The organism is Anaerostipes caccae L1-92 (assembly GCF_014467075.1).
Taxonomy (GTDB): domain Bacteria; phylum Bacillota; class Clostridia; order Lachnospirales; family Lachnospiraceae; genus Anaerostipes; species Anaerostipes caccae.
Genome location: NZ_AP023027.1, coordinates 949,651 through 1,006,463, shown reverse-complemented (window position 1 = coordinate 1,006,463; position 56,813 = coordinate 949,651). Strand labels below are relative to the sequence as shown.

Sequence of the window (56,813 nt, the reverse complement as noted above, 5' to 3'; positions counted from 1 at the left end):
AGTATAAGAAATCTGTTCTGTCCCTCCCACACTCAGCAACAGTTCCGAGTCGGACTGTGTGACGGGTTCTGTCCCAGTGACAAACTGATGGGTGACCAGCACATTCCGCTCTGTTCTGTCCACAGGATGACGTGCGAGGACAGAGCGCATGGCATCTTCATGCGTGCGGATCTCGTCTTCAGGAAACAATGCCCTTGCCTCAGCAGGCTTAAAATACGGAAGCAGATGCAGGCAGACCGGCCCGTATTCATCTTCCAGTCTGATGGCAGGGAATTCTTCTCTTAATGTCCCTTCCACGTAAATATTCTGCTGCCCGAAAAGTTTCTGTCCAAACTCCAGCCTCTCGCCCGAATCGTGATTTCCCGCCGCTAAAAAAACAGGCACCATAAGCTCTGCCGTACCTGTCAGAAACCAGTCAAGCAAGGTCACAGCCTCTGCCGGAGGGATGCTCCGGTCATAAATATCTCCTGCCAAAAGGAGCCCGTCAACGGGCTCCTTCTCCATCAGTCCCAGCACCTGTGCCAGCACATGTCTCTGATCTTCTATGAAATTCATTCCATTGACCGTCTTGCCCAAATGCAGGTCAGCCATATGCAAAAGCTTCATGATTTTCCGTTCCCCTCTAGTTCAGCACGAACCGCTCGATGGCATAGGCGACTCCGTCTTCCTCATTGGATTTTGTAACAAAATCTGCGATATCTTTCAGTTCGTCCATTCCATTTTCCATCACTACACCGAATCCCGCTGCCCGGATCATAAATGTGTCATTGGCCGCATCTCCGCACGCCATCGTCTCCTCGATCGGTATGGAGAGATGTTTGGCTAACTGTGTGATCCCGTCTCCTTTGTCACATCCCAGCTGGGTGATCTCTACATTGTTAAACAATGCAGTTGAAACGCTGGCAATTTCCAGATCGCTCAGTTCCTTCATGACACGTTTTCTCTCCTCAAGGTCACCGAAGAAGGCACTGATCTTTTCAATGCCGTCACTGTTTTCTTCCACATAGGCCTCCAGATCACCGACCTCCTGTCTGGTCCTTAAAATAAGGTCTTTCTGCTGGCCCTTAATATCAAAATCTTCTAAATGGTTATAAAATTTCCCTTCCATATAGCCCTGGCCGTTTCTGTAAATATCTCTGGTACAATTATATTCTGTGAGTTTCCTGAGCAGAGACAAGGCTGTCTCCTTCGGAATGTGGTTCTTGTATATGATCTTATCTTCCAGAGCGTCATAGATCGTCGCCCCATTGCAGCAGACGGCATACCGGACTCCCTCTAAATTTCTGATAAAATCAGGGATTGCTTTATAGATCCGTCCTGTGGCCGGCACAATATGTACGCCTCTTCTGGCTGCTTCTTCGAGCACTTCCCTCGTATGCTCCGAAATCTGCTTCTGGTCATTCAGCAAAGTTCCGTCTAAATCCATGGTTACCAACTTAATCTGGCTCATAACTGTCCTCCCTATGTAAAAAAGTAATGCTGTATCCGTATCTGCAGGCTCTCATTTCCCCTGTATACGTTAATATCCGGATAGTAGGTGCAAGTGATGTACTGCTTTCCCTCTCCCATCTTTTCACGGAATATATCTTCCTCTTCAAAGATCATGCCCGTCATTCTTGTTCCCCTGTCACTTAAAAGCGACAGCCGGATTACATTTCTATTATCGCCGAATACCTGGATTCTTTCAATGAAAAGTTTTCTGTGGGCGAACAAAGGCCTTTTATTTTCCTTCCCAAACGGCTCCAGCACTGCCATCTGGCGCACCAGTTCCGCAGAAATATAGTCAATCGGCATATCCACATCGATCGATACCTTTTTTATGAAATCATCCTCTTTAAGGTCACAGCAGCCATTGATCCGTCTGCGGAACTCCTCTACTTTCGACTCGTCTGACAGAGAGCACCCCGCAGCCATGGCGTGTCCCCCGAATCTGGAAAATACATCCCTTACCCCGTTCATAGCTTCAAACATGTGATAATTCTCTATGGAACGACCGGAACCTTTGATCCCTTCTCTTCCTTTGGTCAGTACAAAAACCGGCCTGTGTACTTTGTCTTTAATTCTCCCGGCAATGATCCCCGCGATGCTCTCATGGCAGTCCGGAAGATAGATCACGAGGACCTTGTCTTCCCCGTAGCCATTTTGTTCTATCTGATCCAGCGCTTCTTTGACTCCCTCGTTGGTCATTCCTTTTCTCTGGTCATTAAGTTCTTTTAATTCCTGAGCCGTCTCTTCTGCGGTAACCATATCCTTTTCCAGAAACAGCCTTAAAACCTTTTCCGCCGATTCCAACCTTCCGCTGGCGTTGATGCACGGGCCGATAACAAAACCTAAATGATAAGAATTGACCGGAGCCTCTTCCAGATTATGTGCCCTTAAAAGCGCCCTCAGACCGGTATTTTCCGTAATATCGATGCGCTTCAGCCCTTCTCTCACGAAAATACGATTTTCCTCCGTAAGGTCGACCACATCACAGACTGTGGCGATGGCCAAAAAACAGAGCAGCGGTTCCAGGTCCTTATCCTCTCTGCCCTCCATTTGATAAAGCGCTCTCATGAGCTGAAACGCCACCCCGGCCCCGCAGAGCTGTTTATAGGGGTATGCGCACGATTCCTGTTTCGGATTCACGACCGCATCCGCCAGAGGCAGCCTCTCCCTCTTTTTCCCTTCCTCCATTTGATACGGAACCTCATGATGGTCCGTGACAATGACTTCCATGCCCAGATCTTTTGCCTTTTTTACTGGATCAAAAGCGGCAATCCCATTGTCGCAGGTGATGATCAGCCCGACTCCGTCTTCTTTGGCGTTCACAGCCATCTCCGAATTCATTCCGTAGCCGTCCTGGATGCGGTCGGGAATGGTAAAATCCACAATCCCTCCGAGATCGCTGAGACTTTTCCACAAGATATAATTGGATATCACCCCGTCCACATCGTAGTCAGAGATGATCCTGATTTTTGTGCCCCCGCGGACCGCCTGATGAAGCAGTCTGCACGCTTCCTCTGCATCCTTCATCATGAACGGATCAGAAATATCCGAAAGCGTCCCGGATAAATACCTGCGTATCTCCTCCTCTCCCGTGATATCCCGGTTCCGGATCAGCCTGGCTATGACCGGATCGATGCCGAACTTCTCTCCGATCCGGACAAAGTCTGCTTTCTTCTTGCTGATAAACCATTTTTCCATAAGTAACTTTTTGTCCCCTTCTCGTGATGTAAGAAAACTGCAATCAAACTTCTTGTCTGATCACAGTTTTCAAATGTTCTATCGGATTCCTTTTTTCTTTTTCTTCTTCTTTTTCTTAGGCTTTGGTGACGCAGTCTCCTGTCCGTTCTGCACATCTGTTTTTTCTTCTATGGCAGCTGCCGCCGGCTGTTTCTTAAATCCTGTCTTCATAAAGTACCAGAGCGGTCCCGTGATACACACGGAAGAAAATGCTCCGCACACAACGCCGACCATAAGAGTCAGGGCAAACTGGCGGATGGATGACACTCCCATAATAAACAGCACAAACACCATAATAAACGTAGTGAGCGACGTGTTGATGGATCTGGTCAGCGTCTGGATGATACTCTTATTCACAATGCCTTTCAGCTGTGTATTGTCCGCCTCCTGCATATTCTCCCGGATACGGTCAAATATGACGATGGTAGAGTTGATAGAGTATCCGATGATCGTAAGCATACATGCGATAAAGGTTCCTCCGACGGAGAGCCTTCCGATTGAGTATGCTGCAAAGACGATAAGCACGTCATTCAGCAGTGCAATGATGGCACTGGCTCCAAATTTCACATCCTTAAACCGGATGGCGATATAGATCAGCATACAGATACTTGCGATCACCACGGAGACGATCGCATCCCTCTGCATTTCATTGCTGATAGTAGAACTTATATTTTCAGTGGCAACGGATTTCGCCTTAAAATCTTTTTTCATGGTGCTCTCGATCTGCTTCCGCTGGCTTAAGTTCAGCTCCACAGACTTGATCACCATCTGATTATTTGCTTTTACTTTCTGTCCCTGGACTGAAGTGGATTTGCTTACTTTTTCGTAAGCGGATACGACCTTCTTCTCGAGACTGTCATCTACTTTCACACTCTTATCAAATGTGATCGTAGAAGAGGTTCCTCCGGAAAATTCCAGATCAAAATTAAGCGGTGCTCCGATCTTTGACTTGTTGATCGGAAGGAACGCCAGACCCACAACGATCACAAGCAGCGCTGCCGCCATGCACCGTCTGCTGACTCCGATGAAATCCCGTTCTTTTAAAGCTCTCGCTTTTCCATAGAGTTTCGGACTCCTAAGGCCAAACTTGTATGCGGCGGTAACTAAAAATCTGCTGATGACCAGAGCTGTAAACATTGAAATCAGGACACTCATACCCAGTGTCTGAGCAAATCCCTTGACCGTTCCGGTCCCCTTAAACCAGAGGACTGCCACGGCAATCAGAGTCGTTACGTTTCCGTCGATAATAGCCGATGCGGCCTTATGGAATCCTGACTTAATCGCAGTTCCCACATTTTTGCCAAGCGCCACTTCTTCCTTAATTCTGGAATAAATGATGACATTGGCATCCACAGCCATACCGATACCGAGTATGATACCGGCCAATCCCGGAAGGGTCAGCGTCACATTGAATCCATTCAGCGCCAGCAGCGTCATAAGCACATAAATGGCCAGCGCAAGACATGCGATCACTCCCGGAAGATAATACAGGGCGATCATCAGGATACAGACGAGTGCAAATCCGATGGCGCCGGCTTTGACACTTGTCTGAATAGCATCCACTCCTAATTTGGCGGAAACCACATTGGAGCGCAGTTCCTTTAATTTTACCGGAAGTGATCCAATACGGATAGAAGATGCCAGATTTTCGGCCGCTTCATAACTCTCCATTCCTGTTATGCTGCATTCCCCTTTGGTAATGACGGTCTGCACATTCGGTGCGCTGATGATCTGGTTGTCATATATAATATAGATGGGTTTGCCCACATTCTTCTTTGTGGCATCTGCAAATGCCTTAGTTCCTTTTTTGTCAAACTCCAGGGCTACGACATAGTCCTTGGCCCCATTGTCTCCCTCAGTTGTCTGAGCTTTTGCGGATTTGACGTTATTTCCTGTCAGGACCGTCTTCATGGATTTGCCGTCCTGGACCATGAATGCCAGAGTTCCCGGCTGTCCCAGTTCATCCAGGATCTTATTGGCGTCTGTCACACCCGGGATCTCGATGTTGATTCTGTTTTTACCCTGGCGGTAGACTTCAGATTCTGTACTGTACCCTTCCACACGTTTCTGAAGCTTGTATACCGTATCGTCAATGTTTTTATCAGATACATTTTTGCCGTCCACTTCATAGGTAATGCTGACTCCTCCGGCCAGATCCAGACCCAGTTCGATGTTTTCTGCACGGCCGATCTTATTTTTCCCAAGCCCTTTTGCGGTGATAAAAATTCCAAACGCACACAATGCGGCCAGCAGGATTATCCCGGCAGCGTATCTTCCCTTCTTATTTTTGTTCGTCTTCATAAGTTTTCTGCTCCTTTATTCTTCACTCTGATCAGCCAATGCGGCCTTTATCATCAGTGCACACTCCACTCGCTTTCTCTCCAGCTGACAGCCCACTTCATAGGTACCGTTGATCGTACCATTCAGTTTATGAGAGTTCGCACTGCATCCCCCGCTGCAGTAAAATCTGGCGAAGCACTCCCGGCAGTCTTCTTTCGAGTAAACACTGGTCTTCTTAAACTCAGAGACAATATCACCGCGGGTGACTCCGTCAAACACATTTCCTACACAGAACTCATCTTCCCCCACGAACTGATGACACGGATACAGATCTCCCCATGGCGTCACCGCGAGATATTCGGTTCCCGAACCGCACCCTGAAAGGCGTTTTGCCACACAGGGACCTCCGGTCAGATCGATCATAAAGTGGAAGAACGTAAAGCCCTTTCCTTCCTTCTCCCTCCGGATGATTTCTTTTGCCAGAAGATCATATTCTTCCATGATCTTCGGAAGATCGGCTTCTTTGATCGTGTACCGCTCTTCTTCGGGTCCTACCACAGGTTCCACGGAAATCTGGTCAAATCCTTCGTCCGCCAGATGCAGTACATCTTTTGAAAAATCCAGGTTGTCATGGGTGAAAGTGCCTCTCACATAATAACTTTTTCCGTTTCGCATCTCTGCAAATTTTTTAAATTTATCAATGATCAGATCGTAGCTGCCCTTGCCGTTTCTTGTAGGCCTCATCTTATCATGGACCTCTTTCCGCCCGTCAATACTGAGGACCACGTTGGCCATCTCACGGTTTGCAAACTCCATCACTTCGTCATCCAGAAGGACGCCGTTGGTCGTCAGAGTAAACCTGAACTTTTTACTGTGCTTCTCCTCCAGAGACCTGCCGTAAGCCACCAGCTGCTTTACGACCTCAAAGTTCATCAGCGGCTCTCCTCCAAAGAAATCCACTTCCAGGTTTCTCCTGCTGCCTGAGTTTTCAACGAGGAAATCCAATGCCTGTTTTCCTACTTCGAAACTCATCATCGAACGATCTCCGTGATATTCTCCTTCTTCAGCAAAACAGTATCTGCACGCTAAGTTACAGTCATGAGCGATATGCAGGCAGAGTGCTTTGACCACGGTTGGACGCCTTTTGAACTCCGTTATGTAATCCTCATACTCGTCCTTTGTAAAGAGTGCTCCTTCGCTCTCCAGACGCCTGATTTCCTCATAGACTTCCTCGATCTCCCCGGCTTCGTATCCGGAAAGCTCTTCTTGTATTTCCTTTAAAGTGCGGGTGCCGTAAAGTCCGATGACGTCATAGCTCAGATCATCCACGACGTGGACTGATCCGCTTTCCACATCCAGCACCATATTATATCCATTATTTTTGTATTGATAAACCACGCTGCTTCTTCTCCTTTATCTGTCCTTAACGAAAAGAGACGGTTCAAAAAGGAACCGCCTCTCATTCTTCTGCTCTTTCCCGCCGTGGGTTATTTGCTGTGTTCGCAGCTCTGGTTTCCTACGGTGCAGGATGTCTTGCATGCTGACTGACAGGATGTCTGGCACTCACCGCATCCGCCTTTCTTTACTGTGTTCTGCAATGTTTTATTCGTTAGAGTCTTAATGTGCTTCATGCCAAGTTCCTCCTTCAATATGAATCTCTCTTATTCCCTTTTTAACTTGCCCATTATATCATATTCATTTCGGAATTACAATAAGTTCTTCAGTTCATCGTAGAGGTGATCCGGGACCTTTAAACTGCCCCGTCCCGTCCCGATCTCAATGTCCGGTTTATTGCTGCCGTGAAAGTCCGAGCCTCCTGTGGCCAGCATCCCATATTTCCTGCACCACTGCCTGAGTTTCACCGTCTGTCCGTGATGATGGGATGAGTGATAGACTTCAATTCCCCCCAGCCCGAAAGAGATCAGCTCCCTGATCAGCTCCTCTAACTCCGCGTTGGAAAGATGATATTGGAACGGATGCGCCAGTACCGCAGTACCTCCTGCATCTTTGATCAGCCTGACCGCATCCGCGGGCGCAAAATAAGGCTTCGGAATATAATATCTGCATCCGTCTCCTACATACTTTTTAAATGCCTGCTCCTTATTGGCACAGTATCCTTCCTCGATCAGCACTCTTGCAAAATGTGCCCTGGTGATCACGGTCTGTTCGTTGCCGTGCAGAAGTTTTTCAAGCGTCATTGGTATCCCGTCCTCACGAAACTTTTCAATCATAGAAAGATTTCTCTGCCTTCTTCCTCTCCGCAGACCCTCCAGTGTGTTTAGTAAGTTCTGATTACAGATATCAATATGATAGCCCAGTATGTGAATCTCGTGTTTTTCCGCCTCACATGAAAGCTCAATTCCCGGCATAAAATGAATGCCTGTAAGTTCTCCCGAATGAAGGATCGGCGGAATTCCTGCGACTGTATCGTGATCAGTGAGTGCGAACGCATAAAGTCCCTTTTCTTTTGCTGCACGCAGCACCTCTTCCGGTTTCAGTGTACCGTCCGAGGCATCCGAGTGCAAATGTAAGTCAATCATCGTCTGTCCTTTCTCCCTATGTGTCATAGAATGACCCTCTCCTGCATAAAATCTTACTAAAAGGAGGCATCCCATGGAAAATAAAAATATCGGTATTTCAATCTTAAAAAGCTTAATCTTCTCCTACATATTGACAGGAATTATTCTATGTATTCTGGCTTTTATTATGTATCAGACCGAAGTCAGCACAAAAGTCGCAAACCTTGGCGTAACCTTTACCTATGTGGCTGCGTCTGTATTTGCAGGGTTTATCATCGGCAAACGAATGGGAAAGAGAAAATTTCTCTGGGGCCTGGCCGTGGGCCTTCTGTACTTTGCCGTACTCTTTCTGATCTCCCTTCTCCTGGATCAAAACCAGGCACTGATGAGCGGAGAGCGCATCACCGCAATGCTTCTGTGCGCAGCCGGAGGAACCCTGGGCGGAGCCCTGGCATAATCTTTTACCGCCGGCAGCGGGCTTTAAGCCCCTGCCGGTATCTTCCATACTTCCTCCGCAATTCTCTTCATATTCCTGATCTTTTCCCACTGCTGTTCATCTGTCAAAAACCTCTGCTGTTCTTCTGATGCAAACCCGCACTGCGGACTTAAGCAAAGCTGAGTCAGCGGAACATAAGACGATGCCTGCAGAATTTTCTTTTGAATTACATCATCCTTTTCCATCACAGGAGACCTGACAGATATTAATCCAAGTGCAACCTTTTGATTCTTTATGTATCTGAGCGGCCTGAAATCCCCTGACTGTCCGCTGTCATTATATTCCAGAAAAAATCCGTCCACAAGACAATGACCGAATAACTGCTCTGCCACTGCCTCATAGCTTCCTGATATCATACGGGCAGAATAAAAATTTCCCCGGCAGACATGAAGCGTCACCGTCATATCCTCCGGTTTTACCCTCAGCACCTGATTGATCAGCCAGACATATCGCTCTGACAGTTTCTCTGTGTCAATCCCCCTGCTTCGGTAAACCTCCCTCCGTTCCCAGGAACAAAATTCTCCCCATGAGACATCGTCAAACTGAAGGTATCTGCAGCCTGCATTGTAAAAAGCCCTCAGAGCTTTCTGGTAACTCCTGATGATATCTTCAAACAAAACTTTCTCATTCCTGTAAATTGGAATTGGCTGGTATGACTCAGGATGTACACAGCAGATTAAATGGAGCATCGCCGGTGACGGAATCGTCATCTTAGCCGCCGCATCCCCGGAAATTGACTTTAGAAACCGGAAATGGTTTAAAAACGGATGATTGCCGAAGCTGATCCTGCCGCAGACTGCGAGCGTCTCCGGCTCCGTCTCTTCTTCCCTGAAAATGTCCGGTCTCCGTTTATATTTCTTTCTCTCGATTCCGTTCAAATACCAGAGAAAATCCAGATGCCACCATCTTCTGCGCAGTTCTCCGTCGGTAACCGCCTTAAGCCCCGCTTCCTTCTGTTTTCTGACCAGTTCCCTGACCGCCTGATTTTCAATTCTCTTTAATCTTACGGCACTCATATCACCTTGTTTGTACTGTCTTTTAGCAGCTTTCAATGTCTCTGTGCGCAAAAAGCTGCCAACGATATCATAATAGTAGGGAAACGATGTCCTGTCCATGATCAATCCTCCTGGATGCATTTCATAACCAATGTCTTTTGAGTCATTCCTTCTTAAAGCCGTCCTCTTTGGTACAGAAAAGACGGCGCAAAAAAGCGCCGTCCCCCAATATTAATCTTCTTTTGTTCCCTGATTCGGTTTCTCAACCTGAGAAATAGCAGCACGTTCCATAGGAATACGGCAATGTTTGTCATTTCCGAATTCTACAACGATCGTTTTGTCATCTACGACATCCACGACCACACCATAGAAACCACTGATGGTAAGTACACTGTCCCCAACTTCCAGAGAAGCTGCTAATTCCTTCATCTGCTGGTCTTTTTTCTTTTGCGGACGGATCAGTAAGAAATACATACCTCCGAACACAATAATGAGCCACAGAATCATACTAAATTGTGATTGCATTTGTTCTTTTTCCTCCATTTAAAATAATAATATATCAAATTCAATTTCTTGAATCCTGATCACTTATTTTCCATACCGGAAAGCTTTCTCTCTTTGTACTCTCTGTACTGCCCCTGTTCAATGGCATCCCGGATCTCTTCCATCATTGTATTATAAAAATATAAGTTATGCAAGACACACAGTCTCATACCCAGCATTTCTTTTGCCTTGAGCAGATGTCTGATATAAGCCCTGCTGTAACTTCTGCACGCCGGACACTGGCAGCCTTCTTCTATAGGCCTGTGATCCAGCTCATACTTTTTATTGAACAAGTTCATCTTGCCGTGGTTGGTATAGACATGTCCATGCCTGCCGTTTCTTGTCGGGTAAACACAGTCAAAAAAGTCTACTCCCCGGTCCACCGCTTCCAAAATATTGGCGGGAGTGCCTACTCCCATCAGATAAGTAGGTTTTGCTTCCGGAAGATACGGGACGGTTTCATCCAAAATACGGTACATCTCTGCGTGGGATTCCCCTACCGCCAGACCTCCCAGTGCATAGCCGTCAAGGTCAAGCCTGGAAATCTCTTTTGCATGAGAGATACGGATGTCCTCATAAGTTCCCCCCTGATTGATTCCAAACAGCATCTGATGCGGATTCACCGTATCCGGCAGACGGTTCAGACGGTCCATCTCTTTTTTACAGCGGTATAGCCATCTGGTCGTACGGTCCACAGAATCCTGCATGTACTTTCTCTCCGCAGGATGGGGCGGACACTCGTCAAAAGCCATAGCGATAGTAGATCCCAGATTAGACTGGATCTGCATACTCTCCTCAGGTCCCATAAAAATCTTTCGCCCGTCGATATGGGAAGAAAAAGAAACACCTTCCTCCTTTATCTTACGCAGCTTGGCCAGGGAAAAGACCTGAAATCCCCCCGAATCTGTAAGGATCGGGCGGTCCCAGTTCATAAACTTATGAAGGCCCCCGAATTCCTTGATCAGCCGGTCCCCCGGCCTCACATGGAGATGATAGGTGTTGGAAAGCTCCACCTGGGTTCTGATCTCTTTTAAGTCATCTGTGCTCACCGCACCCTTAATCGCAGCCACTGTCCCCACGTTCATAAAAACCGGGGTCTCTATCGTCCCATGGACAGTTGTAAACCGCCCTCTTTTTGCTTTACCGTCTTTTTTTATTAACTGATACATATATTCACCATTACCCGTATATTTTTTTTACAGAGTCCATACTGGCACTCAGATTCATAAGCAGCCCGTCTGCAATCGTGACCGCCGCCATGGATTCAACCACTACCACAGCTCTCGGAACAATCATCGGATCATGTCTTCCCCCGATGGAAAGGTCGAAATCTTTCCCGTCTTTTCCTGCTGTGGACTGAACCTTGGCGATAGACGGAGTCGGCTTGACTGCTGCCCGGAACACGAGAGGGCTGCCGTCACTGATGCCTCCCAGAACTCCTCCTGAGTGATTTGTCTTTTTTACAAATCCGCCTTCCCGATATTCATAAGCGTCATTATTCTGTGATCCGCAGGAGGAAGCAGCCGCAAAACCATCACCAATCTCAAATCCCTTTACGGCACCGATCGAAAGCACCGCCTTGGCCAGATTGGCATCCAGCTTTTCAAACACCGGATCACCAATGCCAGGCTTTAACCCTTGTACGGTGCACTCGATAATCCCGCCCATAGAATCCTGTTCTCTCATCATGCGGTCCGCATATTCCTGCACTTTCAGTGCTGCTTCTCTGTCGGGCATGTAAAACGGATTCCGAAAAATCTCTTCCAGGTCAAATCGCTTCTCGTCTGCCGTAATGCCGCCAATCTCTTTTGCATATGCCGTTACCGTAATTCCAAGTTCCTTTAACAGCTTGACAGCCACTGCTCCGGCAGCCACACGGCCGATGGTCTCTCTGCCGGAAGACCTTCCCCCGCCTCTGTAATCCCTGATTCCGTATTTGGCATCATAAGTATAATCCGCATGTCCGGGCCGGTAAACATCTCTGATCTGGCTGTAATCTCTGGATCTCTGGTTCTTGTTATAGACTGCCATAGAAATGGGAGTTCCGGTTGTTTTTCCTTCAAAAACTCCGGACAGGATCTCTGCCTGATCATCCTCTTTCCGGGGTGTCGTATATTTTGACTGTCCCGGTTTTCTGCGGTTTAAATACTGCTGAATATCCTCTTTTGAAATAGGAAGTCCGGCCGGGCATCCATCTACGACGACTCCAAGCCCCTCTCCATGGGTCTCCCCCCACGTTGTAATTCTGAATAATGTGCCAATGCTTGAACCTGCCATCTTTTGATTCCTCTCTGATTATAACTTAAGATTTGCCAGTAAGTCTCCAAGGCTGGTCTGTGCCTTTTCCTCTTCTTTATATTCGATCCCGGTCTCGACTTTTTCAGCTTCTCTGGATTCCTCCAGTGCCTTCATGCTGAGACTGATCTTGTTGTCGGCAATTTTTAAAACTTTTACTTTGACCTTCTGTCCTTCTTCTACCATTTCTTTCGGGCTTTTTATTCTTTTTTCGCTGAACTGTGATATATGGATCAATCCGCTGAGTCCATCGCCAAGATCCACAAACGCACCATACGGCATGATATTTTCGACAGTGCCTTCCAGCACCATGCCGGGACGCATCATCGCCATCTTGTGGTTCAGCTCTTCCTGAGCTTTTGCCTTTTCCACTTCTTTGGCTGAGAGTACAAGTTTGTTCCTGCTCTCATCTACGGTAATGATCTTGGCCTCCACTTCTTTTTTGAGCCATGTGTTCAGGTCTTCCACATAGTTTAAGGAAAGCTGGGAAGCCGGGATAAACCCACGGATTCCTTCTACATATACAATCACTCCTCCGTTGACAACTCCGCCCACAGTGAGACTGAGAACCGTCTCCTCTTCCATAAGCTTCTGGAGGCGGTCCCAGGCCAGAACCTGATTGGCTTCCCTTTTAGACAGCACAATATTCCCCTCACCGTCATCTACAGAAATAACCTTGGCCTTTACCCGGTCTCCCTCATTAAGAGCTTCTGTCAAAGTAACATTTGGATCATCACTGTATTCAGAAGCTTTCAGGATACCCTGAGCATAATATTTTAAATCGATGACTGCCTCTTCGTCGCTGACGCTCAGGACATCACCCTCAACTATATCTCCCTCATCCATCTTACGGAAGGATGCTTCCAATTCATTCTCATACTGTTCCATTGTTTCTTTCATTTCTTCTGCCATTTTTAAATCTCCTTTCACGAAACCTCTGCATTAAGCCTCATTATAACACAGAATAAAGAAGATTTTAACTTGTTTCTTATGATTTTCGGCTTCGGAAAAAGAAAAATATGAGATAAACCGCAGTGAAGAAATAGATCCCGGAAATCACAAACCCAAATGGACGTTTTGATTGTCCTCTCTGTTTCGTACTGATCTGAAACTCCACTGTTCGGTCGGACTTAAGCCCCGACCTTCCCACAGCCTCAGCCTTTAGCCTGTGTTTTCCGTCAGTGCCGCACCGGATCACCGTTTGTCCGTCTGAAAACCTTATCTTCCTGCCGTCCATCCATAAACCGGTTATCCGGTCCAGGTCATCCTGAACTTTTACCTGGATCAGTTTTTTCTCCCGATAAGTATTTCCGTTTCTGACCCCGGATATGAGGATCACGGGAGGTTCCGCATCATAGTAAAAATCCAGCGGCTTCTCCAGTGTACTGACATGGCCGGTCATATCCTTTGTCTTCACTTTCACCTTGTTTGAACCGTTCTTTAAATATTTATTACTTACATAGATATAATCTCCCTCTCTCTCATAAGGTACGGTCCGGCCATTCACAATAAATTCTGTCACATAAGAAGGCACTACATTTTTCATCCGGAATCCAAATGATCCCTGATCCTTCTTTGAACCGCTTTTATACACGGTATTTCCGGCCGGTGCAATCTGTGTCCCCTTGCAGCTGACCGTAAAGAAAACTTTTTCTGATGCCTTATTTCCGGCACCGTCTCTGGCCCGAATTTCAGCACAATAGTATCCGTCTTCTGACAGCACCGGGTATGCTGATTTCTTGTTATCTCCCGGCTTTACATTCTCTCTCTTTAATAATTTTCCGTTTAAATACAGGGAAACTTCCGTGGGAGTATCATCCGTACAGATCACTTTGGCCTCCGGCGCAGAGTTATAGATTCCGAGAGAACTGATCCCTGTGACTTTAAGTTTTGGTTTCGTTTTATCTATGAAAAAATGCCCAACAGAAGCCTCTGCGGAATTTCCGGCCTGATCCCGGCATGAGACTGACAGCTTTTGCTCCCCTTCTTTTTCAAAATATATATCTGCTTTCAGCACTCCTTCTTTTACTGTTTGATTCACAACTTTCCCCGTAGTCTGCCACCGTATGCTCTCTGCATCCAGATAGGAATCTTTTATGGTCACCTTGAGTTTGCAGCCATCCTTCTCATATCGATTCACCGTTTTTCCTTCCAGGCTGATACGAGGCTTACTGCCGTCTATATAAATATTCTTTTTCCATTCTTGCTTTGAGATATTTCCTGCCTCATCCTTCTGAACCACTCGGATCTGGTATTTCCCTTCTTCAGAAAGCAAAAGACTGTTTTCTTCAATAGTTTTTTTCCTCCCCGTATCCAAATCCTTTGCTGTGATAAAGGTTTTTAGTCTGGGACCCTTTTTCTTCCTTTTCTCTGCACAGATCCTCACCTCTTTTTTGTGCCACTCTCCATCCGCGGAGCCGGGGCAGTTTACCTTTGGTTTCCCCGGCTGTTTATCCCAGAACTTCACAAAGACATTGGCAGCGGCACTCCGGTTCCCTGCCTTGGAAACCGCGCGCACTTTGTATCTGTGCATCCCGTTTGTCTTAACTGTAATACTGTCTCCCTCAGCTGCTTTCCACTCTCCCTGTTCTGATTCCAGGTATTCAAAGCCGGATCGTCCTGAAAAAGAGCTTCCCTGAGACAAATTTATATGCACAGGGCGGTTTGTCCATTTGCCCTGCATATAGGAACCCGTATCCGCCTCCGGCTCCTCCGGTTTTGTTGTTTCCAGACAAAATTCCTGAAGCATACTGGATTCACCATCATATTCCACACTGACTCTGTACCAGCCCTCCCTCCGAAAGATAACCCTGCCCTCTTTTTCTGACAGCCAAGTTATATTTCCTGCATCCCACTTTTCTTTACCATCGTTCCCTTCGGCGCGGCAGATTACTTTGTCCCTGTCTGCTCCTTCCTTCAGCAGAGTAATTTTTAGTTCCCGCTCCTTTGCTGTATAAGTTTCCTGCTTTCCATCCGCGAACTCCGCCCTCAAAAGAGATTCCTCTTTTTCTCCGCCAAAAACCGTGTATCCCGCCGCAGCAAACACGATCATAAACAGTCCTGCTATCTTTTTTCGATTCAGCATCTAATCATTTCCCTCCCCCAAAACAGCCCCTAGTTTCTGAAGTTCCGTACCCTCTCCTGCACCGAGTCCCTTTGCCCTGCGGTACATATCCTGTGCCATATCCCTCTTTCCTGCTTTTGCAAGATAAAAACCATATGCTATATATCCCTCAGGCCATCCTGAATACTGTCTGATCACTGCCCGGTGCACTTCCTCCGCACTCTTTTTTCTGCCATATACGGCGAGCAGTCCGGCCTTTTTCAGCTGCAACTCTGCCTTTTCCTTCTCCCGGTCCAGCATATCTGTGTACCGATCCGCGGCCTCTATCCATGGCTCAAGACCGCGGCTGTCTATCATACGCTCATAAAATGCCGCTTTTTCGTACAGTGCAGTCCTCTTTTCATCATTGTTCTCAGACAGTTTTTCCATGAGATCCGCCAGTTCCTCCTGCTTTTTCTCAGCATCTCCGTACTTCTTTAATTCCTGCTCCTTTTGCCGGCAAATCTGAAATAAAAGGTAAGCCTGCTGAAAATCTTCTGTTTTTTGCCCGCACCGGTCCAGAATTCTCCACAGCCTGTCTCCCTGACAGTTCTTTCCTGATAAAATCCCCGCAAGTTCTGTACAATCTTTTTGGGTGTCTGTGGGATGCTCCTGCATCGCCAGATACCGGTATGCCAAAACCGGGTCCGGCGGGAATCCTCCCTTTCCCTCTTTTCCCTGGAGATATAAAAGACCCATTCTGAATAAAAGTTTGTCCTTCCCCACAGCGTCAAAATCTTTAGACTCCACATACTCTGCCAGAACTGTAAGGCCTTCTTTTTCTCTCCCTGCAGACTGATAGTATCTCAGCAGCCGCTCATATGCCGCTGCCTGATCCGGTTCCCGATCCACCGCCAGCTCATAATACCGAACTGCTTTCATCGAAAATCTGCTCCCCGCCTTTGACCGTTCTTTTTCTGCTTTAGCTAGCAGCACAGCATATGCAGGCTGCTCTTTTTTGTATCCGGACTTCCAGCAAACGCCTGCCGCAAGAATCAAAGAAACTGCTGCCCCAGCCCAGACAGCGGCCCGCTTTCTTAAAACTCTCTTAAGCCCGCGTCTCACTTCTGATACTGTCTGATAACGGTCTTCCTTGTCCGTTTGTATACACTTTTTCAATACTCTCGCAAATCCCCTGGAAAACCCATAGTTTTTATCATCTTCCCATGGTTTTTTACCAGGGTGATGCCCTGTGGCCATGTGATATAGGGTCATGCCAAAACTGTAAATATCACTCTGTTCATCTGCATATCCGAGTCCGTCCATCTGCTCCGGTGCAGCATATCCGCAGGTCCCCAGCTTTTGATTCCCGTCCTTCCCCAGAACTGCCGTGCCATAGTCGATCAGAAAGAGCCTGCCTCTCCTCGTGATTATCAGATTGGATGGTTTAATATCGCAGTGGATCACCGGCGGAGATCTCCTATGAAGATAGTCTAAAATATCCAGCAGCTGTATGCCCCATACAGCTGTCCGGCGTTCGGGGATCTTCTCATGAAGCCTGATATACTCTTTTACTGAGATGCCCGGAATATATTCCATGAAAAGATCTAAGTGTCCGTCTTCCAATCTCCGTCCAAGATACTTCGGTATCCCCGGATGACATAATGACTCCAGTATCCGCGCTTCCCTGATCCCTTCCAAGAGCCGGCTTTCAAACCTTTTAACCGCTGTGTAGCTTGATTTCTCTTCATCCCAGGCTAAATAGATCTCTCCCTGTCCTCCCCTCCCCAACTGCTTTAAAAGTATACAGTTTCCTGCACAATCTCTGTCCATGTCAGGAAACTTTTACGACAATGCATGATAAGTTGTCCAGTTCCCCTCTTTCTTTTACTTTGTCAAAGCACTCTCTCACCCATCGTTTCATCTCATCTTTGGATGCTTCCACTTCGTAAATCTCCTCCTCCCTGAGCATGCCGTAGAACCCGTCTGTACAGAGCAGAAATTCCATCCCCGGCTTAAGTTTCCCGTTGTAACAGTCAATGGTGATCTCCTTTGTAACGCCAATACACTGCATCAGAATATGTTTTCTGGCATCTGTCCTCGCTTCCTCTATGGTCAGCAGTCCGCGGCTGACTTCTTCCTGGACCAGGGTATGATCCCTGGTGACATACTTCTGTTCCCGGTCAAACCAGTAGGCTCTGGAGTCACCGATGTTCAGAACAAAAAAACGGCGGTCTGCCGCAAAAAGAAGCGTCAGAGTACTCCCCATGGTGTCCCCGTATTCCCGGCTCAAAAGGATCAGCCGGTGATTGATCTTCTTGATGGCAGCCACCAGTTCCTTTTGAATCCTCATAATCTTCATCTTTTGTTTGAGGAGGACCGGGAGTGTGTGGGTAAACCATCGGTCCAGCGAACCTACAATATAACCGCTTGCGATCTCTCCTCTGCTGAGTCCTCCCATACCGTCGCACATAACCGCCATCAGTATCTGCTGTCCGCAGATCTCCTCTTCTTTCAGGAGATAAGAATCTTGATTGGAATCCCGGCCATTGCCCATATCTGTCATATCTACAATTTGAAACATAATGTAAATCCTCCTTTTATTTCCATTTATTAATCTTATTATACATATTTTTCCAGTACCAGTCAATTTATTTTTAAAAACTAATTGACTTTTTTTCCGGTCTATTATACCATTGTACTAGATACTTAATACAAGAAAGCGAGGTTTATTATGGCATGGGAATTATCTGATGACCGGCCGATTTATCTTCAGCTGATGGAACATATTCAAGGCGACATCCTTTCCGGTGTTTATCCTCTCGGAGGAAAGCTGCCTTCCGTCCGGGATCTGGCGGCCTGTGCTTCTGTGAATCCGAATACAATGCAGAAAGCACTGTCCGAACTGGAGCGCAGCGGCCTGCTCTATTCCCAGAGGACCAGCGGACGCTTTGTCACCGAAGATGAGCAGCTGATCCAGTCACTGCAGGCTTCGATTGCCGAAAAGGAAATTGCGGAGTTCCTGAAGAAGATGGAACGATATGGTCTGAAAAAAGAAGACATTATCAAACTAATAAGATAGCAATGAGAGGTATGTATATGAATTATATTCTTGAATGTAATAATCTTTCTAAGGTCTACTCAGGTTTTTTAGCCTTAGACAGACTCAACTTAAAAATTCCCTCCGGACGTATTATTGGTCTTTTAGGCCCCAACGGAAGCGGCAAGAGCACACTGATCAAGCTGATCAACGGCCTGCTGACAGCAACCGAAGGAGAGATCCTGTTTGACAGTCAGCCCCTGGGCATCCATTCCCGGGAACACATTTCCTATCTCCCGGACCGAATGTATCTTCCGGAGTGGATGAAAATCCATGAAGTATTTACCTACTTTGATGATTTTTATAAAGACTTCAACAAAGAAAAGGCGCTCTATATGCTGAAGGATCTTGGTATTGACGAAAATAAGCGCCTGAAAACATTGTCTAAGGGAACAAAAGAAAAAGTACAGCTCATCTTAGTCATGAGCCGGAATGCAAAATTATATCTTCTGGATGAGCCGATTGCCGGTGTAGATCCTGCTGCCCGTGATTATATTTTGAAAACGATTATTTCAAACTACAATCCGGATGCCAGCCTGATCATTTCCACCCATCTGATCAGTGACATCGAAACCGTCCTGGACGACGTCCTGTTTTTGCAGAACGGAAAGATCACTCTGTCTGCAACCGTCGACCAGATCCGGGAAGAGAAACAAAAATCTGTGGACCAGTTATTCAGGGAGGTATTCAAATGCTAGGAAAACTACTGAAATATGAATTGAAAGCCACCGCCCGGTATTTTGTGCCTCTGCTCGCAACATTCGGCGGGATCACACTGTTATTTAAACTGTTTATGATGATGATCGGGTTCGGCAATGATCCGCTGCGCATGACTTTCAGCATTTTTATTGTAACCATTTATGTGGTGGCCGTGATCGCTCTGTTCCTCATGTGCTTTATTATATCTTTTTACCGGTTTTATAAGAACTTTTATACCGATGAGGGATACTTAAGCTTTACGCTTCCTGTTTCCGTCAACCTCCAGATCCTGAACAAACTTCTGATCAGTATCTTCTGGTTTGTTATCTCCTCCGTCGCATTCATGTTCTCTATTTTTATCTTTCTGGCAGGTACACCGTACTGGACTGATTTCTGTCATGTGCTGTCCCTTTCATTCCAGGAATTTAACAAGATTGACCCGGGAATCAGATTTTTATTTATCACCGAGACTTTGTCTGCATTGATATTGAATGCCATATCATCACCATTGTTTATTTACCTTTGTATTACTATCGGAGGTCTTTTGCCGAATCATCGTCTGGGAGCATCCATAGGAACTTATTTCCTTGCAACTGCGGCGCTTTCACTTGTGACCAACATCTTCTCGTCCATCTTCCCGAACTTCATGAATTTTACCGGACTTGAGGAATTCTGCTACTATCTGATGCCTATGATGATCATCGGCAGCATCATAGAGATTTTCGTCTGCTTCTTCCTGACAAGATATCTCATGGAAAGAAAAACAAATCTCTGATCACACTATACTAAAAAGCCAGCAGGAAGTTTAATCCTGCCGGCTTTTATATTTTACTAATCACACTATTACGATTCTTCTTCTCTGACCATCTCAAGGTCTGCTTCCATGACTTTGATATCTCCCCGGATCTTTTCGATCAGATTAAACAGATCAATATATTCCGCTTCCGGATAATCCATATGAGACTCAAAATACTGCCGTCCAACCTGCTCATACAAATCATTTAATTCACGCTTTGCAACTCGGATGTCATTTTTAATCTTTGCCGTATCCGCTACTTCCCTTGCTTTTTTCGCCGCCGCTTTCCCAGTAGTCGTTATGGTCTGCTCGATCTTATCAAATAAATCCTTTGGCATAATTCACCGTCTCCTCACATACTTTTTCTTAAATTATACCTTAACACGCGAAGCGTGTCCACCCGTAGGGTATAAAATACGGGAGGCCCTGTGGGTATACCTTAACACGCGAAGCGTGCCCACCCATTGTAATTTTATCTCTTGGGCATTTCAAAGCCTTCCAAAGCTTTGTTCAGATAATCATTAAACGGTTTCATCTTACGAAAAACGTCCACTGCTCTGTCCAAAAATTGTTCCTCATTCAGGAGTTCCTCGTCTTTTATGAAATATTCCAGATACCAGCTTTTATTCTTCAGATATTCGGCCTGCGGATGATCCTTATCATAGCCTGCAGGCACATTTTTCAGCGCCGTGCCCTTTACAGCAAAACAGCTCTGAAACTCATCAGACCCGATGATTTGTTCCCACTCCTCAGGATGTTTTGAGAGATAATCCCTCACCATCCTTGTAGCGTCTTTAAACATATCCGCAAATAAACCTCCGCCTAAAAAAGACTGATCCCCCGGCCGGATCATAATATAATATCCGACAGGAACCGGCAGTTTGCCTCTTAATGAAATGTGAGCGCGGAAACAGGGATTATACGGAGACTTATCACGGCTGAACCTAGTGTCCCTGACCAGTTTGAATGTGAGTTTTTTAGGAATATTCCCAAGGATGCTGCTGTCATTTTCCCCGATTCTCAAAATCAGCTCCTGAATAAGCGACTCAAATTCAGCATTGGCCTCTCGGTACTCTTCTTTATGCTCATGATACCACTCCCGGTTATTATTCCGGCTGAGTTCCGATAAATAATTTAAAATCAGTTCCATATTCATATCTAATACCTCCTCACGATTCTTTCACGACAGAAAACGAAGCAGAATCCAGAAACTCCCTGATAAACTGTTTCATTTTCTCCGGTGATCCATAGGATTTGCAGAAAGAAAACTTCATTGACAAGTCGTCAATATCTTCCATAGCATCCTTTACATGAAACATTGTCTGCTCTGAAATTTCATCTGCCGCCGTATATTGAAGCCTGCCCGGGTCCAGACGGTGATTCTTTATGGCATAGTTGAGCCTGTCTCTGCACCTGCATGTCCCCCGTCCAAATTCGCCGCAGTAGTGATCGAGGAAATCTGCCACTTTGCTGCGTATCCTGGAAAGTCTCTTTCGGTATGCTTCCGGTGTCAGGCCAAGGATATCACCTGCGATACGGCTGTCCAGTTTAAACATTGTCCCCAGAATAAAAATACATCTGCTCTCGCTGTCGAGACACTGCAGCAGCACATTGGTACATGACATTTTCAGTTCCTCTTCTAAAATAGATTTCTCCACATTCTGTGTCAGATCAGGAATATCGCGGATCTGAGCATTTTCAATATCATCCCCGTAAAACTCCAGGCTCAGAGGACTGTTGGCAAACATATGTTTTTTGTAATCTTTCAAATGATTTACCGCTATCCTGTAGACCCATGTAGAAAAAGCACTCTCTTTTCTGAACGATGACAAGTGGGTGATGACTTTCACTATGATGTCCTGTGACGCATCCTCTGCATCCGCAAAAGTCCCAAGCATCCTGAGAGAAAGATTGAAGATCAGGTCCTGTACGCTCATGATCACTGTTTCCAGAGATTTTTTGTCTCCGTCTACGGCTTTGCCGATAAGCAGTTCAAGTTGTTGATTTGTTATCTTATCCATAAATTTTACCTCCTGCTGTATTAGACTACAAAAATACTTTTTTGTGACAAAAAATACGGCAGAGAATTTAACTCTGCCGTATTTTAATCATCTTTATCTTAAATATTCAGGATTTTTTTCACTTCTTCTTCCATAGCCGCCGTCTCACAGACTGTGTCGTGGAGGATCGGAGCCGTCCTGATCTCCTCGATGGCATTCGGAACAGCCACACCGGAAATTCTATGTAACTCATCCACTAGTTCAAAATCAGACTTTACATCATATTTTGGATCGATGGCATTCATTACGCTTCTGGTAAACTTATACGGGCTTGCGGTGGAGGCTATGACTGCCGGTGTCTTATCACCGCTGTCTTTCACATATTTGTCATATGCCACGGATGCCACTGCCGTATGGGTATCCAGTACATAATGTTCTGACTCATAGACCTGTCTGATCTTCTCCATAGTCTCTTCTTCTGTGGCATAGGCCCCGAAGAACTCTGTGAGCTGGTCTCTCATCTCCTGTGTGATCTCATATGCACCGTCTTCTGTCAGGGCATTCATAAACTTCGCACACTGTTCGGCATCATTTCCTGTAATTCTGTAAATCAAACGCTCCAGATTGCTGGAAATCAAAATGTCCATAGAAGGAGATGATGTCACAACAAACTCACGCTTTCTGTCATATTCTCCGGTCTGGAAGAAATCAAACAAAACTTTATTCTCATTGGACGCACAGACAAACTTTCCGATCGGAATTCCCATCTGTTTTGCATAAAACGCTGCCAGAATATTTCCAAAGTTTCCGGTAGGCACTACGACATTCATCGGATCTCCTGCCTTTACTGCACCATTTTTCACCAGATCCGCGTAGGCTTTTACGTAATATACGATCTGAGGAACCAGACGTCCGATGTTGATTGAGTTTGCAGATGAAAACTGATATCCGTTCCCATCCATCACTGCGGCCAGTTCCTTGTTGGAGAACATCTTTTTCACTCCGGTCTGGGCATCGTCAAAATTACCTTTGATGCCGATAACGTAAGTGTTTTCACCCTTCTGAGTCAGCATTTGCTTTTCCTGAATCGGGCTGACCCCGGATTTCGGGTAAAAGACAATGATTTTCGTTCCCGGCACGTCTGCAAAACCGGCCAGAGCAGCTTTGCCCGTATCTCCGGAAGTGGCTGTCAGGATCACAATTTCATTTTCCACATGATTCTTCTTTGCGGAAGTAACTAAAAGATGCGGGAGAATGGAGAGAGCCATATCCTTGAATGCGATGGTGGAGCCGTGGAACAGCTCAAGATAGTATACGTCCCCTGCTTTTACGATCGGGGCGATCTCCTCTGTGTCAAACTTACTATCATAAGCATTGGCAATACAGGTCTTTAACTCTTCCTCTGTAAAATCTGTGAGAAATTCCTTCATAACCGCATACGCAATGTCCTGATAAGTCATTTCTTTCAAATCTTCTACCGAAACCTGAAGCTTTGGAATAGAATCCGGCACAAAAAGTCCTCCGTCATTCGTCAGTCCCTTAAGGATCGCTTCAGAAGCAGATGCCGTCTCTTCCCTGTTTCTTGTACTACGATAAACTAAATTCATAATTACCCGCCTTTTCCCTGGTTTATAATCTGCAAGGCCGTAAATGAGGCCTATTTTTTCTTTGGCTATGATTATAGCATACTTGTGAATTGCGGTCTAGCACGAAATACTGTACATTCTGCCGTTTTTTGTACCGCTCATCCCTGCAAACCGCCTACTCTTCCATGACATAAGCAAGCATCAGTTTCACTCCGCTTTCCAGTGCTTTTTCATCCATATCAAATCTGCTGTGGTGATTGGGAAACTGATCTTTACCCCCGCCCACAAATGCAAACGCTCCCGGAATCGTCTTTAAATAGTTGGAATAATCTTCTCCGAGCATCATCGGAGGCACATGCACAAAATCTTTCTCGGAAAAAATCTTTCCTGCTCCCCGCATGGCTCTCTCCACCGTCGGTTTCCCGTTGACCAGAGGCGGATGGCTGGACGGCGGATAATCTACGGCCGCTTCTCCTCCCAGCTGACCGGCTGTTCCCACGGCGATTTCGATGACCCGTTCCTTCACCATTTTTTCAGTCTCTTCCGAAAATGTCCGGACTGTTCCCTCGATTCTGGCAGAGCCGGATATGACATTCCTGGCTGTACCTGAGATCATCTTTCCCACGGTAACTACAGCCGAGTCCAGAGGATCGGTATTTCTGCTCACGATCGTCTGAAGGTTCATGACTGTGGCCGCAGCGATTACCGATGCATCTGTACAAAGATGCGGTTTTCCGGCATGACCGGATTTTCCTCTGATGTCTATAGAAAACCAGTCCGTGGCAGCCATTCTCGGCCCCGCCTCCAGTGAAATCTTCCCGGCTTCGATTCCGGAAAAAATATGGAGTCCGAATATTTCTTTTACGTCTTCTAAAAGCCCTGACTCCAGAACCAGTTTTGCTCCCTGGGCAGTCTCCTCCGCCGGCTGGAAAACAAGAAATACTTTTTTTGATAATTCCTTTTCATGCTTTTTCAGAATACCGGCTGTGCCCAAAAGAATGGCTGCATGCCCGTCATGTCCGCAGGCATGCATATATCCCTGATGTTCTGACCCAAAAGAACATCCTGTCTCCTCTTCTACTTTTAATGCATCAATATCGGCCCTTAGTGCAGCAGCTTCCCTGCCCTTCCCGATCTCCGCCACAATGCCGGTGGGATACAGCGGCTTATAGGATATCCCCATGGCATCCAGCTGCCGCTTGATATAGGCTGTAGTCTCATATTCTTCAAAAGCCGTCTCCGGACATCGGTGAAGATCCTGCCTGTACTTTACGATCTGCTCTCTGGCCTGGTTTACTTCCTGAATGATATTCATTTTCTGCCCTTACCTCTTTCCGAAAACATTTTTGATCAGATAAATAAGAAGGAGGATCATAATGATCGGTCCGATAAACCGCAGCGCTACGGCGAACATACTTCCAATCAGTATGATGACAATGATCACTGCTGCCAGACACCCAATCTTCGTCAGAAAAGAATCAAACACAAAAACTTTCGGAGAACCTTCCTCTTCATTCACCTGCTCTTCATAGGTATCTTCATAATAGATCTGCTCCCCGCCCTTTGTCTCGATAATGGATTTTGCAATCAGCCTTGGGCTGCCGAGTTCTTCCAAGATCTCCTGCTCGCTTCTTCCATCTGCCTCCTGGCGGCTGAAGTAATCTCTGTAATAGGAAATGGAATCCTCAATTTCACTCATCGGCACCTGTCCCTCCAGCGCTTCCCGGAGTTCCTTTAAAAACTCATATTTCGTCATCGTATGTCTCCTTTAGCTTCTTTCTCTTTCTGAATTTTAATACAGGACCTCTGCCTCACTGAGCACACAGAAACGGCCGTCTTTTACTTCTGCCGTACTAATGGAACAATTCTTCAGCTTGGGCCCCTTCCAAAAGTCTCTCACATCTCTCTTATACATGTTTGTCAGCATTCCGTGAATAAACGCCCCATGTGTAAATAAGATCACACTCTCTGCTTCTTTTTCCATCGGGAGAATAAATTCCTCCAGAAATATTTTCGACCGCTCTACGACCTGTGCCGGGGTTTCCGCACCCTCGATCAGCGTCATCTTATGCGGACGGTCAAAAAAGTCCAGAATGGGTTCTTTTTTTTCGTATAATTCATTCAGATCGGCCCCTTCATACGGTCCAAAATTGGCCTCTTTCAGGCGTTCGTCCTCGATGAGCGGGATATCTCTTCCCGCAAGTACGATCTCTCCTGTCTCCCTGGCCCTGCTGAGCGGACTCGTATAGGCTGCGTCGAATCTGAAATCTTTCAGAGCCTCACTCGTGAGCCTGGCCGCCTCTCTGCCTGCCTCATTCAAATCAATGTCCGACTGTCCCTGAATTCTGCGTATTTTATTCCATGAAGTTTCTCCATGCCTCATCATGTATAATTTCAATAAGATTCCTCCTCACCTTAATTTTAATATTATATCCGTCAAAAACTATTTTAACGTATTTACCGGCTTTACACCATAGCCTTTTCTGGACTTTTACAGCCTCACACTGTATGAACCGTCTTCAGACATACACAGATTACAATAAATTCTTAAAAAACTATAGCATTTTTATCTTATTTTGCTATACTAAGTGTATGAAATGTTACCTATCCTAAAACGATACGGAATAAATCAAGAGAGGACAACTTATGAAGATTGAAATTGGAGACAAGATCACCCTGTCAGAAGAGGTTACTGACGAACTGACTGCCGCCCACTGGGGGAGCGGAAGCCTTCCTGTGTATGCCACACCTGCCATGACACTCCTGGTAGAAAGAGCTGCCGTAAAATTATTAGAGGGAAAGCTGGATGAGGGCATGACCACAGTCGGCACCAATTTAAACATTTCCCATGTGTCTGCCACTCCCGTAGGGTGCCAAGTCACCTGCCAGTGTCACCTGACAGAGATCAACCGGAAGAAATTAGAGTTTCAGGCGGAAATTATGGACAATAAAGGCCGGATCGGCATCGGCACACACGAGCGCTATATCGTGGCCGCAGATTCATTTTTAGATAATGCAAAACAAAAATTAAATTAAACATTCATCAAAAAACGTCAATCCTTAAGTTCGGATTGACGTTTTATTATATTCTGTGATAATTGTCTTAAATCTTAATGTTTTCCTTTTAAGATCGGAGATATCCTCTTATATACCAAAAATGTAATTACAACGCTGAACATTCCTTTTACGAAGGTAAACGGCATGTTAAACCAGATCAATGCATCCCATAAGTTTCTGACATTGTGGTTGATCGCCTGGTAAGCTCCGATAATTGCTTCCATCGGCATGAAGTTTTCATAGACCGGATAGACGATAAAATAGTTGGAAAACACACTCACCACTGCCATTATGACAGCACCTGTCAGGGCACCGATCAGTGCTCCTTTCTGTGATTTGTTTCTCTTGTAGATCAGACCTGCCGGAAGTACAAAACAGACTCCAAGAATGAAGTTGGAAATCTCCCCTACCCCGCCGGACGTAGTGTGCAGAAGATTTACAATATTTTTAATAAAGCACACTGCGATGCCTGATACCGGCCCCATGGAAAATGCGGCGATCAGAGCGGGAAGTTCTGAAAAGTCCATCTTAATGAACCCCGGCATGATAAACGGCACGCTGAATTCAAAAAACATCAGAATTGCGGCCAGCGCTCCAAGCATGGCGGTCACTGTGATCTTTCTTACATTTACTTTACTCACTGCTGCTGTTTCATTCATCATTTTCTTTCTCCTCCATTTAACAATTCTTTTATTCTGAGGGGGATGTCTGATCCAACCCTGCAAAATAAAAAATGCCCTTGTCACCAAAGACAGGGCTGTGCTGAACGATACAAAAATACCGTCCATGGTTACTTCTTTCATCCAGACTATACTGTTGGTTTGAGATTCACACTCAATCGGCCTTTCGGTTCGCGGACTTGCCTTCTGCTCTATAAAAAAGGATCACCGCCAGTCGAGAATTGACGCTTTAAAACGTCTCACTCTGCCCTGAAGTTGGAGAATCATTATTCTCTACTTCGATATGCAATTTTATACTATGTTTATTATAGACAAATTTTTCCCGTTTGTAAAGGCATCTTCAGGATTTTTTCGGGTACACACCGTTTTGCCTTTCCTTCTTTACAGCACTGTGAACATTTGGTAAACTTATAACAATCGGCTTTATGAGCCGTCTACATACAGATTGAGAAATAAAGGAGAGATAAGATTATGGGTATGCATAGAATCAATAAAATGCCGTCTCCTGAGGAACTCCAGCAGGAATTTCCTTTGAGCGGAGAGGCAAGGCAGATAAAAAAGGCAAGAGATGAAGAAATCAAAAAGGTCTTCACCGGGGAGTCCGAAAAATTCATCGTGATCATTGGTCCCTGCTCTGCCGACAACGAGACAGCGGTGATGGACTATCTGGGACGCCTGGCCGGCGTTCAGGAAAAGGTTTCCGACAAGCTTCTGATGATCCCAAGGATCTATACAAATAAACCGAGAACAAACGGCGCCGGATACAAGGGAATGGTCCACCAGCCGGACCCTGAGAAAGCTCCGGATATGGCCGCAGGTCTCCGTTCCGTGAGAAAACTCCACATCGACGCTCTGGAAGCATTCCATATGCCTGCGGCTGATGAGATGCTTTATCCCGGAAACTGGCCCTACATGGAAGACATTTTGTCCTATGTAGCCGTAGGCGCCCGTTCCGTGGAAAATCAGCAGCACCGTCTGACCGTCAGCGGTTTCGACATTCCCGCAGGAATGAAAAACCCAACCGGAGGCGATCTCACCGTGATGATGAATTCTATCGTCGCCGGACAAAGTTCCCACAATTTCATCGCCAACGGCTATGAAGTAAATACAGACGGAAATCCTCTGACCCATGCGATTCTCCGCGGCTCCGTCAACAAACACGGCAACAATGTACCGAATTACCACTATGAAGATCTGGCAAGAGTTGCTTACATGTATGAAAAATTCGGCCTTGCGAACCCGGCCGTCATTGTGGATGCCAACCACTCCAACTCAGGAAAACAGTGGGATCAGCAGCCAAGGATTGTCCAGGAAGTCCTCCACAGCCGAAGCTTTCTCCCCGAGATCAATTCTCTCGTCAAAGGCATCATGATCGAAAGCTATATCGAAGACGGCAGCCAGCCGATCGGAAACGGCGTGTACGGCCAATCCATCACAGACCCCTGCCTTGGATGGGAAAAGACAGAGGAATTACTTTATAAGATGGCTGAACATGTTTAAGATTCCGGGATTGACATAGCTCTCTAAAAAGCATCCCAGCACCAGCAGTATCAGTTCCAGATGAATGGAAAATTTTTTTAAGAAGGAATGACCTGTATCAAAGGTTATTTCTTCTTTTTTTTCATCTCTTACATTTCGCTGATACAGAAGATACATGGAACCGCCGTAACAGATATAGTGCGGAAACAGGCTCAGTATCACAATCAGCAGGCCTGCGATCCCTAAATTCATCACCTGCAGAGACAGGATCGAACCCAGAAAAAAAGAAAGACAGAAAAGTCCGCCGTATAAAAGCACCACCGGCTTCAAAATAAAACCGATCAGAAATAAAATGCCGTACTGCTTTCCCCTCTTAAATAAAATATAGGGCAGAAGGCTGCTGCCTGATATGTAAAGTCCTTTCCCGCTGAGGACAAGGGAATCCATCTGTCCCCCATACTCCAGATAATCCTTATACACTGCATTTGTAAAAAGGCTTCCCAGCACAAGGCCAGTCAGCACGAACACACCGATGAAAAATTTTTTCCGCTCCATCTAAATTCCCTCCCAGATATCATTTGCTCCGCGGATATAAAAAGGTAGCACATAAAATTATATGTGCTACCTTTTTTCTTTATGACACCCGGTATTTCATCCTCACAGCGTACTCAAATATGTCATGATTCCGGAAATCGTCTTGGCATCCACAATCTCTTCTTTTAAGATCATGTCCTTCACTTTCTCAGGCGAAAATTCATATACATCGATAAACTCGTCTTCGTCCAGATTCTGCTCTGTCTTATGAAGCCCGGTCCCTACAAAGATTGGAATTTTTTCATCGCAGAAGCCAATGGCGGTTACAATCGTGATCAGAGGTTCAATCTTTTCTGCCCTGCACCCTGTCTCTTCCTCGATCTCCCTTTTTACACAGTCGTATCCGCTCTCCCCCCGCTCAATACCTCCGGCCGGTATCTCATAAGTCATGGCGTCCAGGGCATTTCTATATTGACGGACCAGCAGGATATTCCCTTCCTCCGTGACCGGAATAATTGCTGCGGCTCCCGGATGCTTTACCAGGTCCCAGGTGACAGTATTGCCATTGGGCAGTGTAATGACATCTTCATAAAACCCCACTACTTTTCCCTGATGTACGAGATTCTGTCTGATCTTTTTATATCCGTCCATATGCTCCTCCGCCTTCTATCTTGCAGACTGATGATAATATTCGATGACACGTTTTGCAATCGGGCTGTCTGCGTCCAGACCAGTATATTCAGATACGGCCTGTTCAATTCCAATGTTTTTAATCTCCTGCTGAAGTTTCTGTGCGTTTGCGTCCCTGGGCTCCGCATATTGGAATCCGGCCGCCATGGCTTTGGCGATCGAATCAAAACTGACGCCGTGTTTCAGACACAGCTCGGCGGCTCCTGTCAGACGGTCTCCTTTTGATAATTTACGGATCGGATCATATCCTACCCGGTAGATAGAATCCGGAAGCACACCCTTAGCCGGTGCAAAATAAACGAGATTGTGCAGCTCCTCCGGTGTAATCGGATATTCCTTCATGACGGCTGCCGTAATCTCCTCTACTACTCCTTCCACAACTTCCGCGATCTCAGGATCAGCCTCAGATTCCGGAATCGTACTGTACCCCTTTAAATATCCCATATAGGCCAGTGTTGCATGGGGACCATTGACTGCGGTGACTTTAATGTCTTTGAGCATCTCAATCTTGTCCGTAAGTTCCATCCATTCCACATCACTGAAATCGTTATTGACCGGCTGCTGGATCAAAAGTGAATTTACTGCAACCGTATCAATATGGACATCATAATTACTCTTGGCATCTGTACTCCTGCGGATAATAGAGTCCCGGATCACTACATTCTGATCGAACCACTCCTTTGCATCTTCGGACAAATCTTTTCTGAATGCCTCCGTAATTCCCGGGATCAGATAATTTTTATTTGTAATACAGATCATAGTCAGTCTGCGGTCCGGATGCACCCTGTAAAATTCTTCAAAGCACTTCGTCAAATAACCTGCTGCCTCTTCAAAGTCTTCCGGATAAAGCGGAAGTACGATCACATCCGTCTCCAAGAAAGCCTCCATACATGAGTATTCTTCATCACAAGTATATGCTTTAAAATTTTTAACCGTACGGTTTTGTATTTCATCCACCCGGTGTACCTTCACATAATAACAACCGTGTTTTCGTAATTCTTCTGTAACTCTCGGGTCCTTATCCAGGAATGTAAGATTCCATCCCGCATTGTCAAAAGTTTCGCCTACAAACCCTTTTCCTAACCGTCCTGCTCCCACAATCAATACATTCTTCATTTTTCCCTCCTGATCTGTGTTTTGTCTGAAAAACAGCTCTATATTTACTGATCAGAATCTGTGATCAAATATGTAATGTCACCTGTCTTGCATATGACATAATTTGACACAGATCCGATCTTTTCCTTGGTCACAAGTGCCGCAGTCTGATAAGAGACAGAGAGCATCTTCTGTTTCAGCTGGCATTCTTCCATGGATGAATGACTGATGCCCACTTCACTGCTCATACAGTAAATCCCCATAAAATACAAATCCGGATGAAGCAGCTCCAGCTGTTTGATGACCTCATAGCCATAGGTAGCCATGGAAGATTTATACAGATTCCCGCCCAGCGTGATCACATCGATGTTTGGATAATCTCTTAAAAGAAGGATAATCGGAATACTGTTCGTAATAACCGTACAGCGCATGTGTTTATCCAGCTGCTTGATCACCTGATAGTTAGTTGTTCCGTCATCGATCAAAATCACAGATCCGGGTTTGATCAATTCTGCGCCCTTTTTGGCCAGACGAATCTTTTCTTCCAGATTCAGATCAATCCTTGCATCAAAATCTTCCTTCAAAGGTCCGTTTTTTACGGCTCCGCTGTGCACCTTTTTCAAAAGACCTCTCTGGTCTAATTCTTTAATATCTCTGCGGATCGTATCCTCAGAAACTTCAAGCCTCACACTTAATTCGCTGGCAATAATTTTATTTTCGAGGGACAGAATCTCCAGGATCTTATCCTGCCTCTCTGCTTTTAACATCTTCATCGCTTTACCTTCTCCTACACATACATTCTGTTGATTAGATTAATATTATTATAACGAATCCGCCGGAAAAGGGAAAGCAAAAGCGGACATTAAATATTCTTTAATAGTTCCATAATCTCTTGTTTATTTTCAGCATGCCTCATCTTTTCAATATTCTCTTCCTCAGCACAGATCAGCGCTATGTTGCTGAGCATATTCAGATGAGTGCCGTCTTTCCCGGCGATACCTATGACAACGTATGCAATATTTCCATCACCAAAGTCAACGCCTTCCGGAATCTGTACTACAGACAGGCCTGAAGTATATATTTCCGAATCTGATGACTCTATCCCATGAGGAATCGCCAGATGGTTTCCGATATACACAGAGAATCTCCTCTCCCTCTCCATCATATGTTCAATATACTTCGGAGTCGTATACGCGTTTTCCACCAAAATTTTTCCGGCATACCGAATGGCCTCTTCTTTATCCTTTACCTTCACATTTAACGCAATGTTTTCTTCTGATAAAATAGGTTTTGCTTTTTCTTTGCCGTTTCTGTCTTCAATCACTTCCAAAGCCCGGTCGTAATCAGCTTCTTTCAGAAAGTTGTTGATCGCCAGAAATTCCCTGCCTGTATTGTCTACACTCAGTTTTGCCCTCTCAATCAGCCCTTCCAGCGTGATAATCATGTCCGCATCAGGATCAATCCGGCTGGCCGATGAATTCTTTACCTTAATATCTTTATATCCTTCTTTCTGGAGACGATTCTTTAAAACCGATGCTCCCATGGCGCTGGAGCCCATTCCTGAATCACAGGCCACGATGATATAACGGATGGCACCTCCTGAGGAAGGCTTATGTTTCTTTAAGGCCGCTTCCGGTTTTGCCGTCTTTGTTCCCATATCGATACCGGCTACGGCAAGATCTGCCTCTTCCTCCGGAGAGCCTATGGTCTTCAGAATAAAAGAACCGATCAGCAGCGCCACCGCAAATCCCGCTCCGATTGCCAGAACATTTGCCACCGCAGCATCCTTTGGTGTCATAAGGGCTATATTGATCAGACTGCCCGGAGACGGCATGCCGACCAGACCGCCGCCCAGCACGACCAGGAGCAGAAGGGAGGTTGCAAGACCGCCCATTGTAGCAAAAATCATGATCGGATTTGCCAGAATAAAAGGAAAATACACTTCCCCGATACCGGCGATTCCCGCAATAAACATCGCCATGGGAGCTGTCTCTTTTGCTTTTCCCTTTCCAAAAACAGCAATAGAGCATAAGGTGCCAAGCAGCGGACCACAGTTAGAATCGAGCAGGAACATCAGGGATTTACCGGCCTCCTGAGCCTGAGCGAATGCAATCGGTGAGATAATTCCATGGTTTACTGCATTGTTCAAAAACAACACCTGGGCCGGGCACATAAATACAGCCAAAAGCGGAATCAGTTTCTTCGCGATCAGGAAGTTGATTCCTGCCGTCAAAAAAGCGATAATCGCATTTACCACCGGCCCGATGATCAGATAACCGAGGATAGCCAAAGCAAATCCAAGGATTCCAAGGCTGAAATTATTGATGAGCATTTCAAATCCGGGTTTGATTTTCCCCTCCACGGCATGGTCAAACTTCTTTAGAAGCCATGAAGAAAACGGGCCCATGATCATGGCTCCGCTGAACATAGTGATATCAGAACCTACAATCACTCCCATGGTAGTAAATGCACCGATAACACCTCCCCGCTGTCCATGGATATTATAGCCTGCCGTATAGCCGATCAGAAGCGGCAGCAGATAATTTAATATGGGTCCTACCATCTCATTTAATTTTTCATTGGGAATCCACCCTGTCGGTATGAACAATGCTGCCAGCAGTCCCCAGCCCACAAATGCACCCAGATTCGGCATGACCATCCCGCTCATATGCCCGCCGAATTTACGGATTCTGTCCAGTGCCCCTGCTTTTGTTTCCATATCTTACACCTCCGGTTCTCATACTTTGACTTTTTACTATTGAAATACTTTTTAACGTGTAGACTTTGCCCCGCTGATATTTACAGTAGTTCCGGATATGTAGCTTGCACGGTCGGACATCAGGTAGCAGATCAAGTCGGCAACTTCATCTAATTTCCCCGGTCTTCCCATCGGAATAACTTTTTCATAATCGGATGAAACATTGTTCTTATCCTGTCCTCTTGTATACGCAAGCGCTTCAAATGCTGCGTCGTTATTCATAGGAGTTCTCTCATTGATCGACGGTGCCACACCGACAACGCGGATATTATAGGGGCCCAGCTCCTTCGCCCATGACATTGTGTAAGAAAGGACTGCTCCTTTTGTGCCTGAATAGCAGCTCTGGCCTTTGGAGCCCTGCATCCCCGCCTCAGATGACATATTCACGATCACTCCGGATTTCTGTTTTATCATGTAACGTGCAGCAGCCTGTGAGCACAGGAATACTCCTTTTTGATTGACATTGACCATAAAATCAAAGTCTTCTTCTGAAAGTTCATATTCCGGACGTTTTCCGTAAAAATCAACCAGCAGTCTCGGACGGCTGACTCCTGCATTGTTCAGAAGGCCATCAATTTTTCCATATTTCTTTATTACCTGTTCCATCATCGAATCCACACTTTTCTTGTCGGCAACGTTGCACTCAACAAAAAAGATGTTCTCATCCTTTTCAAACGTCTCATTGTTTCTCAAGTCCGCAACCACAACTGCGGCACCGTTATTTCTCAGTGTTTTTACTACATGTTCACCGATCCCCTGGCTTCCGCCTGTGACGATCATGACTTTCCCGCTTAAGTCCATCCACTTTTCCATACTTGTTTTCCTTTCTTTCTGCATTTTTTTGCGCTTTCATCTGCATTTTATGCATCTGTTTGCCTGTTTTGTTTGCTGTTCCTTTATAATACCAGCATATTTTTGCATTGTCAAGGCTATTTATTGCAGTTATATGCGTTTTTATAATAAATTAACCGCATTTTTCGTACGAAAATGCGGTTATCTGCATGTTTTTTGCGGTTTAAATATGTGTGAAGGATTTTTCTCATCAAAAAAAGACAGCAGATGAATGAATTCATCTGCTGTCTCACTTTCCATTGATTATTTCGCGTAGTCCACAACCCGTGACTCACGGATAATATTGACTTTAATCTGTCCCGGGTAATCCAGGTTATCTTCCACCTGTTTTGAAATATCCCTGGCCAGTAAAATCATGTCGTCGTCACTGATTTGTTCTGGAACTACCATTACACGAATCTCCCGACCTGCCTGTATCGCAAAAGTTTTATCAACACCCTGGAAGGAATCTGCGATCTCTTCCAGCTGTTTCAGTCTCGTCGTATAGCTTTCCAGTGTTTCGCTTCTCGCTCCCGGTCTCGCTGCGGAAATCGCATCTGCCGCCTGAACAAGACAAGCGATTAATGTATCTGGTTCTGCATCCCCATGATGGGATTCCACTGCATTGATTACAATCGGATGTTCCTTGTACTTCTTGCACAAGTTCACTCCAAGTTCTACGTGGGAACCTTCCACTTCGTGGTCGATAGCTTTTCCAATGTCATGGAGCAGCCCAGCGCGTTTTGCCATCCTGACATCGACTCCGATCTCAGATGCCAGCAGCCCTGAAAGCTGTGCCACCTCCATAGAGTGCTTCAGTGCGTTCTGTCCATAGCTGGTGCGGTATTTCATCTTGCCCAGCAGACGGACCAGTTCCGGATGGATACCGTGAACTCCAAGTTCCAGAGTTGCAGCCTCCCCGTCTTCCCGCATCTTCGTCTCCACTTCTTTTGTGGCTTTTTCCACCATCTCTTCGATCCTGGCCGGATGAATTCTTCCGTCCACGATCAGCTTTTCAAGAGCAATCCTTGCAATCTCTCTCCTGACCGGATTAAAACTTGACAATACGACTGCTTCCGGGGTATCATCGATGATCAATTCTACTCCTGTCATATTCTCAAGGGCACGGATATTCCTGCCCTCCCGGCCGATGATGCGTCCTTTCATCTCGTCGTTTGGAAGCTGTACAAGAGAGATCGTCGTCTCGGCCACATGGTCTACGGCACACTTCTGAATGGCTGTGACCACATACTCCTTGGCTCTCTTTCTCGCATCTTCCTTTGCTCTGGATTCCATCTCTTTTACGAGCATCGCTGTCTCGTGCTTTACGTCTTCCTTCACTGCTGATAATAGTTGTTCTTTTGCCTGATCAGAGGTCAGCCCAGAAATTCTTTCTAATTCCTGTAAGTGTTTGGACTTGAGCTCCTGCACTTTTGCCTTGTCTGCCTCAAAATTCTTTTCTTTGGCAGTCAGAGACTGTTCCCTGCGCTCCAGCATCTCTGCTTTCTTGTCAACAGTTTCTTCCTTGTTGAGTACGCGCTTTTCGTACTTCTGCAGTTCACCCCTGCGTTCCTTTGTTTCCTTTTCAAAGTCATGTCTCGCTTTTATAGTTTCTTCCTTGATCTCAAGTGAAGCTTCGCGTTTCTTCGCATCCGCTGCTTTTATGGCTTCATCTATAATATCTCTGGCTTTGCTCTCTGCGTTTCCAATGGTTACTTCCATAGCCTTCTTGCTTCTTTGATTGGCAACATAGGCGGAAATTGGCGCAACAATGACCAGAGTTGCGATAATGGCAATAATTATATATACCACAGGCCTCCTCCTTATTCAATTTTTTGTGCATAAAACACTTCTATAATTTTATATGTTTTTGCACAAAAAGTCAAGAAAGCCTAACGCTCAGGTTGAATAATCATGGCCTGATACGGAGGAATCAAAAGCCCTCCCCCAAAATCCTTCTCTTCTCCGGTCAGAAGATCCGTGCCTTTTCCCGCTCTGGCGTCAAAATGCAGGGTATATTCCTCCGATCCCGCATTTAAGGCAAAAATCATTCTCTCTTCTCCCGCTTCTCTCTCAAAGGCGATGATATCCTGTTCCGTGCGTATTTCTCTGTAACCGCCGTCTTTCAGCGCCTGACTGTGTTTCCTCACTTCTGAAAGCTTTGCGATGTATTGATAGAGTTCTCCCCGCTTCAGATCCTCAGGTTTTACTCTCGGACGAAGTGCGTCGTCACTGCCGGGTTCTTTAAATCCCTCGATTCCCCACTCACTTCCGTAGTAGACGGACGGTACCCCCGGCATGGCAAACATGAGTGCATTGATCAGAGGCAGATGTTTTTCATCCGTAAGCTGGGTGGCAATCCTCATCACATCGTGGTTATCCACAAAACTGTACAGAGGGAGTCCCTGATAAAGTGTCCATGGTTCCGGGCCAAACTGCCGGTTCAGAGAATAACCGATCTCGTGCATGTTGTGGGTATTAAAACTGGAGTACAGTCCCTTATAACATTCATAATTTGTGGCAGAATCAAGCATATGGTGATTGACCAGAGTGCTGTAATCCCCGTGCAGCATTTCTCCTATAAAGACCATCTCCGGATTTCTGTCTCTGGCAAAATCCACAAGATTCTTCATAAATGTCCGGTTCAGCATATAGGCTACATCCAGACGGATACCGTCAATCCCGAACTCCTCCATCCACATACCCACTGCATCCAGAAGGTGGTCTCTGACTGCGGGGTTATCCAGATTTAATTTTACCAGTTCAAAATGGCCTTCCCACCCCTCATACCAGAATCCGTCACCATAGTTGCTGTTTCCGTCAAAATTGATATAGAACCAATCCTTATATTCAGAATCCTGCCTCTTTTCCAAAACGTCCTGAAATGCCCAGAATTCTCGGCCCACATGATTGAATACACCGTCTAAAATAACTTTGATTCCTTCTTCATGCAGTGCATTGCATACTTCTTTAAAATCTTCGTTCGTTCCAAGCCTTTGGTCGATCACCTTATAATCTTTCGTATCGTATCCGTGGCTGCTGGACTCAAAAACCGGTGAAAAATAAATGGCATTGGCTCCCAACCCTTTGATATGAGGTATCCATTCCTTTACTTCCAATATCCCATGTTCTGTCTCATCATCCACAAAAGCTCCCAGCGGAAAAATGTGATAAAAAATCAAGTCCTTCATTGTTAATCCTTTCATAGTCAATCTCCCTTCCTACCTTTGGGGTGTCACTCTGTGCTCTTTAAAGATTCCACCATGCTGATTTTCCGAAGCTGGAAAAACATCATGAAATTAATCAGCGCCGCAAACCCTATGGTGAGCAGAACACTGTATAAATAACTGGGCGGCAGGATCTGTCTTCCAAACATGATCAGATCTACCTCCGCAGTTAAAATCACATATCGGTGGAGGAGGATGCCCAAACCCGCTCCCACGGCTGTGCCTATGACAGTGAGCAGGATATTTTCCCGATAAACATAGGCTGCGGTCTCCAGGTCATAAAAACCCAAAACTTTAAGGGTTGCGAGTTCCGCCTTCCTCTCAGCGATATTAATGTTGTTCAGATTATATAATACTACAAAAGCCAGGAGTCCGGCAGATACAATTAAGACAAACACAACAATATTCAGATTGTTCAGCATATCGTTCATCTCTTTCTCAAAATCAGAGATAAAGGAAACAGATGCCACCCCCTCCTGCTTCAGCAGACCTTTTCCAAGATCTGTCTCTGTTTTTTCGGATCTGTCTTTGTCTTTTAAAAGAATTTGATTGTACTCCGGCTCCTCTCCATAAAGCTTTTGGTATAGATCTTTGGACATATAGATATTGTGATGCATATAATTTTCTGTAATATGCTCCACTTTCGCCCGGACAGTCTTTGTCTCTCCTTCTTTGATGATGACAGTATCTCCGATTTTGATGCCCAGCAGGCTGCACACTTTTTCCGTGAGAATAATGCCGTTGTCAGAGAGCCGGTATTTCTCCCCGGATATCCGGTCCTTAAACCGGATATAAGATGAAAGTCCTTTGGCATCTTCCGGAACAAACAGAGAAGCCGACTTGCTGTCCCCATCAAACTCCAAATCTACTGAGACGCTGCGGATTTTGGTGCTGCTTGGTATTGTATGCTGTTTTTGTATCCAAGATGCAATTTCCTGCTCCTTTTTTGCAGACAGATCGTCTTCTAGTGTGACCGATGCATCATAAGTCATAATGTTTTGATACTGATTTTTTGATATGGCAAAAATAGAATCTTTCAACCCAAAACCGACGAGCAGCAGCGCCATACACCCGCCGATTCCGAATATGGTCATAAAAAACCGCTTTTTATACCGGAACAGGTTTCTCAGGGTGGACTTCCACGTAAAGTTTAAATGCCTCCACAGAATTCCGATCCGCTCAAGCAGGATCCGTTTGCCCTCCTTCGGTGCCTCAGGGCGCATCAGCTGCGCCGGTTTTTCCCTCAGTTCTTTATAACAGGCAAACATGGTGGCTCCAAGCGTGATACACACAGAGGCCGCGGAGGCTGTCAGTGCAAACCTGGTCTCAAACGGATGTTTTACCGGACCGATTCCCGTATACATCATAGAATACGCCTCGATGATGATCTTGGGAAGGATTGTCTCTCCCACAAGCACACCAATGATACTTCCCCCTGCTGTGGCGAGCAGGGCGTACAGTCCATACTTCTTTGCCACATCGAAGCCTGTGTACCCCAAAGCCTTTAAAATTCCGATCTGGGTTCTCTGCTCCTCCACCATCCTGGTCATGGTCGTCAGACTCACCAGTGCGGCTACCAGGAAGAAAATCACCGGAAATACTTCTCCGATCGCCCCGATTCTTTCGGTGTCCCCTCCGTATTCCACGTAAGACTGAATCTTGTTCCGGTCCAGCACATACCATTTGGGCATCTTTATATCATCTATCTCTTTCCGGGCATCATCGATCTTCTTCTTTGCCTTGGCAAACTTGCGGTCCGCCTTCTTCTTAGAAGATCTATATTCTTTTTCTCCCTTTTTGAGCTCCTTTCGGGCATCTGAAAGCTTTTTCTCAGCCTCGTAAATTTTAAGTTCTCCGTTCTTAAGTTCTTTTTCCTTCTTCCTCAGCAGAGAGGCAGAACTATTTAACTTTCGTTTGCTTGCCTGAAGTTCCTTTTTCCCTTTGGCCAGCTCCTTTTTAGAGGCTTTCAAAACTGCCTCCTGTCTTAAAAGTTCCTTCTCTGCCTGTTCAAATTTCTGCTGCATCTGTGGAGGAATCTGTCCCATAGCTTCTGCCTGCTGTATCTGCTGTTTTAACTGTTCTTTCGCTTTGGCAAGTTCCTTTTCTGCTTTCACAAGCTTTTTCTCATTGCTTTTAATATCTTTCTCTGCCTTAGAAAGCTGCTTCCTGCCGTCTCTGTAACTCTGCCATCCCTTTTGTATCTCTTTCCCGCCCTGGGATATCTTATGTTTCCGGGAAGCAATCTCTTTTTGTCCGGCGTTTATTTCCTTTTTGGCATCTTTGAGTTTCTGCTCTGCTTCTGCGAGTTTCTTATCCGCTTTTTTCTTTTCTTTTTTATATTGATTCTCAGCCTTTTTTACTTCCTTTTCAGCCTCGTCCTTTATTTCTCTTTGTCTAATCTCACAGCGGCTGTCGGAAATATTCTTAATCTTTTTTTCTGCTTTTTCTACGATATCATCATAGTCGTCCGTATATGCAGTCTTCCCTGCCGCCCCTTTCACAGTGATATACAAATCCGTGCAGACATCCAATTTAAAATTTTCTTTCGGCACCACAGCAAAACCGCTGATCTGCCCATTTCCTATAGTTGCCGTTCCCCTGTCTCTGGAAAGATAATAGGAGGAACTTCCCACTCCGACTACTTTCAGTGAGGATTCTTTTAATGTCTCCCCAATGTCATCATCCGTTCCCGAAGACACTGTAATCGTATCGCCGACTTTGATATCCGAATGGTCCATCAGATAAGAATCCACCAGGCACTCTCCGTTCGTCTTCGGCATCCTGCCCTCTGTGACTTTGATCTGGTTGAGCCGGTCGGTCGCCGCCATGACTTTTAAGACTTTTTCTGTGTCATTCAATTTACAGATCGTGTCCACAGAGTAGCTTGGTTCCGCCACGGAAATCCCGGAAATTTCTCTGACCGCCTTTACATCTTTCTCTGTGATACCCATGGTGCCAAGGACTCTTAAATCCATAAGCCTGCTCTCGTCAAACTGGGCATCTGCGGTTAACTTCATATCGGGTTCTGTAACCCGGACTCCGGAAAAAAACGCTACTCCCAATGCAACAATAAAAAAGATCGACAAAAATCTCGGCAGTGTCTTTCGGACCATCATGAAATTGTCTTTATGAAGCGCTTTCTTCATATGGTCCACCTACCATTCTATCGTCTCTACTGATTTAGGCTCCTGATTGATCCGCATATCATGTACTTTTCCGCTCTTGATCTCGATCACACGGTCTGCAATCGGGGCGATCGCAAGATTGTGAGTGATGACAATCACAGTTTTATTTCTCTCACGGCAAGTATCCTGCAAAAGTTTTAGAATCGATTTTCCTGTCTTATAGTCCAGAGCCCCGGTCGGCTCATCGCAGAGCAGAAGCTTTGGATTCTTGGCAAGGGCCCTGGCAATGGAAACCCTCTGCTGTTCTCCTCCGGAAAGCTGGGCAGGGAAATTAGAGAGGCGCTCAGAAAGCCCCACATCCGAAAGAATCTGTTCCGCATCCAGCGGATTTTTACTGATCTGAAGGGCCAGCTCCACATTTTCCAGCGCCGTCAGGTTGGGCACCAGATTGTAAAACTGAAATACAAATCCGATGTCATTTCTCCGGTACTGGGTCAGCTGTCTTCTTGAATACTTTGCGATATCATTTCCATCTACAAAAACAGAACCGGAAGTAACGGTATCCATTCCTCCCAGAATGTTCAAAATTGTGGTCTTTCCGGCGCCGCTGGCTCCTATGATGACGACAAATTCTCCCTCACTGATGGTAAAATTAATCCCATCCACGGCCTTGGTAACGACCTGTCCCGTCTGATATATTTTCCTCACTTCTTCCAACCGAATAAAATCATCCATATGCAGTTCCCTCCGCTATCCGAGATACATAAATTTTAACATATTTTCGCAGAAAATAATACCTATATGCTCTGCCGCGGTCAGACAAAAATGATTTCCATTAGATTTCATCATTTGATATGTTATGATAAGGTTATAAAACGAATGTCTGGTATATAAATTTTGAAAGGACTGGCAGCTTATGATCACGAAAGATGACCTGAGATTTTACCGCGAACCCCATCGTGTTCTGGAAAAAGGAGAGGATTATATGTATCTCCTTCCTCATCCGGCACTGCGGGATTGGATTTCTAATTACACTGTCACCTTCCCCGGCAGTGACATGATCTCAAATCATTACACCGTCATCCCCCACGGGTGCGCAACTCTGGTATGTTCCTGTAATGAAACCGGAATGAGCAGCCGCTTGTTTGGTCCGGCCACGGCGGCCTGTAGCGTCGGTGAGCAGGCAAATCAGGCAGAAATGTTATTTATTATTGAGTTCCAGCCGGCCGGTTTATACGCATTTACAGGTGTTCCGCAAAAGGAGCTTTCTGATCGTGCTTTCTCTCCTTCTGACCTAAGTTTCGGGTTAGATAAACGGATCATTGAAAGCATCGAAAAAGCCCGCAGTGCATATGAAATGATCAGGAACATCGACAGCCTGCTGCTGACAAACATAAAAGCTTCTCTGTCCCCCGAACTGCATTTTTCTGTTCAGAACATTATTCAGAACATGGGCAGTCTCTCTGTAAAAGAGTTGTCGGATACTGTCTATTACAGCCAGCGGCATTTAAACCGGATATTTTCTCGGTGTATCGGAATGAACGCGAAGACTTTTTCCCGCCTGGTGCGCATAAATACGGCAGTCCGGCTCCTGCATAATCCTCAAAACAGCATCACCAATGCCTGCAATTTATCCGGATTTTATGATCTGCCTCACTTTATCCACGATTTTAAATCTGTATGCGGAATTTCTCCACAGGAATACCGCCGTGAGATGTCCGATTTTTACAGCGAGATTGCTAAATTCTGATCTATAATGTAGGTACAAAGCAGAAAGGAGCAGAAAATATGATATACGGCGGTACGTTGATTTCGGTATCTGATATGGAAAGGTCCAAAAATTTTTATGAGAAGGTAATGGAACAAACGGTAGAGATGGATCTGGGGGTTCATGTTTCTTTTCAAAACGGCCTGTCTCTGCAGTCCAACTACGAAGAATTGGTCGGAGTGAAACTGGAGCCCCAGGAGAAACCTGATAATTTTCAGCTTTATTTTGAAGTGGAAGACTTGGACGCCTGGGAAGATAAGCTGAAAGCTCTGGAAGGGATTGAATTTCTCCATGGCATCAAAGAATATCCATGGGGCCAGCGTGTTATGCGGTTTTACGATTATGACAAATATATCGTAGAGACAGCAGAGAGCATGGAGAGCGTTGCAAAACGTTTCTTGTCACAGGGGCTCTCAGCAGAAGAAACTGCAGAGCGAACGATGCTTCCGGTTGGGTTTGTTGAGCAGTTTTTATAAATGATTTGAATCGACGGATATAAAAAAGTAAAAATTTAGGCATTGAGTTTCTTGTGAAATTAAAGAAGCTCAATGCCTTTTCATGATTTGTATTTGTTGTAAATAAAGGTCTAGTACAACTCTTGTTTTTATTAATCGAAATACAGAGGTTATCTATAGCAACATTAAGGCGGAATTTCAATACAACTCTTGTTTTTATTTATCATGTTATCAAATCTTTTATTTTGTAAGTCTTCCATATTTCAATACAACTCTTGTTTTTATTTATCCAACGTATTTCCGCCATTCCTTATATCCATTATAGTCATTTTCCCTGATAAATTCAACGTTTCTCTGAATTTTTCCCAACCGTTTCTGTTTTTCCGGCATTTTCTTTCAAATCGGCTTCCAACCGCCATTTTAAGCGGTCTCCCGGCATTTCGTCTCTTTTTGAGGTTGGGAAAACCAATAAAAGCCGCCATCCGGCAGCCCTTATTCTCCATTATCTGAATTGATTTGTCTCAGGATGATATTCATAACCGATACCCGAAAGTTTTGTGCTGATCTCTCCTGAGTCCACACACAGACTCTTGCACAGTTCCTCGAAACTGTCATAATAGTCCCTCAGCTGTGTATTGATGTAGCTTAACAGTATCACCGGATCATTCGGCAGCATTTCTTTTCCTCCTCACTTATGTCACAACCACAAAAAAGCAGTGTTCCTTTCCAAATTCGTAATAAATCTTTTGTTTTTCAATGTGATGAATCACATAAATCAGCCCAAAACCATGTTCCGTCAGCCAGCGTTCCATGGCGTTCCATATTTCTTTATCTCCTTGCGCTTCGGCAATGAATGTCTCTGTTCCCTGCTTCAGGTCACAATAATACAGTTTCATAAGCAGGCACCTCCTTTAACTCCTTTTTAAGAAGAATGTATAAGAAATCAATACACTGACGGCAAATATGAATAAATCCATAATCAGCATATCTTTCTTTAACACGGCGGTATATGCGTCAAACAATCCTCTGATAGCCACGCAGCCCAACCCGGTCCCCACGGCCAGGCGGAGCCAGTAATATCTGATATGCCTGTACATAAACCGAAACATCAGAATGCCGTATATCAGATTCGGATAAATCAAAAGCTTATAATGCTCTTCTACCTTCTCACTGACCGGAAACAGCCACCAGAAAAAGTCCGGTCTTCCAATCCAGTCATAGATAAAATGCCAAAGGCTGCCCACCACAGCCGTAAACAGAATGCCTCCAAGAATAAACTTTTTATTTCTGGACATAACCATCCCTCCTTTGGGATAGTATACGCAAATTTTAGGTTCTCATCCTGTTACGGCCCGTCCGGCAAAAACTGCAAGGACGGAAAACAGCACACTCAGCACCACATATAAGATACCTTCACTCACTCTTCCCTCTGAGACAAGGGTCCCTGTCTCAAGAGCAAACGTAGAAAATGTAGTAAATCCTCCGCATAATCCCGTCTTTAAAAACAGGATCAGATTAGGATTTTGGGCCGGTATCCTGCCGGTCCACCCGGCGATCATGCCGATCACAAAGGCTCCCAGCACATTGATCCCCAAAGTGATCACTGGAATTCTTAACTGCGCTGAAACCGGGATCAGCCCGAGAAGATAGCGGAAGACTGCGCCGAGAAATCCTCCCATCCCTACAAATACACACTGAATCATGTATTATTCTCCTTTGAATTCTTCCGTTGTCATAAGCTCTCCGGTATCCGTATTCATCACATACCCGAATATCTTAATGTCATCCGGAATCAGCGGATGGGTGCTTAAAAGTTCCACAGTTTCATTGACAGAGTCAGAGACACAGTCAAATCCTGCCAGCCAGGAATCAAAGTCAATCCCACAGTGCCGGATGAAATTAATCTTGTCTTCTTCTATCCCCCGGTCGATCATGTGCCGGATCATGCTGTCGCTGTCCATGTGGCCGACACCGCAGTCCGTATGACCGATGACCATGATCTCTTCAATGCCAAGTTCATATATTGCGATCAAAAGACTTCTCACCACACTTCCAAACAGATGACTGGTAACTCCTCCCGCATTTTTAATGATTTTTACGTCCCCGTTTTTTAAGCCAAGGGCTGCCGGAAGCAGTTCCGTAAGCCTGGTATCCATACAGGTTAAGATCGCAATCTTCTTGTCCGGATATTTGCTTGTCTTGTACTGTTCATACATTTTATTTTTCACAAACACCTTGTTATATTCCAAAATATCTTCAATCATTTTTTTATCCTCTCTTATCTTTTACCAGATCCGCCGTGCTTCCCTTACAGGCTCTCAAATAATCCGCGGGATTAAGTTCCACCTGTGTTCCCCGCTTTCCGCCGCTGACGATGAGTGTCTCCAGATTCTTCACACTCTCATCCACCACAGTGCGGTAGTCCTTTTTCATTCCTATAGCGGTGCAGCCGCCTCTTATGTAGCCTGTGACTTTGTTTATATCCTTTACATGAATCATTTCCACTGATTTTTCGCCCACGGCTTTGGCTGCCTTTTTCAAATCCAGCTCCTCGGCAATCGGAATGACAAACACAAAATACTGGCTGCTCTTTCCCTCCGTGACCAGCGTTTTAAACACCTTATCATAGGGCTGTCCAAGCATATCCGCAATAGCCACTCCGTCAGTAAATTCTTCACATTCATAGCGGTGGATCTCAAACCTGATTTTTTCTTTCTCCAAAATCCTCATCGCATTGGTCTTCGGCTCTTTTTTTGCCATGTTCCTTCCTCCCAACATTCATAGAATGTATGTTGCTGTCTATTATATCACATTTTTTCAGCAGGACAATAGGGGCCTGAAAAGCAGAAGAAAGCTTCTGAACGGAAAAACGTCCCACAAAAATCTGCGGGACGTTTTCAACTCCGGTTATAATGAATACTATGCTAAAGAAAAATTTATGCTTCTACAAATACGTCTTTTCCAAGACCGCAGATCGGGCAGACCCAATCTTCCGGAAGATCCTCAAAAGCTGTTCCCGGTTCGATTCCCTGACTCGGATCACCTTCTGCCGGATCGTATTCATAGCCGCATGGTTCGCAAAGATATTTTTTCATTGTTGTTACCTCCATCTATTAACTTATTCATATTGTGATGTAAGGGTCAAAAGGTATTTTGACCCCCAGATACCTGCGGATTGTTCCGCACTTTGTGCTCCCACAATCCTAAAAACATTCGAAATCCGCCCTAATCGGGCTGCTTTCTCATGTTTTATGGGTCCCAAAGCCCTGCTTTTTCATACAAGCATGAAACGCATACCCTTTTGACCCTGGTATCATATTATCTTTCATCTGTGACGTAAGTATACCATGCTGCCCATGATTTTTTCTGTTGCATTTGCAACATTTATATGCCATATTAAAAAAAAGGAGGTTTTTTTATGCAGTACAATGAAAATCCGCTGTTCACAGATATCACATCCAAGGACTGCCTGAAAATGCTGAACTGTTTTCACTCTGAGGAAAAACTGTTTTCTTCCGGTGAAATGATCCATCATTTTTCTTCCCAAAAACCTGTCATGGGCGTTCTTCTCTCCGGCACTGCTTCCGTGCTGCGCTATGAATTCAACGGAAGCCGGACCATTTTAGAGAAGCTGGAGACAAACAGTGTATTTGGTGAAATTCTGGCTTTTCATTCTGAAGAGTATGAAGATATTCACCTGAAGTGTGATACCGAATGCAGGGTACTCATGATCGATTATGAGTCTCTCATGAAGCCCTGCACTAATGCCTGTGCCTGCCATATCCGGCTGATCCAGAATGTCACCTGGCTGATATCTCAAAAAACTATGAGTCTCAGCCAGAGAGTCGAGGTTTTGAGCAAGCGCACCATCCGTGAAAAGCTATATTGTTATTTCATGCAGGAATCCCTGCGGCAGAAATCCAGTTCTTTTCATATCCCGTTTACCATGTCAGATTTGGCGGATTATCTGTCCGTAGACCGGAGTGCAATGATGCGGGAGCTGAAAAAAATGAAAGAAGACGGCATCCTTTCCTCTGAAAAAAGAATGGTCCGCCTTCTCCCGGAACATACTGCCGGTGTTTAATCCTCCAGCGCAGTTTCATATGCTTTTTTTGTCTTTTCGTCGAAACAGACGAATTCAATGCAGTCAAAAATATCTTTGTTTTTGCAGAATTCTTTTATGGTCCTCACCGCAATCGGCGCAGCCTTTGAGAGCGGAAACCGGAACAGGCCCGTGCTGATGGACGGAAAGGTCACATGCCTGCATCCATGCTCTGCGGCCAGCTTAAGACAGCTTTTGTAGCAGTCAGCTAAAAGTTCTTCCTCACAGTCATCCCCGTCTCTCCACACCGGTCCGGGCGTGTGAATCACATATTGTGCAGGAAGTCTGTACGCTTTCGTAATCTTCGCATCTCCGGTATCACATCCGCCCAGGGTGCGGCACTCTGCCAAAAGTTCGGGTCCGGCCGCCGCATGGATGGCACCGTCCACACCCCCTCCGCCCAAAAGCGTCGGATTGGCAGCATTGACGATGGCATCTGCCGGAACCTTTGTGATATCACCCAGGGTTATCTTTATTTCCATGTTACATTTCCTTTCTAGCGCGCAGATAAGCCGTAAAGCATCGCTATATAGCAGGCAAAATCGCCAATCCGTTTTCTCTGGTCACCGAGCTGCTTCCTCCATGAAACGTCCAGCCCTCTCTGCTCCATCATACCGCTTAACAGATTCAGCGTGTGTATGACATTGTCATGCTTTCTCGTCCTTCCGTCATTATCCCGCTGGCCTTTCCTGATCTGCTTCCAATTTGCCCTGAGATCCGCATAGACCGTCATTGCACTCAGAGCCAGTTCCCAAAATTCTTCAAACTCCTCGTCATCCTCCGGCGAATTCTGAAGGATCGCCTCATAAATCTCCATTGCTTCCTCAAAAGGAAGTGGATTCGGCTGTGTCAGATAATTCTCATACTTTAGATCTTTGTTCATAAAAGGCTCCTTTCCTCTGCATAACTGCTGATCTGTCCTGCGCTTTCCCGGTTGGTCTTCCATCTCTTTATATCTCTAGTTTAACTTGCTTTCAGCTCTTTGTAAATCTAAAATCCTTATCTCACCGCGTCTTTGATCTGCTCAAGAATCCCTTCCTGTCTTTCATCAAAAAGCAGGCCTTTATTATATTTATAATAAGGATCACAGCCGTTTTCTTTGATAAATCGGACGCTGTAATAATTCACATTCAGCTCCGTGATAAAGACTACCATTTCCTGTCCGTCCCCAAAGGCTGCCTCCATAAAATCAAAGGCATAAAGAAGAGCATCTGAAATCTTCTCCACCAGCTGTTCCCTGCTTTCTGTCTCTGCTTTAAACCAGCTCCGAACCGCTTTCGGTTCATCCTGCGGTTTCTCTCTCTTCAAATCTTCAAGATAATTTTCCAGCCTCCCGATGACCTTCTTCCAAATATGTTCCTCTTCCTTTGATATCTGCTCTGCTTTCTTTCTCTCCCGGAATTCTGCCTCGGCTTTTTTCAGCGTTTCCTCCATGGACCCATGCTCCATGTAGTCTTTCAGCCATGAAAACAGTTCGCTTACATAGGCATCTGTTTTCGCATATTCCATGAAAAACTCATTTAATTTTCCGTTCAGCAGATGGACAATGCTGAGCCGCTCGTCAAACGGAGCGAATTTCAGTTTCTCCAGCATATCTTCTGTGAAAGAACCCTCAAGGATCTCGTCAATCTTATAGTCCTTTCTGTATTTTCTGTAAAGCTCCAAATAATTTGCAAACTCTTTGGCAATCCCTAAATGCCGGATATACTGATAGATTACATCCCGATCAACCGTCTTTCCAAGTCCTTCGTATGCCTTCATAAAGTCGGACAAATCCTCCCATCCTCTGGCAGTCACAAAGGCTTTTCCGTCCACCGTCGTCTCCATCCTGTAAAAATGATGTTTGCGAATTTCAAGATAAGCCATAATGGCCGGATGGATTCCGGCTTTGTATGCATATTCTTTCCAGACCTCATAGTCAGCTTCCACATCGATCAGTTTGATCCGGTCTAACGTCACCACATCAAACTCACGGACAGACTTATTGTACTCCGGAGGATTGCCGGCTGCCACGATGACCCATCCCTCCGGCACCTTCTGATTCCCAAAAGTCTTGCACTGGAGAAACTGCAGCATCGTCGGCGCAAGTGTCTCAGAGACACAGTTGATCTCATCGATAAATAAGATACCCTCCTGAAGGCCGGTCTGTTCGATTTTTTCATATACCGAAGCGATAATCTCGCTCATCGTATACTCTGTCACAGAGTAGCTGACACCGCCGTAAGTTTTTTCTTTGATGAACGGAAGCCCTACGGCACTTTGTCTTGTGTGATGGGTGATCGTATAAGCCACCAGTCCAATGCCGCATTCCTTTGCAATCTGTTCCATGATCTGTGTCTTTCCGATTCCCGGAGGCCCCATCAAAAGGACCGGCCTCTGTCTGAGCGCCGGTATCCGGTATTCCCCGTACTCATTTTTATTTAAATACGCTTCCACAGAATCTTTGATTTCCTGTTTCGCACGCTTAATGTCCATAATCTTCTCCTTCAAGTTCTTCCTCACAAACAATCAGTTTCATCGCCCACGGCGGCACCTGGGCATCCTCGTATTCTTCTTCCATGAAAATAAAGGCAGTCTCAAACGGCGGCTTTTTTTTCGGATAAATCCCCTGCCCGTCTGTGAAATACAAAACTCCCTTCAGGCTGTAAAACTCTCCTTCTTCCATGAGTCTTGCTATATACTCAAATGCCGGACGGAAGTCTGTGCCGCCTTCCCCTTTGAGCTCCAGATGTTCCATATATTCTTTCAGTTCTTTTTCATCCCGGATCTTTTTATCTTCCTGGATTTTTTCATCACACTGAATGATATGGATGTTGACCTTACGAAGAAATGTCTCTTCTTCCTTTAAAATTCCATAGGTCTCTTCCAAAAATTTCTTTACCAGTTCACCGGAACAGGACATGGACGTATCAATGACGATCGCAAATTCTTCTACTTTCTTTACTTCTTTCCACTCCTGCGGCTCCACCAGGGGCATATTTCCGTACATACGAAGCCCGTAGGTGTAGAACACATAGTCGAAAGAATCCTCGTCCACACCGATTTCCTCTTTAAGCACCGCAAATTTTTTCAGAAATTCCCGGTAATCATACCTCTCCCTGTTTTCGATCTGCATCTGCCGTACCATATCTCCCGCGTCCGCAGACATCTCCTGGGAGAATGTCTCCATATCCAGTTCCATCTTTTCACTGATGTCCTGCCACTGGTTCTGAATCTCCTGCTGCATCTTCGGCTGGTCTTTCTCCGGCCAGAAGCTGTGGCTGTCCATGACAAACTCTTCCCCAATGCGCTTTATTTCCGCTTCTGTGAGTTCCCATTCCCGGATCCTTTTATAGATGCCTTCCGCCGTCAGCACCTTCAGTTCTTTTTTGAGGCGTTTATAAATATCTTTGCGGAACGCAGTGCCATATAAAGAAACCGCTCCGGTCTTCCACTGATCGATCACGGATTCCACAGCAATATCACAGCTGATATCCCACAATTCTTTTTCCCTGTTTTTCTGCCCGGTCAGATGGTGAAAAAGACAGTGCAGTACCAAATGGAGATACATCCGGTTCACCATTCTTCTGTCCTGTGCATACAGCTTCGCCAGATATCCCGGATGGAAGTATATCACTCTGCCGTCAGAAGCGATTCTCTCTGCGTCTGCATGGCTTGTATAAAAAAAGCTGCTCAATGCCAGATCCATGAACCTCATGTGCAGATAAAGTTCATCTCTTGAAGCCATGAGGATCTGCTTTCCGGCTTCGGCAAGCCTCTCTGCTTTTTCTGTTTCTTTCTGCATATTTCTCCTAACTATAACTCAAAAATTTTCTTTTTCGGAGGAAACAGGCGCTGCTTTTCATTCATCAAAAAACTCATAGTTTCTCCGTCTTTCTGCGAGGATGCCTGCTCAATGGCCGCTTCCATGGCATTCTCATTCCAAAGACCCTCTTTCGATAAGAACCGCAGTGCTTCCATATCACGCTGTTGGGCAAATCCTTCTGCTATATTCTTTGCATGGTCTTTTACATATGCTGTATACTCTTTTCTTGCTTTTTCACTCAGTTCATATGGATATCTGAGCCGCCGGACGGCAATTTCCGATACCAGTTCCGGCCGTTCTTCTATCTCTGCCACAGAAAACAGCCTGTCATAGGCCTGATAGTCCACTTCCCTTTTCTGAAAACACTGACGATACTTATAGCCCGACCCGTTAAAATATTTCTCAATGATCCTTGCCGGAGTATTTTCTACCGCCTCTTCATAAAATTCGGGAAAGACCAGCTTAGCTGTCTTTTGGGTCCCGTCTTCTGTGCGGTAATGCAGATCGGCATACAGCTCATATCGGATTTCTCCGACAATATCTTTCAGGCATGTGCTTTTCCCTTTCTTGCAGAAAATCTCCACGTAGCGGAGCCTGCACCCGTTAAACACTCCGGTTCCGGTACCTTTCAGTGCATCTGAAAAAGTCAGTTTTTTGAGATTGCTGCATCCGTAGAATGCATATTTGCCCAATTCCTCTGTTTTATCAGGAAGATGCACTGCTTCAATCAGATTCCCGCAGAGCAGTTCCTTTTCATCGTCCTGCAATACATTATTTGTTACATCATATATTTCTACATCTTCCTCTTCCTGTTTCTTCCACTGGGAAAATGCATAGTCTCCTAATATTTTGAAAGGCTGTCCGTCCACAGTATCCGGCAGCGAAACAACACTGTCATTTCCATAACAGCGGACCAGCCTAAGCCCTCTCTTTTCTTTCCGGTAATGAAGGGTAAGCCCCATTGCACGTCCCATCCTTTCCGCAAATTTGTCTTATAATTACAGTCCTATTATACTACATAAGAAAAAAAAGAAAACAGCCTTATTTTGGGGTGAAATGGATGTACTCTGTGAGAAATACGGTTTGTTTCGATGCTGACGTCTTCGAATGAAAAAGTTTCTCAAGAATTCCCTCACACATAGACATAACAGAGGCTTGACAGCTTTGCGTACCAGATGCGGTTTGACGTAGTCAAATAACTTCCTTACGCACCTGTGTACAGCCCGCGGAGCGTTTTTTATGTCATAGGGAAGGTCGTAGAACTTTCCTATGATATAAAAAAATCCGGGATTCCCGGATTTAACAGAGCTGTACTATTTACTTAAAAATATTTAGGGCTTCTTTCGATATTTTTTCTCTATCACTGTCACATAGACGGCCATAGCCACAATGGATTCTGCCATAACCCCTAAAATTGAAAGCAGAATATATGGTGAGTTTTGTTCTTTCAGAAGCGGCAGACCTAAAACAGCCAGAATGGCCCCAAAGGTACACCATAGTTTTCCCATGGCGCGATTGTATGACTTTATATTATTTACCGGGAAAACCTCTGCATTTGCCCAGAAACCAAAGGCAGCTTCCTTCTTTGAGTTAAAGGCATATAAGCCAATGATAATAAATGAACAGCTTATAAGAAGCCATATAAGAAATATCAGCACGGTTATACACCCCTCTCCTGCAAACCCTATAATGCAAAGCACATGCCCCGAATGATATGTGCTATCGAGTGTCCTGTAAGAATATTTTAACTTTAATTAATATACAAGTGTAATCTGTTTTTATCTACATGGCTCTGAATATTGATACAACTCCTGTTATTGTTTATCCCGAATCAAACCAATTTTTAATTACTTCATGGACGTATTTCAATACAACTCTTGTTATTGTTTATCAATCTCCAGAGGCATTTCTTTCTGTCGGTCTACATTTCAATACAACTCTTGTTATTGTTTATCCAACGTATTTCCGCCATTCTTTATTTTCATTATAGTCATTTCCCCTGATAAAATCAACGTTTCCCTTATTTTTTCCCAACCGACAGCAGTTTTTTTAATTTTCTTTAAAAACAATCTCTAACCCGCAGTTTTATGCGGTTTCTTCGTACCCGCTAAATTTACCGGTTGGGAAATCGAACAATTCTTTTTGAAAAAAACATGAAACTTCCCTATCGGAGTAAAAAGATCATTACTGCTGAAACTGCCAATGTCAGAAGCCCTGCGCAGACTGCCAGCAGTAATTTCTGATACGGACGTTTTCCGGATTCCCGGTATTTCTCTATTTCATCGAGTTTTTTTCCTTCCGTAAAAGCCATGATCTCTTTATACGTCTGAATATCATGTGTCTTTTTCTGTTTCTCAACGCGGCCTGCATAATAAATTGCACATCCGAAAATCACGAGCCAGATCACGATTCCAACCACGTCTCCATACAATGAAAGCGGTACTGCCAGCACTGCTGTTGCTACGAGAAGCAAACTGAAGATAAGGCTGTCGCGATTCCATTTTTTAATATCCTCTGCTTTAATCTGTTCTCTCATCTCCTCTAAATCTCCTTTCACTAAGGTATCAAGAGAAATGTGAAAAAGAGTGCTCAGCAGGAGCAGACTTTTTACATCGGGATAGTTCTTACCGTTTTCCCAATTTGAAATTGTCTGCCGTGTGACGTATACCTTCTCTGCCAATTCATCCTGTGAGAGCTTTGAATCAAGCCTGTATTTCTTTATCTGTTTGCTGAACTCCATGTTCTGATTCCTCCTGCTTGTGTTTTATGTTGTATCAACATTATACCGATTGAGATGCAGATCTTCTATCAAAAATGTTTGACATCCCCGTTTTTTCAGCATGTAAAATAGATTTGACATGTCATTTCCGGGCTAAAAATGGCCCTGCAGCCTTCATCCATTCATCCGGCAGGTAAACAGCCAGATATCCATGACCATATCCCTCTGCCTCATAGATCTCGCAGGAAGGAACCAATGATTTAAAAAGGGCAGCGGAATTCTTTACACATTTCATCTCCTTCGATCCGTACCAATACATCACCTGCGCTGTCACATGTTTGATCCTGTCGTCCAGTTGGTAGTCTCCCATATAAGTCCGGTAAATGGTACACATGGTTTCTTTTCTGAAATTAGGCATATCTTTCATATAGTAATCTATGATTTCCTCCGGAAGCCGCATGGCGGGCATATATTTATTCAGCACTGCCAATTCCAGTCTGCTTGCTGACCTGCTAAACAGCAGCGGCCAGAAGCAGCGCACAAAAGCAGTGCAGCATTTCGCAAGCTTAGGCTGAGGATAACAAAGGCTCCCGTCAATGATCGCTTTTTGTGCAATATCCGGCCTTTGGGAAAGTATTTCTATCACAATCTGCCCTCCCAAAGAGACACCGCCGATGGCAAAAACAGAACCGCCGCAGCTTTCATTGATATATTTAATGATTTTCCCGGCACTATCTTCTGTGGACACATACTCCGTCATGTATTCTTCTCCATGTCCATCCAGCGTGGGCAGGATCACATGATAATTTAAAGACAGCATACGGGCCTGTCTTAAATAGTCCCACCAAGCCTGTCCTCCTCCGTGTATGAGCAGTACATGCGGCAGTTTCCGGTCCCCAAACTCATGAAACTTCATCACTTCCACCTCCTCAAATATACCTTTTTCCAATGTTTAATCAGAACATCAAATTCTTCTTCCATCCGGCCAATATCGATCTGTCCTTTCTGAAAACATCGGTATAAATAACCTTCACAGGCAAGCGCAATTTCATAATACATGGTCTCTGTCTCTATATCCTCCCGAAACATACTGTTGCCGAATGTCCGGAAAAATTTCTGCTCAGCGTTCTGATTTGTCTTGGCGATCAATTTGTGCACATCCTTTTTCACTTCCGGATGCTGCTCATAGTAGGCTTTCACTGAAAACATACAGATCTCCGGATACTTCACCGAAAGAGAACATTTTGCCCGGACATTCCGACGTAACATTTCAAAAAGATCTTCAGTCTCCCATACACCATAATCCTGCACCGCACTGCGTGTAAGGTTTTCAGCGTGACAGACAAGATATAAATACAGCTCCTTCTTGTTCTTAAAGTAATAAAATAAAAGCGACTTTGAAATTCCTGCCGCATCGGCTATCGCCGACATAGAAGCTCTCTTATATTCATTTCTTGAAAACACCTGATAAGCAGATCTTATGATCTTTTCCCGTCTGCCGCATGGCAGCTGATAAAATTTCTCGTTCATGCTGTCCTCCCCTGACCGATTCGTCTAATATAGACAGCATAAATCCATTGACCGATTTTGAGAAGACCCCCTTTTTAATAATTCGGCTCATCAATTTTTATAATCCGGATTTCTTTATCCCCGGATAATTTTTGAACCAACGATTCCACTCCCAGAATTTCCGTATTCGTATGACTTCCCACAAACAGATTCATTCCCACATGCTGTGCATACTGTTGTGAATAAAGTACGTACTCCCCTGTGACATATGTATCACATCCAGCCTCTGCGGCAATCCTCATCTCTGTGGTCATGTTTCCCCCTCCTGCGGCCACAGCCACTTTTCTTACCGGATTTTCATTATTTTGATAACAGCGCACTTGCTCTGCAAGGATATCGGTCAGCCTTTCTCTGAACACATTGAAATCAACGGGCTCGATCTCACCTATGACCCCGCCATAATAGATTTCCGCATACGGCATCACCTTCTCAAGACCTCCCATTCCAAGTTTCTTTCCCAGTGACGCACTGGTCCCAAACTCCGCGTCATCTAACGGTGCATGAAAATAAGCATGGGTGATTCCGCTTTCTTCTAACATCTTACTGCAGCTTTCTTTCAGTCCAAAAATAAACTCCCACGAATCATGATGGGTCACAAGAAATTCTATCTGTTGCTGGCGGGCTTTTTCTATAATTTCTTCTGTCAGATTTACTGCATACCCGATGATATTAATTTCTCTGTCAAATTCATTAAAAAACCCCCATTCCTCTGGGAGCATATGCAGCTTCTTTTCGTCAAACATATCCATGAGATCTGCTTTCAGTTTACTGTACTTCATCATAACTCCTTCCCTGATCTGTCAAAGTTTGAGATATCAGTCTATCACCCCGCCGAAAGAATTGCAACAAGGCCTCTAAACCGAAAAAATCCCTGAACACAGGATCTGATCTATACAGCCCTGCACACAAGGATTTTTCATGGGAATTATTTCTTTGCTTTGTATTCTTCTACTTTTTTTGTATCTGTATTTTTCTTATAGATTTTTCCGTTGTCTTTGTCAACGTAGAAATCACCGTATTTTTTACCGGAGTCTTTGGATGTGTCATAAATTTCAAAGTGATATCCTTTTGCTCCATCTCTGTACTCTGTGACATCTTGGTCTTTATTTCTCACTTCATACTGACCGTTTCCGTCAGAACCAAGTTTATTGATCAGATAGTCATGGGCATCATCATAATCATCAAACCCATTGGCTACATCGTCCGCCAGATCTTTTGCTCCGTCTGCCACATCGTCAGCCGCATCTTCCACGTCGTCACCCAAATCATTGTTTGTTGCTGTAGTGGATGAACCGCCTTCTGTGGTTTTTTCTGTTGTTGTGGCATCATTTTTGTTTGAACA

The 56,813-nt window shown here is 45.1% G+C and carries 60 protein-coding genes and 1 riboswitch (2 of these 61 only partly in view); of the genes, 9 read left to right on the top strand and 51 right to left on the bottom strand.

Annotation, left to right across the window (positions count from 1 at the left end):
- From ANCC_RS04990 to ANCC_RS04960, 7 genes are all read right to left on the bottom strand, one after another.
- Window positions 1-606, bottom strand: the 5' portion of a protein-coding gene (locus tag ANCC_RS04990; protein WP_006566403.1) for an exonuclease SbcCD subunit D. The gene continues 531 nt to the left of window position 1, outside the view; only the first 606 of its 1,137 coding nucleotides appear in the window; its start codon is at window positions 604-606; its stop codon lies beyond the left edge, outside the window.
- Between the two features lie 16 nt (window positions 607-622).
- Window positions 623-1,450 carry a Cof-type HAD-IIB family hydrolase gene (locus ANCC_RS04985; protein WP_006566404.1) on the bottom strand — a complete coding sequence of 276 codons (828 nt, stop codon included), beginning with the start codon at window positions 1,448-1,450 and terminating at the stop codon, window positions 623-625.
- Between the two features lie 11 nt (window positions 1,451-1,461).
- Window positions 1,462-3,186 carry a single-stranded-DNA-specific exonuclease RecJ gene (recJ, locus tag ANCC_RS04980; RefSeq protein ID WP_006566405.1) on the bottom strand — a complete coding sequence of 575 codons (1,725 nt, stop codon included), beginning with the start codon at window positions 3,184-3,186 and terminating at the stop codon, window positions 1,462-1,464.
- Window positions 3,187-3,264: 78 nt separating this feature from the next.
- Window positions 3,265-5,526: a protein translocase subunit SecDF gene (locus ANCC_RS04975; protein ID WP_006566406.1), complete on the bottom strand. Its 2,262-nt coding sequence runs from the start codon at window positions 5,524-5,526 to the stop codon at window positions 3,265-3,267.
- Between the two features lie 15 nt (window positions 5,527-5,541).
- Window positions 5,542-6,903 (bottom strand): thioether cross-link-forming SCIFF peptide maturase, encoded by a 1,362-nt coding sequence (scfB, locus tag ANCC_RS04970; RefSeq protein ID WP_039946468.1) that lies wholly within the window; start codon window positions 6,901-6,903, stop codon window positions 5,542-5,544.
- 89 nt (window positions 6,904-6,992) lie between these two features.
- Window positions 6,993-7,136, bottom strand: coding sequence for a six-cysteine ranthipeptide SCIFF (gene scfA / locus ANCC_RS04965; RefSeq protein ID WP_006566408.1), 144 nt, complete (start codon window positions 7,134-7,136; stop codon window positions 6,993-6,995).
- Between the two features lie 75 nt (window positions 7,137-7,211).
- Window positions 7,212-8,072, bottom strand: coding sequence for a PHP domain-containing protein (locus ANCC_RS04960; RefSeq protein ID WP_233458257.1), 861 nt, complete (start codon window positions 8,070-8,072; stop codon window positions 7,212-7,214).
- 46 nt (window positions 8,073-8,118) lie between these two features.
- On the opposite strand from ANCC_RS04960, the gene ANCC_RS04955 reads away from it, so the two are divergent.
- Complete coding sequence (locus ANCC_RS04955) at window positions 8,119-8,481, top strand: TIGR04086 family membrane protein (protein ID WP_006566410.1); 363 nt, start codon at window positions 8,119-8,121, stop codon at window positions 8,479-8,481.
- A 23-nt stretch (window positions 8,482-8,504) separates the two neighbouring features.
- On the opposite strand, the gene ANCC_RS04950 is transcribed toward ANCC_RS04955, so the two are convergent.
- The 8 genes from ANCC_RS04950 to ANCC_RS04915 all read right to left on the bottom strand — a co-directional run bounded on the left by ANCC_RS04950 (window position 8,505) and on the right by ANCC_RS04915 (window position 17,980).
- Complete coding sequence (locus ANCC_RS04950) at window positions 8,505-9,635, bottom strand: 5-methyltetrahydropteroyltriglutamate--homocysteine S-methyltransferase (RefSeq protein WP_009288985.1); 1,131 nt, start codon at window positions 9,633-9,635, stop codon at window positions 8,505-8,507.
- A gap of 111 nt (window positions 9,636-9,746) precedes the next feature.
- Entirely contained in the window at window positions 9,747-10,040 is a 294-nt protein-coding gene (gene yajC / locus ANCC_RS04945; RefSeq protein ID WP_039946469.1) for a preprotein translocase subunit YajC, read from the bottom strand.
- Between the two features lie 59 nt (window positions 10,041-10,099).
- On the bottom strand, window positions 10,100-11,227 hold the full coding sequence (gene tgt / locus ANCC_RS04940; protein WP_006566413.1) for a tRNA guanosine(34) transglycosylase Tgt: 1,128 nt from the start codon (window positions 11,225-11,227) through the stop codon (window positions 10,100-10,102).
- Window positions 11,228-11,237: 10 nt separating this feature from the next.
- Complete coding sequence (gene aroC / locus ANCC_RS04935; RefSeq protein WP_006566414.1) at window positions 11,238-12,335, bottom strand: chorismate synthase; 1,098 nt, start codon at window positions 12,333-12,335, stop codon at window positions 11,238-11,240.
- A gap of 18 nt (window positions 12,336-12,353) precedes the next feature.
- A complete protein-coding gene (locus tag ANCC_RS04930; protein ID WP_330367850.1) occupies window positions 12,354-13,265 on the bottom strand; it encodes a S1 RNA-binding domain-containing protein in 912 nt (303 codons plus the stop codon).
- Window positions 13,266-13,341: 76 nt separating this feature from the next.
- The gene (locus ANCC_RS04925) at window positions 13,342-15,438 is read right to left on the bottom strand and encodes a hypothetical protein (RefSeq protein WP_006566416.1); all 2,097 of its coding nucleotides are present in this window, start codon (window positions 15,436-15,438) and stop codon (window positions 13,342-13,344) included.
- Entirely contained in the window at window positions 15,439-17,229 is a 1,791-nt protein-coding gene (locus ANCC_RS04920) for a serine/threonine-protein kinase (protein ID WP_006566417.1), read from the bottom strand.
- Window position 17,230: 1 nt separating this feature from the next.
- Complete coding sequence (locus ANCC_RS04915) at window positions 17,231-17,980, bottom strand: PP2C family protein-serine/threonine phosphatase (RefSeq protein WP_006566418.1); 750 nt, start codon at window positions 17,978-17,980, stop codon at window positions 17,231-17,233.
- A gap of 150 nt (window positions 17,981-18,130) precedes the next feature.
- Between ANCC_RS04915 and ANCC_RS04910 the strand changes: the two genes are divergently transcribed.
- Genes ANCC_RS04910 through ANCC_RS04900 form a run of 3 tightly spaced genes read left to right on the top strand, consistent with a single transcriptional unit; the run spans window position 18,131 to window position 19,970 of the window.
- Window positions 18,131-18,478: a GntR family transcriptional regulator gene (locus ANCC_RS04910; RefSeq protein WP_006566419.1), complete on the top strand. Its 348-nt coding sequence runs from the start codon at window positions 18,131-18,133 to the stop codon at window positions 18,476-18,478.
- A 17-nt stretch (window positions 18,479-18,495) separates the two neighbouring features.
- The gene (locus ANCC_RS04905) at window positions 18,496-19,194 is read left to right on the top strand and encodes an ABC transporter ATP-binding protein (RefSeq protein ID WP_022260755.1); all 699 of its coding nucleotides are present in this window, start codon (window positions 18,496-18,498) and stop codon (window positions 19,192-19,194) included.
- Window positions 19,188-19,970 (top strand): hypothetical protein, encoded by a 783-nt coding sequence (locus tag ANCC_RS04900; protein ID WP_006566421.1) that lies wholly within the window; start codon window positions 19,188-19,190, stop codon window positions 19,968-19,970. Before ANCC_RS04905 ends, ANCC_RS04900 begins: the two co-directional genes overlap by 7 nt.
- Window positions 19,971-20,038: 68 nt before the next feature.
- Here the strand turns inward: ANCC_RS04900 and ANCC_RS04895 are convergent, their stop codons facing one another.
- The 7 genes from ANCC_RS04895 to ANCC_RS04865 all read right to left on the bottom strand — a co-directional run bounded on the left by ANCC_RS04895 (window position 20,039) and on the right by ANCC_RS04865 (window position 25,975).
- A complete protein-coding gene (locus ANCC_RS04895) occupies window positions 20,039-20,329 on the bottom strand; it encodes a hypothetical protein (protein WP_006566422.1) in 291 nt (96 codons plus the stop codon).
- Between the two features lie 134 nt (window positions 20,330-20,463).
- Window positions 20,464-21,147, bottom strand: a complete 684-nt coding sequence (locus ANCC_RS04890; RefSeq protein ID WP_006566423.1) for a DUF2461 domain-containing protein — start codon at window positions 21,145-21,147, stop codon at window positions 20,464-20,466.
- Window positions 21,148-21,160: 13 nt separating this feature from the next.
- The gene (locus ANCC_RS04885; RefSeq protein WP_006566424.1) at window positions 21,161-22,012 is read right to left on the bottom strand and encodes an RNA polymerase sigma factor; all 852 of its coding nucleotides are present in this window, start codon (window positions 22,010-22,012) and stop codon (window positions 21,161-21,163) included.
- Between the two features lie 98 nt (window positions 22,013-22,110).
- Window positions 22,111-23,598 carry a threonine synthase gene (thrC, locus tag ANCC_RS04880; RefSeq protein WP_006566425.1) on the bottom strand — a complete coding sequence of 496 codons (1,488 nt, stop codon included), beginning with the start codon at window positions 23,596-23,598 and terminating at the stop codon, window positions 22,111-22,113.
- Window positions 23,599-23,752: 154 nt separating this feature from the next.
- Window positions 23,753-24,892, bottom strand: coding sequence for a M20 metallopeptidase family protein (locus tag ANCC_RS04875; protein WP_006566426.1), 1,140 nt, complete (start codon window positions 24,890-24,892; stop codon window positions 23,753-23,755).
- Window positions 24,893-24,901: 9 nt separating this feature from the next.
- On the bottom strand, window positions 24,902-25,333 hold the full coding sequence (locus ANCC_RS04870; RefSeq protein ID WP_006566427.1) for a DUF1700 domain-containing protein: 432 nt from the start codon (window positions 25,331-25,333) through the stop codon (window positions 24,902-24,904).
- Window positions 25,334-25,369: 36 nt separating this feature from the next.
- A complete protein-coding gene (locus ANCC_RS04865; protein ID WP_039946470.1) occupies window positions 25,370-25,975 on the bottom strand; it encodes a histidine phosphatase family protein in 606 nt (201 codons plus the stop codon).
- 248 nt (window positions 25,976-26,223) lie between these two features.
- Between ANCC_RS04865 and ANCC_RS04860 the strand changes: the two genes are divergently transcribed.
- On the top strand, window positions 26,224-26,613 hold the full coding sequence (locus ANCC_RS04860; protein WP_006566429.1) for a thioesterase family protein: 390 nt from the start codon (window positions 26,224-26,226) through the stop codon (window positions 26,611-26,613).
- Between the two features lie 74 nt (window positions 26,614-26,687).
- On the opposite strand, the gene ANCC_RS04855 is transcribed toward ANCC_RS04860, so the two are convergent.
- Window positions 26,688-27,296, bottom strand: a complete 609-nt coding sequence (locus ANCC_RS04855) for an ECF transporter S component (RefSeq protein ID WP_039946515.1) — start codon at window positions 27,294-27,296, stop codon at window positions 26,688-26,690.
- Window positions 27,297-27,421: 125 nt separating this feature from the next.
- Window positions 27,422-27,575: riboswitch (FMN riboswitch) on the bottom strand.
- A gap of 210 nt (window positions 27,576-27,785) precedes the next feature.
- Here ANCC_RS04855 and ANCC_RS04850 point away from each other — a divergent pair.
- Window positions 27,786-28,814, top strand: a complete 1,029-nt coding sequence (locus tag ANCC_RS04850) for a 3-deoxy-7-phosphoheptulonate synthase (RefSeq protein ID WP_006566431.1) — start codon at window positions 27,786-27,788, stop codon at window positions 28,812-28,814.
- Here the strand turns inward: ANCC_RS04850 and ANCC_RS04845 are convergent.
- The 10 genes from ANCC_RS04845 to ANCC_RS04800 all read right to left on the bottom strand — a co-directional run bounded on the left by ANCC_RS04845 (window position 28,785) and on the right by ANCC_RS04800 (window position 41,788).
- Window positions 28,785-29,348: a hypothetical protein gene (locus ANCC_RS04845; RefSeq protein ID WP_006566432.1), complete on the bottom strand. Its 564-nt coding sequence runs from the start codon at window positions 29,346-29,348 to the stop codon at window positions 28,785-28,787. The genes ANCC_RS04850 and ANCC_RS04845 overlap by 30 nt on opposite strands.
- Window positions 29,349-29,450: 102 nt before the next feature.
- Window positions 29,451-29,978: an NUDIX hydrolase gene (locus tag ANCC_RS04840; protein ID WP_006566433.1), complete on the bottom strand. Its 528-nt coding sequence runs from the start codon at window positions 29,976-29,978 to the stop codon at window positions 29,451-29,453.
- Between the two features lie 15 nt (window positions 29,979-29,993).
- Window positions 29,994-31,133 carry a mannitol dehydrogenase family protein gene (locus ANCC_RS04835; RefSeq protein ID WP_006566434.1) on the bottom strand — a complete coding sequence of 380 codons (1,140 nt, stop codon included), beginning with the start codon at window positions 31,131-31,133 and terminating at the stop codon, window positions 29,994-29,996.
- A gap of 44 nt (window positions 31,134-31,177) precedes the next feature.
- Window positions 31,178-31,885: a DeoR/GlpR family DNA-binding transcription regulator gene (locus ANCC_RS04830; RefSeq protein ID WP_006566435.1), complete on the bottom strand. Its 708-nt coding sequence runs from the start codon at window positions 31,883-31,885 to the stop codon at window positions 31,178-31,180.
- An 89-nt stretch (window positions 31,886-31,974) separates the two neighbouring features.
- Window positions 31,975-33,831 carry a PTS mannitol transporter subunit IICBA gene (locus ANCC_RS04825; protein WP_006566436.1) on the bottom strand — a complete coding sequence of 619 codons (1,857 nt, stop codon included), beginning with the start codon at window positions 33,829-33,831 and terminating at the stop codon, window positions 31,975-31,977.
- A gap of 51 nt (window positions 33,832-33,882) precedes the next feature.
- Window positions 33,883-34,683, bottom strand: coding sequence for an SDR family oxidoreductase (locus ANCC_RS04820; RefSeq protein ID WP_009289005.1), 801 nt, complete (start codon window positions 34,681-34,683; stop codon window positions 33,883-33,885).
- A 282-nt stretch (window positions 34,684-34,965) separates the two neighbouring features.
- On the bottom strand, window positions 34,966-36,513 hold the full coding sequence (gene rny, locus ANCC_RS04815; RefSeq protein WP_006566438.1) for a ribonuclease Y: 1,548 nt from the start codon (window positions 36,511-36,513) through the stop codon (window positions 34,966-34,968).
- An 80-nt stretch (window positions 36,514-36,593) separates the two neighbouring features.
- Entirely contained in the window at window positions 36,594-37,907 is a 1,314-nt protein-coding gene (locus tag ANCC_RS04810) for an alpha-amylase family glycosyl hydrolase (RefSeq protein WP_006566439.1), read from the bottom strand.
- A gap of 29 nt (window positions 37,908-37,936) precedes the next feature.
- On the bottom strand, window positions 37,937-41,074 hold the full coding sequence (locus ANCC_RS17590; RefSeq protein ID WP_039946472.1) for an FtsX-like permease family protein: 3,138 nt from the start codon (window positions 41,072-41,074) through the stop codon (window positions 37,937-37,939).
- Window positions 41,075-41,083: 9 nt separating this feature from the next.
- The gene (locus ANCC_RS04800; protein ID WP_006566441.1) at window positions 41,084-41,788 is read right to left on the bottom strand and encodes an ABC transporter ATP-binding protein; all 705 of its coding nucleotides are present in this window, start codon (window positions 41,786-41,788) and stop codon (window positions 41,084-41,086) included.
- Window positions 41,789-41,969: 181 nt separating this feature from the next.
- Between ANCC_RS04800 and ANCC_RS04795 the strand changes: the two genes are divergently transcribed.
- The gene (locus ANCC_RS04795; RefSeq protein WP_006566443.1) at window positions 41,970-42,803 is read left to right on the top strand and encodes a helix-turn-helix domain-containing protein; all 834 of its coding nucleotides are present in this window, start codon (window positions 41,970-41,972) and stop codon (window positions 42,801-42,803) included.
- Window positions 42,804-42,841: 38 nt separating this feature from the next.
- On the top strand, window positions 42,842-43,297 hold the full coding sequence (locus ANCC_RS04790; RefSeq protein WP_006566444.1) for a VOC family protein: 456 nt from the start codon (window positions 42,842-42,844) through the stop codon (window positions 43,295-43,297).
- Between the two features lie 481 nt (window positions 43,298-43,778).
- Here the strand turns inward: ANCC_RS04790 and ANCC_RS04785 are convergent, their stop codons facing one another.
- From ANCC_RS04785 to rd, 7 genes are all read right to left on the bottom strand, one after another.
- Entirely contained in the window at window positions 43,779-43,952 is a 174-nt protein-coding gene (locus ANCC_RS04785) for a DUF4250 domain-containing protein (protein WP_006566446.1), read from the bottom strand.
- Window positions 43,953-43,968: 16 nt separating this feature from the next.
- Complete coding sequence (locus ANCC_RS04780; protein ID WP_006566447.1) at window positions 43,969-44,172, bottom strand: hypothetical protein; 204 nt, start codon at window positions 44,170-44,172, stop codon at window positions 43,969-43,971.
- Window positions 44,173-44,187: 15 nt separating this feature from the next.
- Window positions 44,188-44,571: a DUF6512 family protein gene (locus ANCC_RS04775; RefSeq protein WP_233458258.1), complete on the bottom strand. Its 384-nt coding sequence runs from the start codon at window positions 44,569-44,571 to the stop codon at window positions 44,188-44,190.
- Between the two features lie 42 nt (window positions 44,572-44,613).
- Window positions 44,614-44,979, bottom strand: coding sequence for a fluoride efflux transporter CrcB (crcB, locus tag ANCC_RS04770; protein WP_006566449.1), 366 nt, complete (start codon window positions 44,977-44,979; stop codon window positions 44,614-44,616).
- A 3-nt stretch (window positions 44,980-44,982) separates the two neighbouring features.
- The gene (locus tag ANCC_RS04765; protein WP_006566450.1) at window positions 44,983-45,540 is read right to left on the bottom strand and encodes a beta-class carbonic anhydrase; all 558 of its coding nucleotides are present in this window, start codon (window positions 45,538-45,540) and stop codon (window positions 44,983-44,985) included.
- Between the two features lie 4 nt (window positions 45,541-45,544).
- Complete coding sequence (gene ybaK / locus ANCC_RS04760) at window positions 45,545-46,036, bottom strand: Cys-tRNA(Pro) deacylase (RefSeq protein WP_006566451.1); 492 nt, start codon at window positions 46,034-46,036, stop codon at window positions 45,545-45,547.
- Between the two features lie 176 nt (window positions 46,037-46,212).
- Window positions 46,213-46,371, bottom strand: coding sequence for a rubredoxin (gene rd, locus ANCC_RS04755; RefSeq protein WP_009289014.1), 159 nt, complete (start codon window positions 46,369-46,371; stop codon window positions 46,213-46,215).
- 323 nt (window positions 46,372-46,694) lie between these two features.
- On the opposite strand from rd, the gene ANCC_RS04750 reads away from it, so the two are divergent.
- Window positions 46,695-47,360, top strand: a complete 666-nt coding sequence (locus tag ANCC_RS04750; protein WP_006566454.1) for a Crp/Fnr family transcriptional regulator — start codon at window positions 46,695-46,697, stop codon at window positions 47,358-47,360.
- Here ANCC_RS04750 and ANCC_RS04745 read toward each other — a convergent pair.
- The 11 genes from ANCC_RS04745 to ANCC_RS04695 all read right to left on the bottom strand — a co-directional run.
- Complete coding sequence (locus ANCC_RS04745) at window positions 47,357-47,860, bottom strand: O-acetyl-ADP-ribose deacetylase (protein ID WP_006566455.1); 504 nt, start codon at window positions 47,858-47,860, stop codon at window positions 47,357-47,359. The genes ANCC_RS04750 and ANCC_RS04745 overlap by 4 nt on opposite strands.
- 14 nt (window positions 47,861-47,874) lie before the next feature.
- Window positions 47,875-48,261 (bottom strand): hypothetical protein, encoded by a 387-nt coding sequence (locus ANCC_RS04740; protein WP_009289016.1) that lies wholly within the window; start codon window positions 48,259-48,261, stop codon window positions 47,875-47,877.
- 116 nt (window positions 48,262-48,377) lie between these two features.
- Window positions 48,378-49,853, bottom strand: coding sequence for an ATP-binding protein (locus tag ANCC_RS04735; protein ID WP_006566457.1), 1,476 nt, complete (start codon window positions 49,851-49,853; stop codon window positions 48,378-48,380).
- A complete protein-coding gene (locus tag ANCC_RS04730; protein ID WP_006566458.1) occupies window positions 49,843-51,162 on the bottom strand; it encodes a vWA domain-containing protein in 1,320 nt (439 codons plus the stop codon). The genes ANCC_RS04735 and ANCC_RS04730 overlap by 11 nt, the downstream gene beginning before the upstream one ends.
- An 11-nt stretch (window positions 51,163-51,173) precedes the next feature.
- Window positions 51,174-52,157 carry a leucine-rich repeat protein gene (locus ANCC_RS04725; RefSeq protein ID WP_006566459.1) on the bottom strand — a complete coding sequence of 328 codons (984 nt, stop codon included), beginning with the start codon at window positions 52,155-52,157 and terminating at the stop codon, window positions 51,174-51,176.
- 357 nt (window positions 52,158-52,514) lie between these two features.
- Entirely contained in the window at window positions 52,515-52,841 is a 327-nt protein-coding gene (locus tag ANCC_RS04720; RefSeq protein ID WP_039946474.1) for a hypothetical protein, read from the bottom strand.
- Window positions 52,842-53,347: 506 nt separating this feature from the next.
- Window positions 53,348-53,923 (bottom strand): helix-turn-helix domain-containing protein, encoded by a 576-nt coding sequence (locus ANCC_RS04715; RefSeq protein WP_006566462.1) that lies wholly within the window; start codon window positions 53,921-53,923, stop codon window positions 53,348-53,350.
- Window positions 53,924-54,044: 121 nt separating this feature from the next.
- Complete coding sequence (locus ANCC_RS04710) at window positions 54,045-54,818, bottom strand: alpha/beta fold hydrolase (protein WP_006566463.1); 774 nt, start codon at window positions 54,816-54,818, stop codon at window positions 54,045-54,047.
- On the bottom strand, window positions 54,818-55,432 hold the full coding sequence (locus ANCC_RS04705) for a TetR/AcrR family transcriptional regulator (protein WP_006566464.1): 615 nt from the start codon (window positions 55,430-55,432) through the stop codon (window positions 54,818-54,820). Before ANCC_RS04705 ends, ANCC_RS04710 begins: the two co-directional genes overlap by 1 nt.
- Window positions 55,433-55,506: 74 nt before the next feature.
- Window positions 55,507-56,253 (bottom strand): Nif3-like dinuclear metal center hexameric protein, encoded by a 747-nt coding sequence (locus ANCC_RS04700; protein WP_006566466.1) that lies wholly within the window; start codon window positions 56,251-56,253, stop codon window positions 55,507-55,509.
- A gap of 143 nt (window positions 56,254-56,396) precedes the next feature.
- A protein-coding gene (locus tag ANCC_RS04695; protein WP_006566467.1) for a hypothetical protein crosses the window boundary here: on the bottom strand, window positions 56,397-56,813 show its 3' portion. 72 nt of this gene lie beyond the right edge of the window; 417 of the gene's 489 nt are visible here — the last part of the coding sequence; its start codon lies beyond the right edge, outside the window; its stop codon occupies window positions 56,397-56,399.

Excerpts from the sequence above, each read along its gene's own strand:
- ANCC_RS04750 (WP_006566454.1), top strand. The coding sequence starts at position 46,695 with ATGCAGTACAATGAAAATCCGCTGTTCACAGATATCACATCCAAGGAC.
- yajC (WP_039946469.1), bottom strand. The coding sequence starts at position 10,040 with ATGCAATCACAATTTAGTATGATTCTGTGGCTCATTATTGTGTTCGGA.
- tgt (WP_006566413.1), bottom strand. The coding sequence starts at position 11,227 with ATGTATCAGTTAATAAAAAAAGACGGTAAAGCAAAAAGAGGGCGGTTT.
- recJ (WP_006566405.1), bottom strand. The coding sequence starts at position 3,186 with ATGGAAAAATGGTTTATCAGCAAGAAGAAAGCAGACTTTGTCCGGATC.
- ANCC_RS04785 (WP_006566446.1), bottom strand. The coding sequence starts at position 43,952 with ATGCTGCCGAATGATCCGGTGATACTGTTAAGCTACATCAATACACAG.
- crcB (WP_006566449.1), bottom strand. The coding sequence starts at position 44,979 with ATGATTCAGTGTGTATTTGTAGGGATGGGAGGATTTCTCGGCGCAGTC.
- ANCC_RS04800 (WP_006566441.1), bottom strand. The coding sequence starts at position 41,788 with ATGGATGATTTTATTCGGTTGGAAGAAGTGAGGAAAATATATCAGACG.
- ANCC_RS04900 (WP_006566421.1), top strand. The coding sequence starts at position 19,188 with ATGCTAGGAAAACTACTGAAATATGAATTGAAAGCCACCGCCCGGTAT.
- ANCC_RS04825 (WP_006566436.1), bottom strand. The coding sequence starts at position 33,831 with ATGGAAACAAAAGCAGGGGCACTGGACAGAATCCGTAAATTCGGCGGG.
- ANCC_RS04850 (WP_006566431.1), top strand. The coding sequence starts at position 27,786 with ATGGGTATGCATAGAATCAATAAAATGCCGTCTCCTGAGGAACTCCAG.
- ANCC_RS04885 (WP_006566424.1), bottom strand. The coding sequence starts at position 22,012 with ATGGATAAGATAACAAATCAACAACTTGAACTGCTTATCGGCAAAGCC.
- ANCC_RS04835 (WP_006566434.1), bottom strand. The coding sequence starts at position 31,133 with ATGAAGAATGTATTGATTGTGGGAGCAGGACGGTTAGGAAAAGGGTTT.
- ANCC_RS04855 (WP_039946515.1), bottom strand. The coding sequence starts at position 27,296 with ATGATGAATGAAACAGCAGCAGTGAGTAAAGTAAATGTAAGAAAGATC.
- ANCC_RS04985 (WP_006566404.1), bottom strand. The coding sequence starts at position 1,450 with ATGAGCCAGATTAAGTTGGTAACCATGGATTTAGACGGAACTTTGCTG.
- aroC (WP_006566414.1), bottom strand. The coding sequence starts at position 12,335 with ATGGCAGGTTCAAGCATTGGCACATTATTCAGAATTACAACGTGGGGG.
- ANCC_RS04745 (WP_006566455.1), bottom strand. The coding sequence starts at position 47,860 with ATGGAAATAAAGATAACCCTGGGTGATATCACAAAGGTTCCGGCAGAT.
- ANCC_RS04780 (WP_006566447.1), bottom strand. The coding sequence starts at position 44,172 with ATGAAACTGTATTATTGTGACCTGAAGCAGGGAACAGAGACATTCATT.
- ANCC_RS04875 (WP_006566426.1), bottom strand. The coding sequence starts at position 24,892 with ATGAATATCATTCAGGAAGTAAACCAGGCCAGAGAGCAGATCGTAAAG.
- ANCC_RS04840 (WP_006566433.1), bottom strand. The coding sequence starts at position 29,978 with ATGGACGGATATAAAAAGATCAGACAGAATCTCGTACATCAGGGAAAA.
- ANCC_RS04915 (WP_006566418.1), bottom strand. The coding sequence starts at position 17,980 with ATGTTTCAAATTGTAGATATGACAGATATGGGCAATGGCCGGGATTCC.
- ANCC_RS04860 (WP_006566429.1), top strand. The coding sequence starts at position 26,224 with ATGAAGATTGAAATTGGAGACAAGATCACCCTGTCAGAAGAGGTTACT.
- ybaK (WP_006566451.1), bottom strand. The coding sequence starts at position 46,036 with ATGGCAAAAAAAGAGCCGAAGACCAATGCGATGAGGATTTTGGAGAAA.
- ANCC_RS04870 (WP_006566427.1), bottom strand. The coding sequence starts at position 25,333 with ATGACGAAATATGAGTTTTTAAAGGAACTCCGGGAAGCGCTGGAGGGA.
- ANCC_RS04950 (WP_009288985.1), bottom strand. The coding sequence starts at position 9,635 with ATGGACAGGACATCGTTTCCCTACTATTATGATATCGTTGGCAGCTTT.
- ANCC_RS04735 (WP_006566457.1), bottom strand. The coding sequence starts at position 49,853 with ATGGACATTAAGCGTGCGAAACAGGAAATCAAAGATTCTGTGGAAGCG.
- ANCC_RS04710 (WP_006566463.1), bottom strand. The coding sequence starts at position 54,818 with ATGAAGTTTCATGAGTTTGGGGACCGGAAACTGCCGCATGTACTGCTC.
- scfA (WP_006566408.1), bottom strand. The coding sequence starts at position 7,136 with ATGAAGCACATTAAGACTCTAACGAATAAAACATTGCAGAACACAGTA.
- ANCC_RS04725 (WP_006566459.1), bottom strand. The coding sequence starts at position 52,157 with ATGGGACGTGCAATGGGGCTTACCCTTCATTACCGGAAAGAAAAGAGA.
- ANCC_RS04905 (WP_022260755.1), top strand. The coding sequence starts at position 18,496 with ATGAATTATATTCTTGAATGTAATAATCTTTCTAAGGTCTACTCAGGT.
- rd (WP_009289014.1), bottom strand. The coding sequence starts at position 46,371 with ATGAAAAAATATCTTTGCGAACCATGCGGCTATGAATACGATCCGGCA.
- ANCC_RS04960 (WP_233458257.1), bottom strand. The coding sequence starts at position 8,072 with ATGACACATAGGGAGAAAGGACAGACGATGATTGACTTACATTTGCAC.
- ANCC_RS04820 (WP_009289005.1), bottom strand. The coding sequence starts at position 34,683 with ATGGAAAAGTGGATGGACTTAAGCGGGAAAGTCATGATCGTCACAGGC.
- ANCC_RS04975 (WP_006566406.1), bottom strand. The coding sequence starts at position 5,526 with ATGAAGACGAACAAAAATAAGAAGGGAAGATACGCTGCCGGGATAATC.
- ANCC_RS04955 (WP_006566410.1), top strand. The coding sequence starts at position 8,119 with ATGGAAAATAAAAATATCGGTATTTCAATCTTAAAAAGCTTAATCTTC.
- ANCC_RS04705 (WP_006566464.1), bottom strand. The coding sequence starts at position 55,432 with ATGAACGAGAAATTTTATCAGCTGCCATGCGGCAGACGGGAAAAGATC.
- ANCC_RS04930 (WP_330367850.1), bottom strand. The coding sequence starts at position 13,265 with ATGGCAGAAGAAATGAAAGAAACAATGGAACAGTATGAGAATGAATTG.
- ANCC_RS04765 (WP_006566450.1), bottom strand. The coding sequence starts at position 45,540 with ATGATTGAAGATATTTTGGAATATAACAAGGTGTTTGTGAAAAATAAA.
- ANCC_RS04700 (WP_006566466.1), bottom strand. The coding sequence starts at position 56,253 with ATGATGAAGTACAGTAAACTGAAAGCAGATCTCATGGATATGTTTGAC.
- ANCC_RS04740 (WP_009289016.1), bottom strand. The coding sequence starts at position 48,261 with ATGAACAAAGATCTAAAGTATGAGAATTATCTGACACAGCCGAATCCA.
- ANCC_RS04920 (WP_006566417.1), bottom strand. The coding sequence starts at position 17,229 with ATGGACAGAGATTGTGCAGGAAACTGTATACTTTTAAAGCAGTTGGGG.
- ANCC_RS04830 (WP_006566435.1), bottom strand. The coding sequence starts at position 31,885 with ATGAAGATGTTAAAAGCAGAGAGGCAGGATAAGATCCTGGAGATTCTG.
- ANCC_RS04775 (WP_233458258.1), bottom strand. The coding sequence starts at position 44,571 with ATGTCCAGAAATAAAAAGTTTATTCTTGGAGGCATTCTGTTTACGGCT.
- ANCC_RS04810 (WP_006566439.1), bottom strand. The coding sequence starts at position 37,907 with ATGAAAGGATTAACAATGAAGGACTTGATTTTTTATCACATTTTTCCG.
- ANCC_RS17590 (WP_039946472.1), bottom strand. The coding sequence starts at position 41,074 with ATGAAGAAAGCGCTTCATAAAGACAATTTCATGATGGTCCGAAAGACA.
- ANCC_RS04910 (WP_006566419.1), top strand. The coding sequence starts at position 18,131 with ATGGCATGGGAATTATCTGATGACCGGCCGATTTATCTTCAGCTGATG.
- ANCC_RS04890 (WP_006566423.1), bottom strand. The coding sequence starts at position 21,147 with ATGAATATGGAACTGATTTTAAATTATTTATCGGAACTCAGCCGGAAT.
- ANCC_RS04795 (WP_006566443.1), top strand. The coding sequence starts at position 41,970 with ATGATCACGAAAGATGACCTGAGATTTTACCGCGAACCCCATCGTGTT.
- thrC (WP_006566425.1), bottom strand. The coding sequence starts at position 23,598 with ATGAATTTAGTTTATCGTAGTACAAGAAACAGGGAAGAGACGGCATCT.
- ANCC_RS04730 (WP_006566458.1), bottom strand. The coding sequence starts at position 51,162 with ATGCAGAAAGAAACAGAAAAAGCAGAGAGGCTTGCCGAAGCCGGAAAG.
- ANCC_RS04925 (WP_006566416.1), bottom strand. The coding sequence starts at position 15,438 with ATGCTGAATCGAAAAAAGATAGCAGGACTGTTTATGATCGTGTTTGCT.
- ANCC_RS04790 (WP_006566444.1), top strand. The coding sequence starts at position 42,842 with ATGATATACGGCGGTACGTTGATTTCGGTATCTGATATGGAAAGGTCC.
- ANCC_RS04895 (WP_006566422.1), bottom strand. The coding sequence starts at position 20,329 with ATGCCAAAGGATTTATTTGATAAGATCGAGCAGACCATAACGACTACT.
- ANCC_RS04715 (WP_006566462.1), bottom strand. The coding sequence starts at position 53,923 with ATGGAGTTCAGCAAACAGATAAAGAAATACAGGCTTGATTCAAAGCTC.
- ANCC_RS04845 (WP_006566432.1), bottom strand. The coding sequence starts at position 29,348 with ATGGAGCGGAAAAAATTTTTCATCGGTGTGTTCGTGCTGACTGGCCTT.